Origin of the sequence: Chlorobium sp. (genome assembly GCF_036528655.1) — a bacterium.
Taxonomy (GTDB): Bacteria; Bacteroidota; Chlorobiia; order Chlorobiales; family Chlorobiaceae; genus Chlorobium.
Window position 1 is genome coordinate 1 of record NZ_JAIGND010000006.1, and the last position, 57,671, is coordinate 57,671.

The following is a 57,671-nucleotide window of genomic DNA, read 5'->3' on the forward strand; positions in this document are numbered from 1 at the left end:
CTTCGCCTGACGAATGGAATCCTGCTCGGCCATAAGACGCAAAGCTTCACGCATAACCTCACTTGCAGATGTATAGAGCCCGGACTTGACTTTGTCCCGCACCATTTTTTCAAGCGACGGTGTCAGATTAATGTTCATTGCCATGGTTTCCTCCATAGTAACAGTTCTTATACAAATCATGTCAATTTATGACAATCTCTGACAAGAATAAGGCAATAACAACTCTTTAGCCTGCCAGGAGGTCGAGAACCCAGGAATCCCTGATGATTCAACGGCCTGATAAAACAATGAAAACACATCAAGAATCACCCGTCTGTTTTCTTCTGACCTGTTCGATCATGCTGCTTTCCCTCCTGAAGAATAACGTACACAGTTGAGCGTCCAATCTTCATCTGCCGGGCAATATCCGTAGCACCGAGGCCTTTTTCACACAGGGCAAACACTTTGTCTCGGTCGATCAATCGTTTTCTTCCGAACTGAACCCCTTTGGCTTTCGCCTCCAGTCGGCCTTCATTGGTTCGTTCGAGGATCCGCTGCCGTTCCGCCTGGGCAACTGCGGAGAGGATTGTCACCACCATCTTCCCCATCGTCCCTTCGGTACTGATACCGTCATCGAGAAACCGGAGGGCGACACCTATGCGATCAAATTCTTTGATCAGCTGGATCATGTCAGCCGTATCCCTACCAAGCCGGTCGAGTTTCATGATCAGGATGACATCCCCCTCTTCCACCTTGTGACGCAATGCCTGCAGACCATCGCGATCAATAGTTCCGCCGGACTCTTTGTCCGTGAACAGTCGATGCGGTTCTACCCCGGCGGCTTTCAATGCCTTCACCTGCAGATCGAGCGATTGCTGCCCGGTCGATACCCGGGCATATCCGAAGAGCCTCATAGGAAAATTTGTCTGATAAATCAATTCATGGAATGCCACTGTACAGAATACCGAAAAACCGATTTATTAGACGGCGAAAACCGGCCATTTTCGGGTATCTATGAATTTATAACTTATTGGACGACGTATTTCGATAACTTGGAACGTGGCCGCAGGGTGAGCGAACGTCGAAAATCACCGGCGCTGCGCGGCTTTATCGCGCAGCGTCCGGTGGATTGCAAGGTTATCCCACAAAGATTTGCGCTCCGCGTTTTGCTTTCAGATTTGCTTGCTCGGCCTTGATTGATTCCTCCTCCTTCTTCGCGATCCCCCCCCAACGTGTAGCAACCTTCTCAAGTTCGAGGTAGATCGTATGGTCTTTGCAGCGCTGCCGGGTGTACTCGATGTAATTCTCAAAAATCAGGTAGGTATCAATGACCTTCGCGCCGTGAACGCTATATGCGTATCGATCTTTTACGGCTTTGGCATTTACGGCTGCACAAAGCTGCTCGTGCTTATTCAAGAATGTCTTAACGCTGACCCAATTGGCTATGTCGTCGAAGATGACTGGGCAAGCCTCAGGGAGCAGGCGGCGGTGTTCATCTTTCGGTAACTTCTCCAGTGTTGACCAAACGCTCTGCTCAAGTTCTTGAGAGGGCATATTGGATAGCAGAGCATGTTGCGTGTTCGCGCGATTCCAATCATTGGTGATGCGAATCTGGTACCAAACAAAAAATAATCCGACAACTCCGGCAAGAGATGTTATTGCCTGAACTATTGGGGCTACCACGGTACCAATAAATTGCCAATCCATCTGCGTATCCTCAAGGTACTTCTTGTGGGCTAACAATGTTTAGACTGATCTGCCTAATCCAGAAAAAGCGGAAAGCTTCTTTCTGGATAAGACAACTTATTAATCACAACAGCAGGCCAGTTAATTAACTATTATTAAAAAACTTAAAAATATTAACTATCATTCAAACCAAGCGATTTATACTGATCGTTCAAACCCGGCAATAAACATGTAACCAATGCCTTTTCTTTCACTCAATCATTCGTGGCTATCAGTACCTGCAAATCTATACTCGGTGCCGTCGCGGAAAGGGTAATGAATAAGCCGACGGCAAGGCTTACAGTTCTTATTTACGCAAAATAAAACGGATTATCAAGTTTTTGGGACGCTGGCATAATCGATCACTCCCCGATCTTCAGAAACCGGTAGTACGTCGCCCGTGAAATCTTCAGCGTGCTGCATATCTCGCCGACGCTGATGCTGAGGTTTTCGCTCATCTTTCTGGCCATCTGGACTTTCGGGTCATCTGGGGAGATTTTCGGTCGTCCGCCCTTCTTCCCTCTTGCGCAAGCGGCTTTCAAATCGGCTTGTGTTTTTTCCTGAATCAATCGGCGCTCAACCTGTGCAAACATGGCGAAGATGTTGAAGACCATTTCACCGGATGCGGTGGTAGTGTCAATCCAGCAGTCATTGATCGAGCGGAACACGACTCCCCTGCCCTTCAGTTCTGCAACGATTTCGATGAGGTTTTTCCGCGACAGGCCGAGGCGGTGACCGCATTCATGTTGACATAATCGATGTTATGAAACAAAGATTTTGAGGGGTAGCCATCAGAGCTGGTGTGGGCCGCAAAACTCGCGAACGTCTATTAGCAGCGGCCGTGCGTAGCGTCATCCGTCCATTTGGCCGCCGTCATAATATACGGTACAAACTCAGACCCATGTGCAACATGCAATCCCTGATGCTCCAACCCAGCGTGAGCAGTGTTTTCTGTAATGGATTCGGTGAACCGACTCATCAGATGTCCCCCGTACCTTTGGGGTGGGGCGCGGACAGTGTTTCAGCAGTAATATCTTCGCTTTCCTCAAAAGACGGTAAGGATTCGAGCTGAACTTTCAATTCGGACGCAACTGTCTCGGCCAGCTTGATGAAGCCTTCTAAGCGTTCAATTCTTTCTTCGAGTCGCTGCCGGATATCGGCATCGGGGTCTAAGTCCTTTCCAAAATCAGTATTACTCGAAACGAAGCGGATCACGATTTTCGGAACACCGTGTTCTGCCTCGGCGGCATCTGCAAGTTTGACCCACTCCAGGGATTTGTCAATAGCAGACCGTGCTGCTTCAGACAAACAATATCCGATAAGCACCTTCGCCGAGTAATCAAGCCCATCGACCATTGCAAGCCAACTGTCAGCTTCAGATTGTTCCGTGTCTTCATCGTTTGGTCGTCGAGCTGAACGGAAGTAGCGAGGCGTTTCATTATCCGGATCGAGACTCTCGATAGCTCGAATGACTGTTTCTAAATTTTCAAACGGTCGTTTGCCATTTGGTAATTCTGCTCTATGCTTCCAGAGCGCCATAATCGCTTCGAAACAATTCTTCTCGGCCAAACGCTTCTCTTCGCCCGTTGCGTTTTCAACCTTGACGATAAGATCGGCGATATAGTGCGCCATCCAACGGCCAAGGGTATCCACTGAGGTTTCTAATCCAAGCTCATCTACGAGTTTGTGGCCTAAAGCCAAAATGCTGTCAGAGTATGCGAAACTGTCCATCTGCTCCGAGGAGGTAGAGTCTGGCTTTAGTAGGGATTCTATCTTTGTCATCATCAATACCGCTTTTGTATGATTGATAGCGCCGACGGCGCTCAATTTGCACTTCAATAATCAGATCACGGTCATGTTTGGTCAACATCTCGGTCAACAAGCCCAACGACGCTTGAAGCCGACTTCCGCATTCCGGATTTCTGCTTTCGTAGTGCTTGGCCTCATCGTAATGACCCCATACCTGGGATACCATGACAACTGATTTCCCTCTATCTTTCCAAAGTCTGCGATCCGAGTCGGTTTCGAGCCCCATCAAATCAATGATTTGACGCGCGGGCATCGCTGGCGGGAAACTGATCCCCCCGGCCCAACGATCCAGACCATCCAATCCCTGGTTTCCATTATTGTCGACTATCCAACCCTTAAGCGAAAAACCGAACTTATCTATCTCCATATCACTTTCCGCTCTCGGTATCGCGTAATCATAAAAGCTCTTAGCCGTGCCGAGTGCTCTGAGAAGCGAGAGTGACTTATCGGGCGACACTAACGCGCTGTAGATACGGGTCGATTGCTCATTCTCGGAATCAGCATCTGTCCAGTATCCCCAAACGTTAATCATATTGGTGGCCTTGAGCGCCTCATCGAAATCTTCTACAACGAGACTCCGGCATGCGTCACCATCCTCCTTTTGATCCTTCCAAACGGAGCGTTCCAGCGGCGACGGATCGCGTCGATCCCAAAGCCAACGCCCATCCTTTCGTGATAGATCGTGACGGTCGAGCCAGCCTGTAAATTCATCCTCCTCGCCATATCCCGAATCGCGATGCGTAGGCGTACTGGCCAACAGATTTCCAGCAACAACCATCATCGCATGATAAGCATAATAAAACTGGAGCGTGTCAGCGCGTGGATACGAACCGTGAGAATGAATGGTGTAATTGTCTTCGTAGAGCTGTCGTCTGCTCCGCTCATCTTCATCCCATCGCCCGTTAGCTGTGTAACCGAAGTCCGTTCGGATTATTTTAAGCGCCTCTGACTCGATTTCGTTTTGTGACATTGCAAACACACGGCCCAGAGGTTCGTACCAATATGGTCCGATATCGATACCAAAGTAAAAACGATCATCTTCGTTGGTACAGGTTTCCTCTTTTTTCTTATAACGAACGCGCTCGAAGGATTTGGATTCAACGACAGGAAGAGGTGAAACATTAACGTGGGCAAGGCGAACCTTGAGACTATCCCTATCTGCCAATGCCCCATTATTAATGAGCGTGAGCACCGCCCGCGCGGCAAACTGCCTGATAAGAACGTGAGGCTGGTCATTCAAAGCCCAATCCACAAGCTGGTTCGCAAAACGCGCAAGTACCGCTGGAGATTCGACTGCAGCACGCGCTATGCCAATCAGGAACCATTGAAGCGCATGTAGCATATAAAAAGGCAGTTTCGCATCCGCAAAAGGCCTGCTCTTCTTATCTACCGCGAACTGGAAAACATGGCCGAGAACATCTTGTCGTCCCAGAACAACAAGGCCCACAACCACATGCGCACCTTCCCAACGTATGACGGCATCGGGTGCTGCCATGGACGCCCATATGTAGCCTGCCAGCGAGACCTTAACGTCAGTGGGTGGCAAGAGCTCGTTTGACCATGGGCCATCGCCATCTTTTTCTTCCAAAACCGGCGTAAAGAGGTCAAGGCCGAAGCTTAACGCATATAGCGCCTCGTCTTCCGATAGATTGACGGCAAGCAGACTAACTAGCGAGAAGAGTCGATCAGAATCCGCAAGGTCGGGGGATTCTCCAACGGCACCTATTACGACATCAACTATTTCGCCCTCGCTCATCCCCGTCAAGGCGCAGGCAGTCTTGAAGGGCAGCCGTTCATAGTATCGGCTTTTAGCAATTTCCATGCAGTAGCGGCGGCAAAAAGCTTTGAGCGTAACAGCCAGCTCGCGCTTTGTCGCGGGTCGGTCTTTCCATGCATCCGGAACCTGCTCCAAGAAAGTCCGAAAATGGTAAAGACCTAATTCAGGAACGTTGCCAATGACCTGGATGAAGGCTGCTTCAGAGCCAACCGGCACGCGCCCGATGGCTTCCTCAAAAAACTGATCGTGATCCCACGGCGACTCAGTATTTTTGAATGCTGCAAAGGCTTGTGAAAGGCCATCGGCATTGGTCAGATTGCAGCCAGAAAACACGCCATCCCAATCCCGCGCGGACTTGGCTAGCACATAATTTGGGCCGTCAACCTGTTCGTATTTCTCTCGTCTGCCTGCACTCTTTTTTGTCTCATTAAAGGCAATTACCTCATCGAGGCCATCTATCGTCACGTTATGCCTGGAAGTAATTTCCTTGAACCTAGAGAAATCTCCGCCGTTGAATTGCATGTACCGATAAAGATGCGCAGTTGCGGCATCTTTATCTTCGCGTGTTGCGCACTTTGATAGTACGATTTCGAGTAATTGCTCGTATTCCCAATGCGCACGAAAACCGATTAGGGGGAGTGCGTCACGTGCATCCAAGCTTGCGTATTGAATCAATCGACTTATTGCAAGGGGCAGTATCCGTTCAGACCATCCAAAATTTCGGTCTCGCCAGCGGCTCAGTATCGCCAAGGATGACGACGGGCAAAGGCCGCAGAGTGCCTCTATGGTCGATTCCCAGTCGAAGTACTTATCCCGTACAACATAGTCGTACGTTAGTTCGGCGCAGCGTGCGAAATGATAGGCTGTCTCTGGTGAGGGGCGGTCAGTACGAGCGGCACGATCCGCCAAGCCCAAAATCGCGTTCCAGCGTAAAAGATTCTCGTCGCCAATCTTGCTCGCAACTTCAACCGCTTCATTGAAATATGCCTTCGCTTCTGCCTTGCTCACCAATAGAATAGCGCGAGCAGCATCGATGTAGCCTTCGGATTTACTCTCAGCATCGGATCGTTCTTCCTTGGTGAGATTAAACGCTTCGAGAGCAAATTCTATCGCTGCTGCCTTAGTTGTTTCTTTCTGACTGCATAATCGCGCGAGAGTGGTAAGGGTGGGTGTGATGAGCGGCCTCTTCAGGCTGCCCTTCCATTGCGAAAAGGCTGCCAGTGTCGACTCACCCGCCGCATCTAGTCGGCATAAAATGCCCAACCATAGCAGAGCGATCTCATTTGAGGTATGGAAATCATCGCGATAGTAAGCTTTTCCAGCGTTCTTGGACGCCTCATGCGTCCGTTTAAGTTCGTCGTCAAGAGATGCTTTCGTCACATGGCCGAGAAGAGTGGACGCCGAAAGCTGATACCAAGGAAGCAGCGCGCCAATGTCTTCCTGAAACTCCTGGAGATCGCGTGATGTGGAATGCTGGGCTTTCTTGTCCATCTCGACCCGCAGCTCTGGATGGGCCAAGTCGCGGACTTCTAGTACATGCCCCTGTAAAGCCGCACGCAAGCAATAAGCCTGAAGTACTGGAAATCGTGCTTTCGTGAATCGCGAAGAAAGCGTTCGTGGGGGATCGCTCGGGAGATAACGCGAAAGCACCGCCGCTGCCTCGTCCGCATTGCATACCACTTGTTGCAACCCCGCTTCGACCAGTGCGGTTACCGCGCCGAGGACGGATTCCTGAACATCCAATGCGTGGTCGTTCATCAACTTGATGCGTTTGCTGGTGACAAGCCGAAAGGCCCGACGCGTCACTTCAACCGGTGGTATCCGCTGAATCTCACGGAGTTCGGCGGTGATCGCAAGCACAAGGCAAAGGTTGTTACCGGCAGCGTGAGCAAGCGCATCCACGTCCTGGAACCGTCCGTGATCGACAAGACATCTCGCTACAGAACGGCCAACGTGGAATGACACTTCGCGTGGCCTCCAGTCCCCAAGGCTGTGCGCAGCATTTGCGGGACCGTGAATATTAACATGGGCGAGTGTCAGCTCAACGATATCTTGGTATGAAATCTTTTCGTTTTCGCGCTCTTCAGAGGTCAAGCGGCTCCAATTGAGTAACCACTCCTTGGCCAAGCGCAGACGGCTCCGCGCATCACTGGCAAGTTCCGGACGACCTGACAGAAAGGCCGCTTCATAAGCATGATGTGAACCGAGCCAGCCCGAGCCAAATGTACGTCGGGAGACGATTTCCTGAATATGGTCGGGTTCCAGAAACATTGCTGCTAAATCAGTGTTGGCTTGCAGGATTTTTCTTTGCCGATCATCACCGGCTGTCTCACCACCTGCTTTCAGAGCAAGCTTGGCTGCATCAAGGTAGCGCTTCGACCGTAGCCCTGCTTTCAATGCAATTTGCAAACGTTGCAATTCAACATCGTGCTTTTCGAGCGGACTCGTTTCCGGAAGTGCAGATGAGGTAAGGGCTAATTCCACAAGCTCGGAAAATTTCCCAGCCTCCAGCATCAACTGAGGCAAAACCGACGCCACATAAGCACTTGTCGTCGCAAGTGGCATCAGATTCTCGATAAACCTCGCCATAGCGCCAGCTGGCGGCTTAAATTTATCACGAAACCATGTCTCAGCAGGTTCATCGAAAAATTGAAGGGTATCACCGGCCAGGAGTAACGGACGCCCGATGTCAATCGCGAAACTTTTTATAGCCTGTTCGTCAACACCTGACATTTGAGACAAAATTGGGATCGGGATCAGAGGGCGCAGTACCGCCAGACCTTCGCAGATTTTGTCGATCTGGGCTTTTTCAACGAGGCCAACGCTATCCTTCAGCTTTGCAATGGCTCCTTCCAACAAGCTACCAATCGTGTCTTCAACGGTTGTCGGGTTGGGCCCAAGCAAGCGCAGCGTATCTGAAAGGAGATTATTACGCGACAGGGCGAGCGCCTGGACGCGCGGGTTATGAGAACTCAGGCGATGGAATTCGTCGATATCATGTTCGCTTGCGCCTGAGAACCTCTGTTTGAGATGGGCTGCCGTTTCCTCGCGACTGAACGGCTCCAGTTCGCATCGGATCACATTGACTGGTGGATCAAGATAGCCCTGACGATGCGAGCGGCACAGGAAAACCAAACGAACGTTTTCAGGCATTTTCTCCCGGATGAGGTCACGAACGAAAGATCGCGCCTCGCCGATTTCTTCAGCCGCCATCTGAGCGTTGTCCGCCGCGTCCACCACAATGCACAGAAGCGCACCGGGATTGGTAAGCTGTATCAATTTGGCCGCTTGGGTTATACGGTGAACGAATGCTCGCACATAGGACGAAACATCGGCGTGAGACGTGGGAATCAGGAGATGACAGAGGCCCTTTGCAGCAAGTTCATTTGCGATTTGCACAAGCGCGTCTTTATGCCGGTGGCGATAGCCAGATGCGTTGCGGTACTGGCCATTTCCAAAACAGTCATACAAAATGCAAATTGATCCGTCAGGAAGGGTGCGCGCGATACGGGTTGCGAACACCGTCTTTCCAACCCCGGCAGAGGCGTGAACGATGACCGGAGCCCCTGCTCCGAAAATTGCCCTCATAATGTCTGACTCTTGGGCACGGGGAACGGCATTATCCAGACTCTCGATCAAACAAGGAGCGGGAAAGAGCAGGTTTTCGTCAGTGCTCAAAGCCCTTAGGACATCCATCTTGGTGATGGTTGGGTTCTTTTCTCCTTCAGACAGGGCCCTGCGAGTGACAAGTTCCTTCAGTTTCAGGGGGGCATCAACATCGGCTTCTGGCAAATAGTTACTCACATCCTGAAAGAGAATGTTGCGCTGATCCCAGTAATCATCCTGTCGATCTTCGAAATGCAACAGCTTCGAAAACGTAGTGAGGGATTCGCCGCTCAGGGATGTAATTTGTTCGAGTTTCTGGAGTTCGCCCGGATGACGAGGCACTGCCCCAGCTGCGGAATCGGCTACGGCTTCCGCGAAATCCGACCCGATAGGCCTGTTGGTGACAAACCAAAATTGGAGCTTCGCTGAAAGCGCATCGACCGAGACGATCTGGAGCAACTCTTGATAACGCCCAGAAAAACCTTGTATAGTTTTTTTCAGTCCGCTTGCGGTCCAAGGCTCGGTTGCATGCAGCGTCGAATGTTTGAGCTGCATATAGCGGACAAGCCGCGCTTCTTGGATGTTTTCGCTACCGAAATATTCTGCAATATCGATAACATCCTCGCCGGAGCTTACTGGAGACGCGCTCGCTCGTTCGTCCGGCGAAGGCCCCTCGATACTGATTGCAACCAGATCGCTCTGCGCTGACAGAAGCCGCAAGCAGCGGCGTGCCGCCCAAAGATAATGGAACTGATCACCATCGCCGCTAGGGCGTACTAAATTGGTTCGAGACATCTAGCACAAATAATAGTTACAATGTTCGCTATGAGCTTCTCTGCATCCTTCAACCGCACGCGGCTTTCTCGCGGAATTATTTTTGGGCAATTACAAAAAAATATACTGCAAAGACATGGTACGTCAAGCATCCCATCAATCGATGTTTAGGGTTTTAATCTCTACTATCACCTTTTATATGCAGCAACCGCATAATTTTCAATCTGAATTGTGTCCCCCGATATTCAGGAATCGGTAGTACGTCGCCCGTGAAATCTTCAGGGTGCTGCATATCTCGACGACGCTGATGCTGAGGTTTTCGCTCATCTTTCTGGCCATCTGAACCTTCGGGTCATCTGGAGAGATTTTCGGTCGTCCGCCCTTCTTCCCTCTCGCTCGGGCGGCTTTAAGGCCCGCCTGAGTCCGCTCCTGAATGAGTCGGCGCTCGAACTGGGCCAGGGTGGCGAAGATGTTGAAGACCATTTCACCGGATGCGGTGGTGGTGTCGATGCCGCCGTCACTGATCGAGCGGAAGCCGACTCCCTTACCTTTCAGCTCTTCGACGATTTCGATGAGGTGTTTCAGTGACCGGCCAAGGCGGTCGAGTCTCCAGATGACGAGAGTATCACCGGCCTTCAGCTCCTTCATGCAGGCAGTGAGGCCAAGGCGTTCGGATTTCGATCCGCTGGCTTTGTCGATGAAAATGAGTTTTTCAGGGATGCCGACCTGTTTGAGGGCATCGAGCTGGAGGTTGAGTTCCTGGCCGCTTGTCGAAACTCTGGCATAGCCGATCAGTCGGCCGGTTTTTGGGGTTGTGTCGGTCATTCTTAAAAAACTCCTCTTTTTACGAGTATTTAAGCCATAGATAGATGATACGTTTTTTCGAGACAGATAACCGCAGAAAAAGGGGGGTTTCCTGCCTCTTCACCGTTGTCTCATAAAACGACCGTTTGTCAAGAGATCGACGTTAACCATAATGAGCTCTCCAGCGCCGAAGTTGTCGGCTATTACCGTGATCTTTGGCACGTCGAGCAGGCGTTTCACATGAGTAAATCAGATCTGAAAGCCCGGCCGATCTTCCATTTCACGAAAGATTGCCATCAGAGCTCATATACTTGTCTACTTCATGGTCTTGATGATGGGAAAATATCTGGAGATCAAAACGGGTGTATCACTTCGACAAATTCGCGATCAACTGCGGGGACGCCAAGGAGGTAATTGTCCGTGATAAACGAACCGGAGAATTGCATAGCTTACCCATGAATATTCAAGAATTCACTAACAATCCTCTTCTGCAATTCATTAGTGCAGAGTTTTCGCACTAAGGGCAGAAGTCAGGACCCAATTCGACATACTCTTCTTCCTACGGAACTTCACCATCAGCCCCTGCTCCGATCCAATCATTGGTGATTTTATCCCAATCGATTGAACGAGGTTCCTCCTTAGTCCAGACATTCCAGAAATCAGGATCATCAGATGCTGGTCTCTGATGATCATCTAAATGTTGGACTTCTAGGAGCGCGGGCACCTTTGAAGCAATACCTAACAGAATACAATGGCGAGTTGGCAGACTTGGTAATTCCCGAAGCAACCCACGAGCATTATCAGGAACCAAGCGGGAGATCAGCTCTTGATCCCGATCATTCGTAATCCGGTGGAGGAGGAAAGAGTTGCATTGAGACAGTACCGTTTCAGATAGTTCAGACGGCCTCTGTGATGACAGCACAAGACCCAATCCGAACTTGCGGCCCTCCCTGGCAACACGCTCAAATATCCCTCGGCACATATCTGCAGGACTTGGGATGTCGTCGCCATGAGGAAGACGCTTTGCCACGAATGTGTGTGCTTCTTCCAGAACGAGTACAGTGGGTAAGTTCTGATTATTGTGTTTTCGGTAACGCTGCAGTGATTCCAGTATTAGACGTGATGAAACAGCAATAACAAGATGGAGAATTTCATAAGGAACAAGGGACAGGTCTATTACGGCCACCGAACCATTAGCTCCACCATCGGAGCCGACATGAAGGTCGAGCCAATCTTTTAGAGACACTGAGGAATCGGGGTTGATGACGCCATTCATTCTCGGATCTGACATGATCCCCTTGATCCGCATCGTCAGAGTAGAAATGAATTGGGACGCCGAGCCACCTTCTTGCATTGCCAATGATTCAAGATGCTCAGCCAGCACCTGAGGATCAAAGGGCAGCGGAGAATCTTCGTTCACCGTCCCAACGTCTTCGCCTTGGGGAAACCCTTGGAGGATATTTTCGATCCATTGATCGACAGTGTTCAAATCGTTGTCGCCAAAATCATTGAAGCCAGTTCTTCCACCGCTTGTCCATTTTCTACTATCAACCACTTGAGTAATGGCTGGCACCGCACGCTCTGTTCTTGTTTTTATGTCACCAGCGAGAGTGGAACAGTAGGATGTAATATCTTCGATAAATCGGCTTAGTTGCTGTCCGCAATTGTTATTGATAGGGAAGCCAGATGCGCCCGTGCCAGCAAACTGCAACAAATAAGACTTTAGCGACTTACAACGAGCCCTCAGTCGATTTTCGATGGTGAGCGTTATTTGTTTATTCGATCTTAAATTTCGCAAAGCTTCCTGTAACAATGGCCTCTGGGCGCGTGGTGCCGCCTGAGCAACGGCTACCCACTCGGAGCTATTCCACATCCAGGCAGGTAAAGTGAATTCAGCGGCATCGGTGTTGGTAAGCGGTGGAACCTGAAATACCCTGCAGCCCGCTCCCAAGTCCTGAAAACATTTCGAATACTCACCATTAGGATCAAGGATTATGAAACGTGCGTTTGGATTGTCTTGTCCGCTTTGAGCTTCCTCGGCTCCCGCAGGGATCTCGGGTTTCTTGATGGATTTTTGAGCCGATTCAACGGCAGATCGCACCAAGGCCGCCAAAGTGCACGACTTACCACTGCCCGTGTTACCCAAAACGGCAAGATGGCGGCCAAACAGCTTGTCAGGGTCAACCGCGATTGGCGCATCATGCGCGATAGGACAGGTACCCAGCGGAACTCGGCTGTCCTTTCCTTGGCCGGTAACTATGGCAATGGTTTGATCCCTTGTTGGCAGAATTACTGGGTCGCCAACGGATGGGAAACTCTGGACACCTCTTTCGAGCCGCCAATTATTCTTTTCCGAATGAAGTGTTCCAATTGGACAGACTGCCATTTTTCTCAGCGGGAATGGCAGATCGATCAAGCCGAAATCCTTCAGCCCTTGTCGTTTGGGATAGGTCGATCTTTCCACCCCCAGCCATACGACGATTCCAACTACGGCTCCGGATTCGTTGGGCAGAAGAACGAAGCTATTTATTCTCGGAAATGGGGTCGGGACACCTGTGTTGAGAGCCGTATTTCTGGGAGAATCAATGTCCAGCAACACCTTGATTTCATCTGGAGCAACACTCTCTACCGTTCCGATTGTCAAGGATGAAATTTTGAAAATCGGTGAACTCATCTCTCTTCCTCCTCATCTTTGCGGACGGCTGGTTCCCAACCCCGATTCCGAAGCAATTCAGCTTGCCTGATGGTGATGCGGTCAATGGCTGGTTTCGGGAGATAGTTTTCGACCAAGGTCGGCATGTTCCCAAAGTGCGGTCCGATCAATAACGATATCTGCGCTTTTCTGCCGACGTGCTTGCAGAAGGAGCTAATCCGCATCCCTTCATCACCGAAGGAAATAATGACCAGATGAGTCGATGGAATCGTCAGCATGTCGGCGATGGTACGGTTGATGTGCTCGTCACCAAATCCATAACCATAGGTGACAAGAACCGAGTTCGGGCGGCAGACCGCAGCTGCATAATCGCGGAATAGCTCGACGTAGGGGTATTCGGATGTCTCCCGATCCTTAGCGGAGTTTGGGTAGATCATTACGGAATCGCATGGCTGGTCGTTGATCGCCGGATGGTCATCCTGCGGGCCAAATGGCAACCCAACCTTTCTTACAAAACCTTTTCGGTAAATCCAGTCCAATGACCCGTGAAGCTTTGTTAAACGAACTACGCCTTCTAGATAACGTGGCTCACCACGTATGCCGGGTGGGTTGTAGTGCATATCGATATCCAAGCGTGAAGACCTGAAAATCGGTTCAAGGCTGCCAACGAAGCGATCAAGTAAATGAAGCCCTGCCAGATCCGCACCATATTCGATTAATCGATCGTAATTGGTCGTGAAGATATGGAGACGCTCTCTTGTCGCTATCCGGCTGGAAAAGCTAAGAAGAAAAGAAACGAGCATGACAAGCGGATCGAGGTTCTCCGAAGCTTCTTTCCCGGCTGCAGGTTCTGCATCTGCTGGTTCTGGTGCCGCGCATTTTTCGACCGCTGATTTCAGATTCCGCTCGGTTTTGGAGATACCGTTCAGAAACTTTTTGAACAAAGCATCAAGGGCGGCGATGACCACGGTGTGACGGTCATCGCCCAGAATTTTCAAACCTTGGGCCAACGAGTTGGCGGCCCGGATCTGATCCTCAATATTTGCCTCACCACGTTCCATAGCCTCAGCGGCCTTCTGGGCAGCCTCCTTCAGCTTGTCGTCCAGAGGGAAGCCACCATAGTCACAAGCCATGTCGGCTGAGCTGGTTCCAGCCTGATGTGCAGCTGCTTTTGTGAAACCGCTGCCAAGCAAGAGAGCAAGATGCTCGCTCTGAAAAACAGCCGCCAGCCAGGGCTCAATATGCTTTTTCTGGAGCTCGATGCTTTTGCTGTCACCCGGGTTTTGGACGTCAAGGTTTTCCTCGTTCCCGATGCGATAAACGTGAGTTCCCCATGGCTTTGTAGTCATTTCACCATCTCCATTAACTTGGCAAAAAGCTTGTCGATATACCTATCACGGTCATCGGTCATGAAAAGCACATGCCTTTCCTCAAGCCCATCCTGTGTGTCGCCCCATTTCAATTGCGGATATGGAGTCCATGACAGGATAAAGCTGTTGAGAATGACAGCCGGGTCGTTGAGACGCTGCTCGATGTCCTTGATCCGTTTGTGGAACAATATTTTCTCGCTTCCTGGGCCTTCGTGGAGCAGGCCGTGCGGCTCGATGAAGGTGACATACTGTTTCCCTCCGACAAGCAACCAGAGGATAAAATCCGGGTGGAAGTTGCCTGCCTCGAAGAAGCCGACACCTTTGCCCCGGCTCATGTTTCTGAGCAGGAAAAGCTCCATTCCGTCTTTTTCCTGTAGGGTTTTGTGGCCATCACACCAGTCCTTCAGATCAGTGACAAACTGATATTCGCTTTCGTTGAGGGCGACAGGCAGAATTGTTATTTTGCCGCCTCGACGGACATGAAAAAGCGGCTGGAACAGGTGTCTGCCGAAATTACAGGCTTGCAGATCACCAACTTTCAGCAGGTCATCCTTCTTCTGCTCCAGATCTTTCTTGATCTGCTCGATTCCCTGAATAACCTGCTCTTCATCGCCATCGACGATAAGCTGGTAAAACTCCTCTTGCGGAATATTGTCGTCATCGGGAGTCAGGTCGCGAAGTTCGAGACGCGGTTCGATGTACTCCCGCTTGCAGTAGTTGTAATAGTGCTCGCAATACCGTTTCAGAAGCTCTGAGGCCACCTGCTGCAACAACAGGACGCCATCAAAGCTAGTCGGATTCAGCCGGGCTTCAGGCAAGTAGAGTGTGTACCATCCGGGGTTCCTGAGCAGGCTGGTAATTCCCTGCTTGGTAATGTTGAAATTATACCAGCTTTTCGAACGCTTGTACTGTTCAAGTTCAAAAAAGAGCTGATCGTAATCCAGCAGGGCCAGATGCTGTTCGCGCAAGGAAACCTTGTCTTTGCTGGTTACTGTAACCGCGCCTCGTGAACGAATGGCTTGAATGCGAGGATACCAGTCAGAAACAACGGTATTGTGCGTCATATAATCCGGAACATGACCGACCGCAGGAACCGGAGCATCTTTTTTGAAGTCGTATTCCTTGCCATCAGAGGCTTTCCGTTTTGGTCGAAGGATTTTGAGCTTTTTGCCGAAATCATAGGTGACATTCAGGGGAATCATGATGACTTTGCGACGCTCGTTGCCGGGAAGCCCTTCTTCTCTCAGGAAATCGCGGAACTTCTCCATGAAATCGGCCTCAATACCAAACACGTTCAGGGTTTCCAGCTCCTCGATGAAGTTTGGTTTAACCGGTGCGTGGGTGTGGCCGCTGCGCTTCAAGCTCCATTGATATCCTTTCAACCGAACGCCACGGCCAAAAAGCTGAATGATCTGCGCCCCTTCGGACTTCCCGACGTGCATCAGGCCCATCGTGCTGACTCTCCAGCAATCCCATCCTTCGATGAATTTCTTGGAACCGATGAGCAGGTTGACCTTTGAAGTAGAATCCTTCACCGAAGCAAACATCGCTTCGGTAAAGTCACTGTCCTCAACCTGAAGGCGAACGCCGTTCTGCTTTGCGACCTCCTCGACATGCTCGCAAAGGCTTTTGGCATCACCGACATTTATCAGGCCGAATGGCTCGTCTGCATTGCCAACTCTCAGCGCCACTTCACCTGATTCGCCTTTGATCCGGTCAAGAAACAAGGTGCCTCCGGCAGCATTGTTGAACAGCCTTGAGAGAATATCCCGGAAAAGATCGTCGATGGTCTCACCTGCGTTCATTGCCTGAGCCAGCCAGATAAAGGCTCCGGCAAAAATATCGTTTCCATCCTTGTCCAACAGGCCGGTATCCTGACCTTTGCCGGTAAGCAAGGCATTGATGGCGTTCTGGCTCTCGGTCTGCTTTTCAAGAAACTCAGCTATGAAACAGATAATCTGGGCGACATCGGCAGCAACAATCTTTTCATCACTGGTGCCTCCCTTCGCCTTGGAAACGGTGCTTCCGACAAACACCCATAACGGCTTTTCAAGATTGAAGGCCTCGAACTCGCGGGTTTTCTCCTCATAAATCCGCAACTGCTGGTAAAATTTGAGCAAGCAGGCCGTCAGGTAGGCAAACTGAACCTGCGCAAATGTTGCGGGCATGTTCAGAATCTGATAGTCCTTGCCGAACCCGTCTTCGTAAAACCACCGGTAGGAGTAGTCGAACAGCACGGCTTTTGCATACCCGTTTTCAAAATCAGCTTTTCCGGAAGCCTGAACAGCCTGTTCAAACGTTGCAGAATACTCGAAGGTGAATCCCTTGGCGCAAAGCTCTGAGCGCCGCCTGAACCATGCACCTTCCTCCTTACCGCTCATTCCCCGATGGCCTTCATCGACCAGGAGCAGGTTCTGGTCGCCAAGACTGCGGGTAGCAATGGTATTGGGGCCTTCCTGTTCGCCGAGTTTGGTGATTTCAAGCACATCGACCCGCTTCAATCCGGTTGCCTGCGTAAACAGGTTATGCCCCTCCTGCGCAAAATGCGCGGCAAGCAAACTGCTCTCCCTGAACTCTGCGATGTGTTGTTCGGATAGGCGCTCATTCGGCGTGAGTAGAATCACCCGTGAAAGCTCACTCGCTTTTCCACTTCTTTCAGCATAGTAGCGATACTGGAGAAGATTGACATGCATCAGAAGCGTCTTGCCGCTGCCGGTGGCGTTCTGAAGGCAGAGCTTGTTGAGATCATCATCACGATACGGCGGCACCGCAGCGAAAGGCTTTTCCCTGTTGCTCCAATGCTGGTTGAAGCGCTCGACAAAGGCGTTCAGTTCCGAAAGCAGGGCCTCTCGATCTCTGAAAAAGCGGTCGAGGTAGATTTCGGTGAACAGCAACGTCAGCCACTGGTAATATTTCCAGATAACCGGGCGATGGCGGTTCTCGTTGATCGCCCTGGTATGGCTGACGATATTCTCCTCATATCTGAGCAGCATTTCGCGGCTGATGCGGAACCGGTCGTTTTCAACGCCAGCCATTGAAAACAGAGGGCTATCGCCGAGGTAGTGATAGAAGTAATGCAGATTATCCTTGTCCAGCCCCTCAAGGCGGGCGTCCCTGATCGGATCGGCAAGCAGACGGAATGGCCTAACCTTCTGACCCCTAAGAATGTGCTCGGCAAGGGGATCGATACCAAAAAGGCTTATCAGCCATTGATTGAGCAGCAGCTTGTTGCGAAAGCCATGAGATTGCGGGCCTTTTGATTTACCTCTCGCCATGCTCACCTCCCTCACCACCATCTTCAATGGCGGATTCAATCAGTCTGCGCTCTTTTTCAATTTCAAGTCTCAGCTCCTCCTCGGTTGGCAAATAGAGCATGTATTTGGAGGCGAATATCTGGCGGTTCTCGTTCAAGACAGAGTACCGGGCAATCGTTTCATTTTTCTTGGCGCAAAGAATCAGGCCAATGGTTGGATTATCCCCCGGAGTCAGGTATTTGTCATCGAACATGCGAACATAGCTGTCCATCTGCCCAACGTCCTGATGGGTGAGTTCCCCAATTTTCAGGTCAATCAGCAAGTAGCACTTCAGAATGCAGTTGTAGAAGACCAGATCGACATAGAAGTAGTCTGCGTCAAATTGCAGGCGCTTCTGCCGTCCGAGAAAGGCGAAGCCTTTGCCAAGTTCGAGCAGGAAGGACTGAAGGTTTTGAATAATCGCAGATTCAAGCCCCGATTCATGCAGAACATCGGCTTCGGGAAGCCCCAGAAAATCGAGAATATAGGGATTGCGAATGGCGTCCGCCGCCGTTTGCAGCACCTGTCCCTGGCGGGCAAGCTTCATCACCGCTGCCTTGTCGCGGCTTTTCAGGAGGCGGGCAAAGAGAAACGAATGAATCTGGCGTTTCAGATGATCGACCTCCCAGCCCTCTTTTTCAGCTTCGATCTCATAAAAGAGGCGTTCGTTGACGTTTTCCACCCCCATCAGCACCTGATAGTGTGACCAGCTCAGCACAGGAGAAAATCCTCTGAGAGCAGCGCTCGTCTCAACAGCCATTGACATGTCTTCCAAAACGCCAGATTGGGTCTGGCGTTTTGAGTCAGGCGTCAATTCGCCAGATCCGATCTGGCGAATCTCGGGGTGACGATCTGCGTAAACGGTATAAAAGTTTCGGATATAACGCAGATTGGTCGAGGAAAACCCTCTGCCGTAGCGGGTTTTCAGACGAGCGGACAGCTCCTCGATGACTTGCTTTCCATATTCGGCCCGTTGCTGGCCGCCCTGTAGTTCCTGCACGATTTCCCGGCCAATCAGCCAGTAAGCCAGTACCATGTTGGTATTGGCGGCTCGCAGCACATTTCCCCTTGCCTGTTCCAGAATGGAGACAACACGGTCGAACAGTGAATTGCCTTTCGGCTGTATCAGATCGCTCATCCTTCAACCTCCCACATGCGCTTCATGAACTCTTCTTCGATGAGGCGCACCTTCCAGTTGTCGCCATCGAGCTTCAGGTTGGGCAGGTTATTGCTGCCGTTGACGTAGATGGTATCGAACTCGAAATCGCGGGTGCTGATGCGGTTCTTCTGGAACCATTCGTCAAGCATCAGATTATCCTCTTCGATATTGCCGGTGAGCTTGCGCCAGACGATAAGCACCTTTTCGCGCTGTCCGTTGTTTGGATTCGCCGAATCTTTCGGAACCCATCCTTCAACCTTGCGGAACCACCAAAGCCCTTCGGCTTGCTGCCGGATACGGCCATCAACAACAAGCTTGGTATGCTGGTCTTCGGGCAGTTCGGGGTCTTGAATCCGCTTGAACGCTGCCTGAAAGGTTTGCGGAACAGAACTATGCTCGACCCGAAGACCGATCAGATAGTTGAAGGTCTCGATCAGATCAACCGGGCGGATGATGTATTCGTCTGTGCCCGGTTTTTTGACCTTCAGGGTATAAGCGGTTGGGTCAGCAAAGGCATCGATATTGAGCAACGATTGGCTCCCCCGTGTCGCCACATCGAGCAGATAGTGAAGCATGTAATCCTCTTTTAGGGAAGAATTAGCAGCTAATGATTTCTGCCGCTGAGGATTGTCATCGAATCGGAGATTATTGAGCGCGTCTTCGTAGGATTCAAGACGAAGGTATTTGAAGCAATGAGAAATTCCGCTCTCACGAGCAGTAGGCTTGCCGTCTTTCCAGTTTTCGGAATAGGCAACTTTAGCGATGCGGGGTTTGAGCACTGTGTCAAAATGATCACCCATTTCTACCAATACATATTTTCTATTCCCATCATCTTCTCTGTTTAATGAGATAACTGCATGTCCAGTAGTTCCAGAGCCTGCAAAATAATCGAGCACTGGGCTATCATTGACTCCATTTAGGGATGCGTGGATACAGTCACTGACCAAATGGATGGATTTCGGATACAGTGGTGGCAATTCCCTAGTCACCGGGACAATATCCCCGACCAGCTCGGTGCCATATTTTTTTGCACTATATTTTTTCTCTATCCAAACAGTTTTGTAGTTAATTCTGTTCTTGCAACGCTCTATTCTGATCTCGCCAGTCTTACGATCAACTTTTGTAGATAATTCATCTTTGCATAGCTCAACTGTATTTCTTGCCAAGACCCACTTTCGTTCAACACCATCAAAGTCGATTGGGTAAACCTCTATGACCCCGTCATCCCTAACCAGATTTCTTATAGGGTGAAAATCATCAGCGCAAATATCACCGAACCCGACGATTTCTTTTCCTTTTACAAAAATTGGATAAAAACAATTCTTTCCTGATTGCCTCAGATAATTACCAGAACTTCCCTTTGCTGTATTCATAAGATCTCTCACATCAGGGTTGTCATCCCTGTTTTCCATTGCAATTACTTTACGATCGGATGAATGCATAAACAGCGCATATTCTCCTGATCCCGAGAAGTTCTTCCCCATTGTTCCGCTTGGATTGTGAATAACAGACACTGTTGTACATTCCTTTTGTGGCCAGATAGACCCTACTAACTCAATTAAACGATGAGCCTCTGCCGAGTCTATGGCAATGCAATGAACACCATTTTCTGTGACCTCAAATTCACGAGACTGATTCAATAAGGGCGACATCAGCGTGAGCCAAGATGAGTGTTTATAGGTATTTTTGTATAAAATAGCATTGGATTCCGTATTATATGGAGGGTCAATATATATTGACTTTAGTTGTCCCCTGTACCTTTCAATAATCAATGACAAGGCATGAGAATTATAGGAATGAATCAACAATCCATCACATTGCTCATCGAATTTTTCAATCGAAGCCAATACCCTTGACTTGAAGCTTTCATCGAAAAGCCGGGTGTCCAGCACCAGCTTGTTGTTGGCCTTGAGAAACTCAACCGTCAACGGCCGTGAGAAACCCGGAATACATGCGTCGATGAGGTCACCAGCCGATGTCTGAATCTCATCGATAGCAAACAGATTGATCCACTCCTCACACTGCGCCTCGTTGGCGACCACTTCAGGATAAAGCTCTTCCGGAACCCGGTCGAGCGTGATGCAATAGTTGGTTTCGACCACGAACTTCTTCTTGAGCCAGAGCTTTTTCTGGAAATCTTCGAGCTGGGCCAGAAAATCGATCAGCTTGCCAGCAATCCTGCGCAGCACCTTGATCTTCGCCAGATAGCTTTCAACCGAGGGAGCATCGGCATTCTCTATATCATCGAGCCGCATCACCTCGTTCTTGATATAGAAATCCAGCTCCCGCCGCAGAAACCCGCCGAGGTCTTTATGGATGAAGTAATCCATCGTATTGCGAGCCGTGTACTGGTAGAGGTACTTGGCCAGCAAGATGCGGTTCTTGTCGCTCTCTGTACCGGCAGGAATCTTCAGCATTCTCAGGTATTCCGATGCCCGCTCCGCCTGTTCACCACCATGAACAACTAGCATCTGAAGCCGCTCCTGAATGCGCTGCACTGTCTCAGCATTGCGTTTGTCTCGCCAGGTATTCTCCTGCCCTGTTTTTTCCGGATCAGGACGGTACTCGAAATTGATGACCAGTTCCCCGGATTCAATCAGCACAACCGGGTTATCGTCGTGAAGAATGAAAAACCGCTTGGTAGCTTCAGAGGCCTTGACATTTCCATGCTCACCTTCGCTGGCTTCCACAATCCTGAAATGAACCTTGAGTGGTGACTCGCTCTCGGCAACGAATAATCCGGCATCCTCTTTCTTCCGTAGCGCTTGAACCTCATCAGCCTGCCTCAGATCGAAGGTGTAATTGGAGAAGTACTCAGCCGATTTGATGTAGTACTGGTCAGCGTTAGCCCAATGAAGCTTGACCTCCTCGCCGTTGTAAGGCACGGCAAAAGGAGCCGCCTTTCCAGAGGTTTCGCGTGTATAGTATCTGCGGGAGATAAAGTCACCGGCATCATAATAGCGCTCGAAGAAACGGTAGAGATGGTCATACACCTCAGCCTCGGCACCGGCCATCTCCTTGACAGCATCATAAGCAGCTCGCGCCTCTTTGACTTTGGGAGAATTTTCAGGATCAGCCACCCCATAGTCCGTTGCGGCCCGAATCTCTTTCTCTATGTTCGCTTTCAGCTCCGCCTTCCGAACTTCATCCGCATTACCGAATGCCTCTTCCACAATCTTCAGAAGATCGGTGCTGACGAACTCCTGCACCTCCTGCGCCTTGGCATGCATGATGCGGTAGAACCCGAAATCGAGATCAGGCTGGTCGAGCTGAAAAAGTTCAGTGAGCTTCTTGAGCAAACGGCTACGAAGCTGTTCAACAGTGGGCATATTTGTTCCTTCTATTTACTTCACACTCCACCGGATAGTGAATGCCTGTGTAATGGTTGTTTTCTGCTGCATTCGCTTTTCAAGCGCAGCGACAAGATGATCACGCTTTTCTGAGATTTGGTCTTCCAGATCAAAAATCCGTTCCCGTAAAGCACGTTTCTTACGTTCGAGCTTGGTGATTTCCTCCTGAAAACCGAGCTGTTCGGCCATGGTTGGAGCCTGTCGGCTTTTGCGTTGCAGATCACGAATCTGACGCTTGGTATCATCGAGTTCCCTCTGCGCAGCCATTTCCATGTCGTCCGCCCACTTGTCGAGCTGGTCACGAGCTTCTGCAAAATGGCGATTGTTCTCCTCGATGTTCCTCGACAAGGTAGCATGAAGGTGCCTTTGGGAATCTGCCCCCAACCTCTGCTGCACCTGCTCATTGTTCATTGTCAATTGTTCATTGACAACACCATTGCAAGAGAAGAGCTTCTCACAGGTTTCCTGATCGATATTGTTTCCATCGTCATCGATAGCAGAAAAGAGAAGGTACTCTTCTGAATCAAAGGAGTCGATGCGAAGTTGTTGCAGGGTAAGCCAGCCGGATTTTCCTGTAAGCTGTTCAACCAGTGCAATCCGGGTAGCATGGCCACTCATATCGAACGTCACTTCGGCAACCGGGCAAGTATGCTCCCGACCGACCTGCAGAACATGTTCGCCAAGAGGATGGCTGAGACGATAGAGAAAATCCCCGGTTACATTTTCCTGATTTTTTGAAATCAGATGGTAGCGACCAGAAGCAACTGATGAAACAGGACTGTCGTGAAGAAAGAAGCAGAATGTGCGGTCATCAAAATCTGCATTGCCCTGCAATTCATGACTGGTAAGGCTCCAGAAAAGTCGCCCGATCCGGTCAAGCCGTTCTTGGGTACCTTCAAGATTGACCTTCAGACGGGCGTGAACATCTTCGTCAAAATGCTCAAGTAGCATTTTTCTGGTGTCGAGCATCCGTGTCTGAATCTGCTCATCGAGTTCAGTGCGCAACCTGTCAAATGCCTCCTGAATCTCTCCTTCGCTGCGGCAAGCCTGATAAATCTCGAATATGCGACGTTCAAAGTCCATCCCGGCTTCTATGGTACCGAGAACTTCATCGCTTGCACCGAAGACCCCCGTAAAAAGATTGAATTTCTGTTCGAGCAACTCATACACACGGCGGTCAGCTGCGTTGCGTTCATTCAGAAAGTTGATAACGACAACATCGTGTTTCTGTCCGTATCGGTGACAACGACCTATTCGCTGTTCGATGCGCTGGGGATTCCACGGCAAGTCAAAGTTGACGATGGCCGAGCAGAATTGCAGGTTCAGACCTTCTGCGCCTGCTTCGGTGGCAATCAGGATGCTTGCCTGATCCCGAAAGCGGTCGATGATAGCTGCCCGTAAATCAACCTGACGTGAACCAGAGGCTCTGCCGGAGTCCTTGTTGACAGCCAGCCACTGCTGGTATATCCGCCCTGAATCATCATCTTTATTCGTTCCGTTGAAGGTCAGTACTTGGCCGGCATAACCATTCCCTTCAAGATATTCTTTCAACCAGCTCTGGGTTCGCCTTGATTCGGTAAAAATGACCACTTTCCTGGCAGCCCCAATCTCATCCATGAAATTGAATCCGATCTCAAGGGCTTTGAGCAATCCTTTGGTTTTGGTGTCAACGCCGATGCTTCTTGCCCAACGGATATAGTCTTCCAGCTCCTGAATCTCTGCCTCAAGTCTGTTCAGGTCGATCTTGGGTGCTTCTGGTTCGGGTGTTTTCTCCCCGGATCGTGATTCGTCCTCAACGAGACTGTCTTCCTGATCTTCGAGGATTTCATCAAGAAGATCATCGTCAATCTCCTCACCGGTCAGCAGTTGATCAAGCGCAGTTTCCTGTTTCCTGGCCTCATCCTTCAACCTGAGCAACCGATCGCGCATGATTTCAAGCGTTCCGGCAACTGCACGGGGTGAAGATGCAAGAACTTTGCGCACCAGCAGAATAAGCAGATGCCGCTGGCCGGAAGGCAGGGCATAGTTCTCTTCGCGCATCAGGTAACGCGATACGGCGTCATACAGCGACTGCTCCTGTTCGGTGGGTTTGAAGGGGCGGGTAATGAGCTTTCGTTCGGTATAGCGAACAAATTCGATGACCTGACTGCGCAACGTTCTCCAGCAAAAGGCTCTCAAACGATCGCGCAAACCGGTAATATCACCGCCATAATTGGTGTATTGCGTCCTGAACGAAGCCACTTCACCGAACAGCCGTTCATCGATAAGGGTTGAAAGACCATATAGTTCAAGAAGGGAGTTCTGCAATGGGGTCGCTGTGAGCAGAAGTTTTTTTCTCTCTTCAGTTGCCCATCGAATACGCTGCCCTATGCGGTTGCTTTCACGGTAGGCATTCCTGAGTTTGTGCGCCTCATCGATAACGACAAGATCCCAAGGGATTGCTCTGATCTCCTCTGCCCGACTGGAGGCAAAGTGCATGGAACAGATAATGATCCGCTGATCGCTGAAGGGATTCGGAATGTCCTGCTTCTGCTGCTGCCTGAATATGGCAGCATCGAGAACAATTGATGGAAGATTGAATTTTTCGGAAAGTTCGAGTGCCCATTGCTTGCGCAACGACGCCGGGGTGATAACAAGGATGTTGCGCTTCCTTTCTGCCCAGTACTGGCAAAGCACAAGTCCCGCTTCGATGGTTTTACCAAGCCCGACTTCATCGGCAAGCAAGACACCTTTGGATAGCGGGGATCGTAACGCAAAAAGAGCCGCTTCGATCTGATGAGGATTCAGGTCAACGCAGGCATCGAACAAGGCTCGGCCAAGCCGATCAACGCCATGGCCGCCAATCCGGCCAAGTTCAAGGGCGTAATATTTTGCGTGATAGTCAGTGATCATTAACAAACATCATTCTTATTTTGACTCCGACGCTCCGCTTGCCTTACTGCAATCATCTACCCCATTTTTCCTGAACTTCCAGAGGCGTCCGATACTGTAGAATGGCACACCAGACTTGTTGCCGTCTATGAGCTTACGTTAAGAGGCAGGAAAACCTGATGGGATCTATAACCAAACGACGTCGATTACATCAATCTCATTGGCTCCCGGAATAACCGATTGGAAACAGATTCACCAATCAGAGCTGATAGGGCAATTGTAATTATACGAATACATTGCGCTATTTCTCAACGGTATAGCCCGATTTGATCCGATGTTATCGAAAAAATGCATCAGCAGATTTTGAGTGATCAAATATATCAACAGAGAATTTTGGATGATTCGTGGAGAAAGAGTGCTTTCAAAAGGGATGTCAATATTCCGCCAGCATAGATTTTAATTACCACATAACAGCAAGTGCAACATTTGCCTGAAACCACAGAGGAGGAGCTTTCTGTCTCTCTCGCATCATGAAAGTAAATCCTTTCTGTTACTTCTTCAGCGCAGCCATCAGCTCCCGGTTCTGGGCCGTAACTGCCTCAAGCTGCCCGACAAGGCCTGCAGCATGCTCACGCGCTGCTACGGCTTCCTGCTGCGCTTTATCCAGTGCTGTCCTGCTCTCCTGCTTCACACTTTCCAGCTCGGCAAGAACCGCTTCCAGCCTTGCAACCGCATCCTGCTGCCGCTCGGCGGCAACTGAAGCCTGAGCTTCCGCTCTGGCCTGAACCTGAGCCAGCTCAGAACGAAGGGCATCCAAGGCCTCCCGTGCGGTATTGAGTTCAATCATTGCACTTGCAGCCTCATAATCGCGCTGCTGCTTGGCTGCGTGCAGTTCCGCCAGCTCGGAGGCCTGCCGCTCCCGAATCTGCTCTCCAGCCTGCACCTGCTCAAGAGCTGCAGCAAGTTGCTGTCGGACAGCTTCGAGTTCCTGAGCCTGGACCTCGTAAGCTTCGGAAACCTCATTCCGAAGATCTTCCGCTTCAGCCCGCTCGGTCGCCCATGCAGCCTGGGCTGCATTGAGGGACTCATTCGAGATCGCTTGCGCCTCCTGCCAGACTTCTGCCAGCAAACCTTTGAACACCTCCTGAATTCTTGCCGGAACTTCAACGGGCGGTGCTCCAGAAGAGGCTATCTGCTCTCGACGCCACTCCTTCATGACGGCGGAAGCCGTATTCATGTCCGCCTTTGCCGCACGACGAACCTGATCGACGGTAGGATACCGCTCACGGCCGGCTTCCTCGAACAGCTTCTCTGCGGTGGCTATAATACGTTTGCGAATCTCGCTATTGATCTCCATGTCGGTGTCCGGTTTAACTTGAAAAGTAATAACCAGAATAATAATATTCTTATATTATAACAAATAGATTCTTTATCCGACAAGCACCGGCGCCAGTAATCAGCGGGAATATCGCCGACCGGCCTGCGGTACTCAACCATCAATCATTATACTCAAAGCGCATACAAGGCCAGAGTCAGCTGCAGAGTTGAACCATGTGATCGAGAAAAGTTTCGCATGATCCCAAATAGTACATCGCATGTTGTCCGCCACATGCAGCATTATGTTTGTGTCGAATAGGAGAAAGAAAATCTGTTATGCCCTTTCTCCTCTGAATCTCATACAGAAGAATGATATCCATTGGTTTCGCGGGCCAAGAATATTTCCGTATTTTTATTTCTGTATACCGCAACTCTTTGACCCTCTACTGTGAAAGCTTTCCTCATTCAGCTTGGAATCATGCTTGCAGCTTTTCTGGTGGTATGGTTTTTCATCCCCTCAGTAACAGCCGGTATAGAGCAATGGCCTGAGTGGCTTCGAGACTCCAACATGCAATTCCTGCTCAGCTTGATTGTTTCCCTCGTTCTCGCGTTCAACCCCGGTACTGCGCGTTTTGTCAGGAATACCGTGGTTATCATAGGTAAAGGAAATCAGGTCATTCAGAGCTGCCGTTCTGCCGTGAATAATAATTCTGTCACCAATACGGCCAAAATTACCGGCGACAGCAACAAGGTTGAGCAAGGGTAACGCAGCAAAAACTTATCAGCTATGGACTGGAAGTGGAATCATATCCGCATCGAGGGCAATAACAATCTGGTGCTTCAGGATGTTGATGGCAACACAACGACCATTGCCATTACCGCCTTTATCGAGATCTTCACGAAAGAAAAGGATGCGCGCATTGAGGAGTTGCGTGGTTGGTTGATCGACAAGGAGAAACTCGAGCGATTTGCCGATGCCGACCGAACTCGAATGCAAGCTGAGCTGCAAAAGCTTCAGGAAGAAAATGCGATTCTTGAAGAACGAATCCCAATCCTCCTGCAAGAGTTCAACAACAAAGACATTTCCCGGACAGATGCCTTGTATCAGGAAGCATTCGCTCTGTTCATGAATGGGAAGGTGGATGAAGCTCTTGATGTGCTGGACGACGCCAAGCTCAATGCAAAAAAACAAGAGTTGAAACATGAACAGCAAAAGCTTGCGGAAACCTTTCTGCTAAAAGCTGACTTGCTTCAATTAAAATTTGATTTTAAATCGGCTGCGAAAAACTTTGAAGAAGCACTTTCTATAGCTCCTGTGTGGGCCAATTATCTGAAAGCCGCTAATTTTCACCAATTCCTCAATGATTTTTTACCGGCAGAAAACCTGTATACGCAAGCACTCGCATTAGTAGAAACTCCGGACGAGAAAGCTACGACACTCAACAATCTGGCTAACCTGCAAAAAGCCAGGAACGAGTTCGAGGCCGCGGAGCTGGGGTATCGGGAAGCGCTGCAAATCAGACGCGAGCTGGCGGCTACCAATCCTCAGGCTTTTCTGCCCTACGTAGCTACGACGCTCAACAATCTGGCCGCGCTGCAAAGTGACAAGAACGAGTTCGAGGCAGCGGAGCTGGGGTATCGGGAAGCGCTTGGCATCTACCGCGAGCTGGCGGCTACCAATCCTCAGGCTTATTTGCCCTACGTAGCTGGCACGCTCAATAATCTGGCCTTGCTGCAAAAAGCCAGGAACAAGTTCGAGGACGCGGAGCTGGGGTATCGGGAAGCGCTTGGCATCTACCGCGAGCTGGTGGCTACCAATCCTCAGGCTTTTCTGCCCGATGTCGCCATGACGCTGATAAACCTCGGAATATTTTATCTGCAATCTGCGCCCGAGAGGGATAAATCAGTTGCCTGTATTGCGGAAGCTTTACAGATCCTCAAGCCATTGACAGCCAGAATCCCCTATCTCCAGCAGTATCAAGCAACGGCTTTACAGGTTGCTTCCGCGTGGGAAATTGATCCGGATGAGTTGCTGAAAAGTCTATAACGAGCAGACACTTGGCTCCCACCATAAGCTCTTTTCAGCTCTTCCCGTTTTAGTTATGATAATGTATTTTATCATAACTAAACCTCCCATTAAAGCCTGATGCCCCATCACCATGTACTCACCATAACCAACAGCCCTGTTGTTGGTGTTGTTTTTGGAGGGAAACTGGCTATTCTTCAGTTTTCGGTAACAAGCCATCGGACGAGTATCCGACGATTATGGCCACCAAAACACAGTGAAAAGATGAAAAAGAAGACTTGAAGGCGGATGGTATTGCGGGTCAGATCAAAGCAATCGCCCCATCAAGGCTCGGCGTAATTCTGGGCATCACGATTCTGCAGCCATACCCTGAACCCCTTGTCTCGCTTGAAGTGGTTCCGTAAAATCGCTTCGAGCACGAGCGATTCGTCTGCTCCTTTGCTCTTTTCCTGCGCCGCTTTCACGTACAGGTCGAACTCATCGGACACCTCTTTCCTGATCCGGAACTTCCGGGTTACCGGTTCGCTTTGCACCTGAATTTCAAGATCGATCATAACGCTCCTTTTTTTCAGTTCTTGTAAGGATCGACAATCATGTCCTTGTTCACAAGGATGTTCACTGTCATGCCTGCTCTGATCTTCAGGGTCGGTTGAATGTCGAGATTCTTTCTCGTAATCTGCCGGCCTGTGCTGCTTATGTCCTCACCGACACTGGCCGCCATTCGCTGCTGTGTGCTCATACTCTCCTCGTCGGTATAAGTGCCCTGCGAAACCGATGCGCCGATCGACAGCAGTGAAGAGAGCACCGCTCCACCAACCAGTCTGTCGTAATGATTATCGACCTTATCCTTGTATCCGCTGTTGCCGGCAAGATCGACTCCCGGCATGTTGTCGAGCACGATGGAGGAACCATCAGGGCGAATCATGCGCACCCAGACCACCTGTACCCGTTTCTGTCCATAGCTTACCATGCTGTCATACTTGCCGAGCACCCTCGTACCCTGGGGAATAAGCAGGTAATCCCCGGTTACCGTATCGTACATATTTTCCTTGACCATGGCGATGACGTTACCCGGCAGATCGGAGACGATGCCAGTCACGAGTATCGCCGGAATCACTGATCCCGATTTCACCTCATATCTGCTTGCGGCTTTGCGCATTGGCTTCGCTACATACTCCCTGTCTTCTCCTCCTCCGGTCGTAAAAAACTCGTTCTTGCGGGCCTGGTTGTTCTGATCCCTGCCATACATGCCGGCAACCTGATTGCCTCCCTGCAAAGGTTCTGCAGGTGCAGAAGAAACACCGCCTGCGGTGTTGACCGGTGTTGCTGCATTTGCTGTACCCCCAAAGAAGGGACTCGATGTCAGGGCAGCATGCCGTTCCTGCTCGGCAGGATCCGGCTGCTGATACTGCGCACTGTTCTGATAACGGTTGTCTCCCTGTTTTACCATGGTATGACCGAGATCACCGGGCAAAGGCTTGCCCAATGCGGGCACATCATCCGGAATCGGAGCGGTGATCGATGTGTCGGGTACCGTGACCGGTTTGCTGTTGTCTGGCCCTTGAGTGATTACATCGGGAATGGCCATCGTGTTCGATACGGCCGCCTCGTTTTTCTCTTCAACCTTCACACCCTTCTTCGGCGGCTGCACGGCGATCATGATTGCCAGGAAAATCGCTCCGACAAGCACCGCCGTAATGGCGATCACCGGCCCTTTTTTCAACGTGCGACTTTTCGGTTTGGGCAGCTGCAGCCGGGGATCGTCGGATGGTATCTTCGAGACATGTGGATCGGCTTGCTCCTGCTGTTGCATCGGTTCCTCTGCATTCGTCATTTGCCGATCCCCCTTACCGTTTCGTTATCCGTACAATCACATCGCCTTTTTCCCCGGCCCGCAGTTCCGCCCTGCTGAAGAGACGGTCAACAACGTAGTAGTCATTTTTTACCCGGTAGTTCACCAGCTGCACATCACCTGACTTCCCGACCACGAACAGCACCGGAGCTTCTCGCGCAAGCATGGCTTCCGGAAACTGCACGAAAGTCTTTCGCCCGTCGTCGAAAACCTTCACCGGCATCCAGACCGGCCTCGAACCCTTCTTTACATCCACCTTGTAAGCGAAATCCAGCGCAGCAAGGTTCACATGTGATTCGGTAGCCGTGGCCTCAACGGTTTTCAGTTGCCTGAGATTGTACTGTTCGTAATTCCAGGACACTGCGGCCATGTAGGTGGACTCGTAGCTCGTCAGTTCGATATGGTAGGTGCGCAGATTGGTGTTCAGGCTGAGCGTGGTGTGGAGCCCCGGTCGGGTCGGCTTGAGGTAGATGTGCTCCTGCTCGAGCCCGTTGGCCATGCTCTTGCTGCGGCCTATGATCCAGCGGACGGTATCTCCCGAAACCGGATCACCAAGCAGTTTTTCACCCGGTTCCAGCTGGATGTCGGTGAGCTTCAGCGGAGCCGAGTACACCTGATAAAGCTGTCCCTCCTCATAATCGTAGCGCATGATGGCGTTCTGATAACCGAACCGGTCAGGGTTCCTGGCGGATTCCCGGTTTGCGTGTTCGATCACGTTCCAGGGTCTCTGTGCGGCAACGGATTCAGTCGTACCGGTCATGCCGTTTGCGGTCAGGACCGCTGCAAGCAGCGGTATCGTTCTCTTCATGATAGATCAGGTTATCGGTTGATGCGTGACCAGTGAAACTCGTCGATATAGAGGCCGATAGGGTTGGCAGCAAGCTGCTCGTCAGTCTGTGGCTGTTTCAGCACAATCCGGAAGATGCCCCGCCAGTAGCTTTCGCCAAGCGGCTCCCCGTGCACACCCCAGACCGACTCTTTCCAGTCCACCTGCCAGCTGTCACGGGACAATGGCACCATGGAGAGCACGTCCACGCTTACCCGTTCGGTGGCAAGCCGCGCGAAAGGGTCGTTCTTCTGCACGTATGCGTTCAACGTGTTCGATCCGTTTGCAGTCACCAGCTTGTAGGCATCGAGCCAGTTGCGTTTCACAACGGCACCATCCGAGCTGATCATGCGGGTATCCTGAATGAACCGCTGCAGATGGTACTTTATCGAGGGATCGGCAGGCTTGTAAGCAGCCCAAGCCTGACCGGCTTCACCACGGTTGATGGCACTGCCGTCACGGGCAACCTCCACGATATAGGGAACCTTCTTCGGCAGGCTGCCGAGCCAGATCATCCCTCCAACGGAAGGCATGGCCACAAGAAACAGCATGGCAAAGGCAAATATCCGCCAGGTGCGTGCCTGCACTGCGGCATTACCGATCCGGTCATCCCACTCCTGCTTCGCCCGCTTGTAGGGTGTATCGAGTTCCCCTTTCGGCTTCCAGCTTCTCGTTTCTGCGTTCATCTGTCGTTTGTTTGGAGTTACAGTCTTGGTGTAGCGCTGCCACCTGCCGGGCGAGCCTCTTCAGGGGTATGCAGGGCATGCAGTGCGGTTTTTGCCCAGCCGGGAGCCTGTTGTTTTTCTTTGTCGCCGGTTTCCGGCAAGGCATTGTCTGTTGGTCCGAATTTGCCAGCTGATGCAGTTCCTCCCGGCCCTGAACCGCCTCCTGATGGCCCTCCTCCTGATGGGCCTGTACCGGCACCTCTGTCAGCAGGTGATGTGCCGCCTGATCCGAACCGGGAACCGATCATCTGACTTGCCGCACCAACACCCGCTCCGACTTTCTCAACTGCCAGCTTCGTAAGGCTGTAAGCCCCCATCCCGGCAAGCGCAACTCCGGTACCACCGACAACAGCGTTCTGCATGGCTGTTCCGGCGCTGAGGCTGGGGCTGCCGGCAAGCAACCCTGCTGCAATGCCAGGAGCGTTCCAGGCAAGGAAGGCGACTGCTCCTACCGTGAGCAGGGCGCTCCATATCTCCGTAAAGTTCAGGTCGGCAGTGAAACTCAGCGTTGAGAGCGTCGGCTCGATCACAGCCATGATGAACGCGAGCACCATAAGCTTCACTCCCGATGAAACGATGGCTCCGATGGCCTTCTCGGCAAGAAACTTCGTCGGCTCGAAAAAACCGAACGGCAGAAATATGCCTACCACGGCGGCGAGCAGGTTGAATTCGAGTACCGCATAGAAGATCTGCCAGGCAATCAGGATATAGGCCAGCATAATACCTACATAGGTCAGCGCGAGCACGATGCCGTTGACAATCTCCGTAATACCGATGCCACTCATCTTCTCGACAAGCGGTGTTGTGGTCAGGAGACCATAGTCGATGATGTTCGACGGATCGAAGAGGCTCGGACCTCCGCCTCCGCCAGCTATCTGACCGGCCTGGATCAGGGATTGCACGAAGGCGTTCGACAGGCTGGGAAACGTTCGCACGATCCACATCCAGACGCCGAGATAAAGCACCTTCTTCATCACACCGACGATCTTTTCGCCGCCACCAAGCGCCCACCAAAGGCCGAGCATGACGATCTCAATGCCGAGCAGTGCTCCGGTCAGCCAGGTGATGGCGGGCTGGAGGTTCGACCAGCCCGCCCCGAACGCAGTGAGAAAGTTGTTGAGCGTTTCGGTAAGTATGCCTGGATTCATGGGTCAGGGATGCATCTACTTCTTGAGTGGAGGCATGTTCTTGTACTTGGGTTTTGGAGTCGTATCGACGTCACCGTACCCTTTCCAGAGATCATTAGACTTCTTGGCCTGTTCCTGCTGCTGCAGGATCGGTTCGGCCGGCTTGCGCTCTGCACATCCTATGGCGAAAAAGATCATCGAAAGGATGACTCCGAGCATAACGTATTGACGTACCATGGTTGTTCCTCCTTTACTGTTTCAGGTTTGGCATGTTGGTATATTTCGCGTTGGCCTGCTTGTCCACATTGCCATATCCGCTCCACATCTGGGTCGAAAACGCCCGTTCGGCCTCTTCGCGGTTGGCCGCCTGCGCTGCTGCCATAGCACTCACCCGTGCACTCACCGCAAGGGTCTGTGTAAGACCGTCGAGCTGACCGGCCATAATACCCAGCATCTGGTTGGTTGACTGCAGCTGCCGCACTTCGCCATCCGCTGCGGATGACCGGCTGAGAATGGCCGCAGCTTCGTTGTTAAAGGCCTGAGAGCGTTCCACGACACTCTGAGCCTTCATGGCGATCTTCGATGCTTCGGAAAGCTCTTTCGTCCAGTCCCGGTAGTACTGCTCGTACCTGTTGAAATCGATCTGATCCCAGGTTCCCTGCGGAAAAAGCTGGTCGAACTGACCATCGATCCGATTGAGATCGAAACTGATCCCCTGCACATCCGACAACAGGCCGTTCAGCTCCTGCATGTTACTGTCATAGATGGATTTCACCGGCCCGAAGGCAGCGGCGGGAAGTGTCTGCAGCGACCGAACCTGGTTCCTGATCTGCTCAATCTGATTCTTGATCTGTTCGGCTGAACGAACGGCAGTAAGCGTGGTCTGCTTGAGATTCGAAATATCGATAACCGTCAGTGCCGCCTGTGCATCACTCTGAATGAGCGGCAGCGCTGGTGTTACGGTAAACAGCAAGCTTGCAAGCAGCAGGCTTTTCACGGTTCGCTTCATGGATATACGGTATGTGTGATGCATCGTCTTCTCCTTTTCATGATTGCAGTGATGTATTGCCCCTCGCCCGCTCGAGCAGAGATGCTGCCCAGTCAAGCCCCCGATACCGCAGCAACGCTGGTGCATATTCTTCCTTCGGCAGCGCCTCCTCGATGGAATCCATGAATCGCTGGTCCTCCGGATTGGACAGTCCGGCAAACGCGAGCGCCACCGGCCCCATGTTCAGGGTGAACAGCCGCCGCCCCTTGACCGAGCGGTAGTAGTAGTCCCGTTTCTTCTGGGCGGTAGCCAGCAGCATGATCTCCGTGTCCCTGAGTCCGAATTTCCGGTAGGAATCGGTCATGGCCGGCGTGAGCGCCTCCTCGTCCGGCAGGTAGAGCTTGGTATGGCAGGCTGACAGGATGGTTGCCATGATGGGCGATTCGACGGCATCGGCAATTTCCTGCGTAGCGAAGACCACCGAAACATGCTTTTTCCTGAGGGTCTTGAGCCAGTTCTGCAGCTGCCCCATGAAAACCGGGTGCTTGAGAAAAAGCCATGCCTCGTCGAGAATCAACAACGTGGGGCGTCCGTTGAACCGTTGCTCCACACGGTGAAACAGGTAGAACAGACCTGGAATCACCACCTCCGGGCTCATTGTCATAAGCGCGTTCATCTCGATGGTAATCCACGCCCCGTCGCGCATGGTGTCGGTGTCAGCATCGAATATCTCCCCGTAGTTGCCCTGCATGGTGTAGGGCCGAAGCGCATCACGAACCTCCCGGCTCTGCACGAGATCGCTGAAGACCGTCAGGGTGCGGTGACTCCGTTCGCTGGTAGCAAGATTCTGCAAGGCATCATCGATCTCCTTCTTGAGTACGGGCGTCTCCTGAAGATGCTGCTCCCGGAGCAGGAGCAGGATGAAGGAGGAGGCCCAGATGCGCTCGGCAGGATCGTCGATGGCGGCAAGCGGCTGGAAGGCCAATGCGGCTTTCTCCCCGCCGGGCTCGTAGTAGTCGCCGCCAACGGCCAGCGTGGCGGATCGCGAGGAACGATCCTTGTCGAAAATCACCACCTGTGCATCGGGATAGCGCAACCACTGCAATGCCAGCATGGCAAGCAGGGTTGACTTGCCCGCTCCGGTCGGCCCGACGATCAGCGTATGGCCGACATCGCCGATGATGAGGTTGAGCCGGAACGGAGTGCTGCCCGTCGTGGAGCAGATGATGTGCGGCGTACCGATGCCGGTTACCTCCTGCAGATGGCGGTTCTGTTCGTCTCCGGCCCAGATTGCCGAGAGCGGCATGATATGGGCGAGGTTCAGGGTGCTGATGATCGGCCTGCGCACGTTGGCATAAACGTGTCCGGGAATACTCCCCAGCCATGCTTCGCGGCTGTTGAGGGTTTCGTCCTTCACCACAAATCCACGGCTCTGGATCACCTGCTTCACCCTCCGGATACGGCGCATCGCCTCCTGAAGGTCAGGATAGCTCACGGTCACCGTGCAGGTCATGATGCCGAATGAGACCAGATCGTCCCCAAGCTCCTGCAAAGCCGCATCCGCATCGGCGGCCTTGTTAGCCGCAGCGCTGTCGAGCAGGGCTGACGGTTCCTTGGTTGCCTCCTCTTTCAGCATCGTGAAAAGGCTCTTCCGCTTGCCCCACCACTGGCGCCGGTACTTCTCGATCTCCCGCCGTGCATCCTCCTTATCGAGCGCGAGGTAGCGCACTACCCACCGGTACTCGATCTGCAAGTGGTTCAGCTCGTCGAGCATCCCCGGCAAAGAGGTCGATGGAAACCCGGTGAAGGTGATGGTGGGAATGGCATGATCTCCCAACATGCAGATGTCCCCGACGCTGAGCGCCTGATCGGGCAGAAGCGCATCGAGGTACATGGGAACCTCTGGGGCCTGCACGACGTGGCGGTTGGTGGAGATGGTGCTGTGCAGGTAGGTGAGCGTTTCGCTGTCGTCAAGCTCACGAACCTCGACGAACACCCCGGCCATGATGTCTGTGATCTCCCGTACCTGCCGCTGAAACTGCTCGAGGTCGCGTTCGTTATCAAGTACGGGATCGTCCTGTTCAGGGTCATCGTAGAAAAGGCTCGAAACCTTTTTCCCTTTGCTGCCGGGCATCTTCCAGACGAAGGTGAGGAAATAGGCAGACTCAAAGTGTGAACCAGCCTCCTCGAACTGGCCCCGCCGTTCCCGGTCGAGCAGCCATGCTGCCGGATGAGACCAGGTCGAAGAGGGATATTCGGAGTGCTCGAACCGCTGTGCCTCGATGAAGAGACTCCATCCGGAACCGAGCCGTTTCAGAGCATTGTTCAGCCGGGCAACCGCCGAAGCAAGTTCAGAGGGCGACGAGCTGGCAAGGTCAGGCCCCCGGAATGCGATGGTCTTCTGCAGGGCCGCATCCTTCTGCAACACCACACCCGGAGCCACGAGTGCGGCCCATGGCAGGTAGTCTGGCAGCCTCGTGGACGGCTCGCGATAGTGCTTCAGGCTCAGCATCGTTCTTCAGGGATACATGATTTTCGGTGCCCGAAGCGCCCGTACGAAAACATCGAAAAAGAAGGGGTCACGCCGGGTAAGTGCGGCCAGCAGGATATGCAGGCCGACAGCGATAGGTACCACCCAGAGCTGCTGCATACCGAAACCAAGCGCGGCAAAGGTAGTCCAGATCAGGATGGCCGGAGTACGTGGTACACCTCCCATCAGGATGACATCGCTCAACGAGCGGTGCATGGGCACCTCATATCCTTCAATCATTCTGACACCTCCAAAAATCTGTTCCGCACCCCGATCGCTGCGTTAGCCGGTGCTCGAAATCCTCACGTACTCCATGTACGCTCCGGTTTCTGCGCTCCGACCGCCTTGCACTCGGCTCGCTCACGACGCTTTTTCCAGATGTCATACGGTCAGTCCTCCGCTGAAGCCCATGAAGCTCAGCCCCCACGACACTGCATTGAATGCAATGGAAAGGCCGAAAAGTACCCAGAGCGCCTTTTTCATAACACCGCCACCTTCACTGAAAGCAAGTCCGAAACCAAGCGTTATGAAGGCAATAGCCCCAAACACCCGGCTGACCGGACCGGCAAGAGAATCGAGCACCTGACTGAGCGGCGATTCCCAGGGCATGCCGGTCGAGGTAGCCAGAGCGGTGTTGGCTGTAAACATCAGAATGGCAACGAGCAGGAGTTTTCGGTTCATGATCGTATCGTTCGAGATTAATAGATGCTGTTCAGATCGCAACGGGTTCAGATAGTTCTCCAGACACCTCGCATACCAGCAAGGCCGGAATTTCTATCTGTTCTTCAAGCTGATGATGGAGTACCCACTGGCCATGTTCGTCGATCCCTCTGACCTCGGCCATTCCGCTGACCCTGCGACCGGCAGGATGGTTCTTGTCCCTCGTAATGTGTACGCAGATATCAACTGCCTCTGCGATAAGTTCACGCGGTGCCCTTGGCACCACCTCTTCGGCAAGCTGCGCAAGCCGGTCGAGCATGGCTATCGGACTGTTGGCGTGAATAGTTGCAAGCCCTCCCGGATGCCCTGTATTCCATGCTTTGAGCAAATCGAGGGCCGCACCGTCACGCACTTCACCGACAATGATGCGATCCGGACGAAAACGCAAGGCGTCCTTGACGGCCCGCTGATGCGAGTAGAATGGCGGCTGCACTAGAATCTGCAACATGTTCTCGGCAGTGCACTGCAATTCCGGATTGTCCTCGACGATATACACCCGGTCACCTGTGTCGGCCACCAGCTGCAACAGAGCATTGGCAAAGGTGGTCTTGCCGGAACCGGTACCTCCACCGATCAGAATGTTCTTGCGGGCCTTGACGGCGATTTCGAGCAGAAAAGCGATCTCCGGCGAAATGATCGTGCGCTGTACGTAATCATCGAGCGTGAACACGATTCTGGCCGGCTTTCGCAGGGCAAAAACCGGACGGCTGACAATCGGCGGAACAGAGGCCTGTAAACGAGCACCCCATTCCGGCAGCTTTGCCGCAAGCGAAGGGTTGCGCTCGTTGATTTCGGTATTCGAGGAAGCAGCAACAAGACGGATCATGCGGTCAGCATCCTCGGCGCTCATCACAATTTCCGTGCAGGACATACCGCAGCCGAGCTCGTCGATCCAGATACGCCCGTCAGCGTTCAGCATGATCTCGACAATGCTCTCCCGCTCAAGAAGCCCGCGTAAGGGAGCAAGAGCACTCTGAAGCGAGGCTATACGCCTCTGATGGGTAAGATTTGCCATTACCTGAAAACGAAATTGCCCAACAACAATTGATAAAATACCTAAGCACTATACTGATATTCAGAAATATTAATACCTATATATTGATAAATTTTATCATTTATTCAAAATATCAGGCAAAATAATAGAGAGCACTCTCGCAGAACTGGCAGAAAGTTTGGGGCGACCCGAACAGGAGTTCGTAGCCCGTTTTTGGAGTTGGTGTGCCTTGTTAGGCGGAAATGGGTGACGGGGGATTAACCGTGGTGGAATGTGGCCTTACATTCCTCATCTTCGCGAGTAAACTTGCAGCTGCTGGAAGCGGGGGTCTTGCCCAAGCGATGGAGCAGCTTGCACAATCACCTCCAGACATTGCCCCAATTTCCGAGGCGCCCACCACTGTTGATTCTGTATCACAGCACTGAGCAGACGCAGTGCATCCTCAGGGAATCGGCTGCATAAACCCGATTCGAATAACAGATGCACGATATGGTACGGATGCTCAATCGGTTGCAGCCAATCCTGCACCGCTGTCAATGCAAAAGGAAATTCGGATCGGGCCGCAATAATGAGCTTGGTCAATGATTCCGCGATTCGCGGGGTGGCAAGATCGCGAATCTTGGGCCAGACGTTTTGCCAGAACGGCTGAATACGGTTTTTCCAATACTCCTCACGCTGATCGGCGGCCCCTTCGAGGGCTTGTACGAGCGCCTGCGCGGACTCCTCCAACCCCTCTTGAGACATCTGACCAATCGCTGTTCGGAATTCCTCTGAGGTGTAACCTTCGGTCGGTCCGAGCGCTACAAAAGTCAAAAAAACAGCGAATTGTTGACGGTGTTCTCCTAAATCAGCGTAGTGGCTGGCACTTTCAAGGAATTGGGATTTGAAAGCTGTCAACAGTGGCTGGTAAATTCGGGGTGACCACAAAAAGCCTTGCCACAAGGCTTTCGCTTCTTCAGGATTATTCCAACTGAACAACGGCAACAGATGTTGCTCAGTCCATGCTCGATCAACACGGAAAAGCGCAATCAATTGCGAACCCAAAAGCACCCTCGCGTGGCGGAATCGATCCACCTGTAAGTCGCAAAGCTGCGTAAATATGGCTTTGATTTCGGCTGGAAGTTGATCGTTGTCATTCGGATTTTGTTTGAACCAAAGATTGAGCAAAGCCTGCGTAATATGACCGACCGGATGATTTATTGCCTCAGTGACAGGCTGATTCAACGGTTTACCATTTTGCATCATGCCAGTGCCTGCTTCCAGTGGAAGAGCCAAGATGCGACGACACAAGCTCAGAAGGATTTCCTCGTGTCGGCTGATCGATTTGGATGCCGTCTCGATCCACTGCGTCACGCTGTGAGCAATATCCTGAATCATGTTTTCTGGCATGGTTAGCACCAGTGGTGCCGCGTATCGCCAGGAGCGCGCCACCATACCATCTTGGCTCCAGACTTGCAAAGCTTCCCTCCATCGCCCGGTCGGCCAAATGTTATCACGTGCCAGATCACACAAGGCGTAAAGGCTGTGGAAAAAACGGGTTCGGCAGACGTCATGCCAGGTATCTTCATAGAATGGCCGCTTTTTAAGTTGCGGCTTTTGGAGCCATTGAACGAGCTCGCGCCGGTTTCGAGGTGCAATGTCGATCTCCCGCCTGTCTTCATAGTCTGGATCGCCCGTACCACTCATCCAGTGCGAAAATTCGTCACGCTCGTTGGTCGCCAACTGCCATTCCGGATATGCATTAGACAGTTGATCCAAACGTTCCGCTGCGAGTGAACCCAGCTTCAGGCCTGATGAGTGCAATTTTGAAAGATGCAGCCAGATTGAATGCGCAACCAGGTCTTGCCACCTATCTGGTTCAAGATCATTTCGGAACATCTCGCGCGGAGGGCCAATCAGGATAGCAGCCTCCAAACGATCCTGTTCAGCACGTTGCAAGTGACCTCCTTGCAAAACCAATAACCGGCATACTTCACGTTGCGTTTCAATTGACCACAGCCACCAAGCGTTCTCCACCAACAGCCAGTTCACCCACTGTGCAGGTTCGATGCAATCATCCTTGCTGGATGCAAAAAGGGCCAGCCGTTTGAACGTGGGATAAGGGATATCGAACCACGTCCGGGCAATTCGCGCAGCACGAGCACTGTCGCTGTGATGAACCGCCTGCCATGCGTCGCGTAGCAATTCGATCAGGCTCATCCAATCACGGAAACCACGATTTTGCCAATGCGGACTGATAGATGGCATATCCCAATGTGATCGGTCATTTCGGTCGTCTGCCTCGCCCAATTCGCGCTGCAAGTCCAGCGCATCACGCAGTAGTTGCTGGAGGTCATCAAACAGTAGCGGCAGAGCAGACGTCCAGGTTTCGTCGGCAAGGTCTTTCAGGTCCGAGTGCACGTAATCGGAGGCCAGAACCATTTCCCAATCCACTAATTGCCTGATCCGTTCTGCTTCATCCGTGCTTGCGTCTTCGCCGCCCCAAAAAAACGGTTTTTTCAGAGTTACCCGAGGAGCAAGCATGTCACGCAGTTCCAGGCGCAATGTCGTTGTCAACCCATCCCGCTTCAGCCGATCTGTCCAGCTATAGAGATCATAGTTATGCCACGATGATTTCACCCGACCACTGAGAAGCAAGCGCCACAACGTACGCATCAACAGCCCAGGAATGGCCTTTGGAGCCTGCGAGCGGATAGCATCCAGCTCGGCAACTTTGCCTTCGCGTTCCAGTCTAACAAAACCATGCAGTTCGTTCTCGATCAGCAACTGCCACCGCTCATGCAACTGTCCACCATGCTGGGCGATCCAGAGTATCAGCCTCGGATCATCCAAGTGGCGCACCAGCCAGCGAGCCAGTTGCGACATAACGTCATCCCATTGACTTTCGGCGGTACCACCAGAAACGAGTGACATCCACGGCGCTTGGGCGTAAGAGGTCGGTCGGCGAATCAGGCTGAAGTTCAGTTTGGTGTCAATTTCGTCGTGAGGAGGCACACCAAAGCGGGAGAGATCACTGTGTTGAAAGCGTGCATCTGAAAATGCATCGAGTAGCCACTCAAGCGACGGAACAGGGTTGAAGTCAGCAAAACGTTTGGCCGGTAGCCCGGATTTATCCGACAAAGCCCAGAGCATTCGGCCAACGAAATCGTCCTGTCGTGAACTGGCCGATGGCCGCGCCAGAGCGTGACTGACGACGATACGTTCCTTGCCCAACACGCCGTCGCGGTAAGTTTCCGCCCAGGCGTACAAGGTCTGATGCAACGCCGAATGAGCGTTCCTGCCGTCAGACACCTTGTACAGGATAGGCGAAACACCCTTGGCTTCCCACTCGATGGACTTGCGATGCTCCTGCCCTGGTTCACAGTCACCCAGCGCCAAAGCCTGTGGCGTGACTTCGCCCAGCATACGGTCAGCTGCCAGAGCATCCATCATGTAGCGCAGCACCGGATCGTTGATGCTGTAACCCACGAAGCACACCACGTAGTTGCGAAACAACTCGCTCACGAAGCGGGCTGCCCAGCGCTCGGTAAGATAAGCCAAGCCAAAATCACCACTGGTGACCACCAACCGGTTGAGCGAGCTATCGTCGGTTTTTTTAGGCAGCAAGCCGTGCAGGAAGACCAGCCCGTCCCAGCGACTGTTTTTCGGAATTGGTAACATCGGCGCAGCATACTCCGAGAACGTTTGACCTATGCGTTTGGCCGCCGAGTGAAAGACACGGTCGAAGTTGGTGGTGACCAGCCTCAGTACACCGTCGCGACTGGTCGCCAGCCGCAACAGCGCTGCGTGGGTGTCAGTAGCCCCTTTGCGACGCAATTTGGGATTGAGCGCCTGTGCCAGCGCCCGGCGCACCGAAAGACGCTGGCCCGGAATACGTCGCTCCAACAGGTCAAGTGTAGCGTCAAACTGCCCATGGTCAAAGGCCTCGCGCTCTATTTCCGAATCCGAAATTGCCGTTCCGTTTCGCTGGTATATCTGCTCAACAAGCCCCTTGAAGCCCGGCAAGCCCGCAGGATACGAAATACCGGCACCGCAGAAAAACACCACGCGCCCCTCCTCGTGCGCCTGCAAAAGAGTATCCGGGATGTCGGGACCGTCAGTGATGAATTGCACTTTATTTGACTGGTTCTATTGAATTCGAGTGTGAATAGGGGCAAGTGAACTTATAGAAGGTCTTATGCCATAGATAAGATCTTATTAAGAGAACATCGGATTTGACACCATCAACCTCTCATTGACTACTAACAATAGATCTGTCGTTGCAAAAATATACGCTATAAACAGCAAACTTACTTCTCCCGCATCAATTTTCCTCATCACTTACAGCCCGTCTCAACTCCTCCTCATCCCCAACAACATCCTGAACCAGATCATCAACAAACCGGTGCCCGCCAGCCATTTGGTTGGCCACGTAATCCACGAACTTCTGATATTGATTCCAGGCTTCCTGCCTTGCAGCATCTTTCTCGTTATCCCCGATCCGGGGCGTATGGGCAAACCAGAGCTGCACGTACACCGCAAAGGCCTCAGCCGTAGCGTTGATGTCTCGTTCAAGCCTGTTGAGGTAACGACCAATCCGATCCAGACGACGAAGCAGCAGCTTCATGTCCTTCGAGTCGTCGAAATACTCCTTCAACGCCGATTCGATGACGCTGCTCTCGGTAGCGTTGACCTTTTTGCAGTAGCCCTTGAACTGCTCGTACAGCTCCGGCGAAAGGTAGGGGTGGATATTCTTGCGTTTCATAGCGGTAAATGACCTCCTTGTGGTGTTCTGCTTAAATCGATGATTCCTGACCGGTTGTTTGTTCTGTCGATTGTTCTGGTGATTTCCGGTTCTTCTACCAAAAGCGTGTTCTCAGGCACAGCACTCTCGACCGAAATTTCCCCGGCAACATCATGCTTTTCTGCTGCGGGTGTTGCGGCATTCTCCCTCATACCGCGCTGACTATTGCTGTGCGCTTGTTGTTGAGCAACATCCAAATCTGTGAGCCATGGATTATGCCTACAATCCTCTGAAAGCAATTCTGATCTTTGAGTCTCCGGATCATCCGGAGTTGGTAGCCATGCTCTCTTCATCAATCGCTCGTCCTGATAGTACATGATCTTTTTCGCCCGGTATGGAGGCAACCCGCCGATCATCACAAGAGCATCGTCTCCAGGCAATTGCAGAATTTCTCCGGGCGTCAGCAACGGTCTCGGTGACTCCTGTTCGCTTTCCATGATATGGCCAAGCCATGGAGAGAGCCGATTACCAGCAAAGTTCATCTGCAACTTTTTCTCCGTCGCCTGACCGAGCAGGTCGGAAATCCTTTTCGCTGTCCTCTCGTCGAGAGCGCCATAGGTGATACGCACATGGGAGTTGTCGAGTATCGAATTGTTCGGCCCATAGGCCATCTCGATCTGGTTCAGGGACTGCGCGATCATGACACATTTGATCCCGTACCCGGCCATGTAGGCAAGCTCTGATTCGAAAAAACCGAGGCGGCCAAGACTCGGAAATTCGTCGAGCATCATGAGCAGACGGTGCCGGTACTGTTTCCTGTCATTGGTGAACGCGATCTTTTCCGTCAACCTTCTGCCGAACTGGTTGAGGATCAACCTCATGAGCGGCTTGGTACGCTCGATGTCGCTCGGCGGGACCACGAGGTACAGGCTGACCGGATTGTCGCTGTTCATCAGGTCGTGAATCGCAAAATCCGAAACGGATGTATTCCGGGCGATGAATGGATCACGGTACAGGCCGAGAAACGACATGGCGGTCGAGACCACACCGGAAAGCTCGTTCTCTGTTTTGTTGAGCATTTCCCGTGCACAGGCTGCAACCACCGGATGAGGACGTTCTTTGAGATGCGGAAAGGTGAGCATGTAATTCAGGGTATCGTACATGCTGCGTTCCGGATCGGAAAGGAAATTCGCCACCCCGCTGAGACTCTTGTCCTTCTCGGCATACAGGACGTGCAGGATTACTCCGACCAATAGGGAGTGACCGGTTTTTTCCCAGTGGTCATGATACTCCTTCGAGCCATCCGGATCGACCAGAATATCGGCCACATTCTGAACGTCCCTGACCTCGTATTCACCCTTTCGGATTTCAAGTAGTGGATTGAAACGGACGGAATCCGGAGCTGTTGGTTCGAAGCGCCAGCAGTGCGAGAACTGACGTCTCCAGCCAGCCGTGGCAGACCACAACTCCTTTTTGATATCGTAGGCGATGACCGAACCGTTCCATGCAAGCATGGTTGGTATCACCAGCCCGACACCTTTGCCGCTCCTCGTCGGTGCGAAACAGAAGATGTGTTCCGGCCCGTTATGGCGCAGGATCATGCTGCCGGCCTTGTCCATTTTCCATTGCACCTCGCCGGTAACTCTGAACACCTCCGTATGGAATGCCGCATCATTGGTTTGAGCGAGAATCACGCCCTGCTCGACGAATATCCCTGCCTGCTCCAGCTCGTCAGCTGTTGCCCATCGTGCAGTGCCGTAGGAACCGGCTACCTTTCGCCGTTTTGCCCTGCGAACAGCAAGGAGAACCATGACAGCGAACATGGCAAAGAAATTGGTGTACGTGATACGGCTCGCCATCTCGAAGGCGGATGGGGTGTATGCCTCGAAATGAAAGGCCCAGAAAAACCATTGCCAGGGTTCGTAGAGAGGATAGCCGTGAAACACGAGAAGCGGGCGGCCAAGCAGCGGCTGATAACCGAGCAGATAGGCCACATACTGCGTCGTCGCCCATGTTCCGAGAAACATGAATGCGATACCGGTCGATATGTGACCGTAAAACACGTTGACTGACCGGGTATTTTTCATGAGCTATCTCCCTTTCTGGATGCCGAATTGACGAACCACCGATGTCGTGCCTTCGACCCTCACCAGCTCAACCTGTTTCGACACGAGCTTCTCGAAATCTTTCCTCCATGGCACCATTGAAAACTCCTTCGATCTGGGATCGGCGATCCGGGCGTACCGTTTCCCGCTCTGGAGCACACCCTCATCGGTCAGGTTGCCCTGCAAACGCTCTCCGTCGCGAAGTTCACGGTACGCTCCTCCGTCGCGTTTGCGGATGGTTTCAGCAAGGTCATTTCGTTCGAGCTGATCGAGCTTTTTTCCTCTTGCGGGATCAAGCGGATCGATGCCAAGTTCCTGCAGAAACAGAGCCCTTCGACGTACTGATTCACCCAGCTCTTTGCCGAACCCATGAGAAGCAAATTCGGGATGATCCGCTTTGTCAGTGAACCGGTCGATCCACGCCCTCCCTCGCAACGTTTCCTGTTCGGGAAGACTCATGGACGATTGCTGCTCGATCTTCCTCCGAACGACAGGATTGGTTGCATCCCGTTCCTGAAGTTTTTCCACGAGATTCGACGGTATTCTCCACGAGCCGTCCGGCGTGTGGCTTGCCAGATCGAACCGTTCAAGACGCTCAAGCCTGCGTTCGTGTGCCTCGACATAGGCTTTCCCCTCAACCTTTCCCCCTGATGACAGCTCGACCAACGGCGAATGCAACTCCTTCAGGTGCTGCCGGGAGTCATACAAACCGCCATGACTTTCGGCAAAACCGGCAATGGAGTGGTCAACCTTTTTCAGCCAGGACTCCTTTTCAGAATTCACTGAAACGATCTGCCCTTTCCGATAGAGATCGGGATCGGCACTCCTGTCGAGATCGACATACCATGAGCTGCCATTCTGGTTCTCGACAATGATGTAATACCGGTCATGCCATTCATCGGCAAGACCGGTTGCAGCGATCCGGCCCTCGACACACTCGCCGTGCTGACGCCGGTCGTATATCCGGTATCGGGACGGATCACCGCCGACAGCCCGATGCATCTCCTCGTAGATTTCGCCCCTTTTCCCTATTGCCTTGAGTTCCTGTTTCCAGTTGTCCTTCAACCTCCACTCCAAAGCACCCCGATTCTCGGCCAGACCAAACGATTCAAGCGTCTGCAAGCGTGCGGACAGCCTGCGCTGCCGGAACAGTGCACCCTGACCGGAAAACGCTTCACCAAGATCGACAGCACCATCGCGTTCGAGGGCAGCTATGTCCCGGTCGAGCAAGGTGAACCTTCCAAGGGAAACCTCTTTTGAAACCTGTCGCTGCTGTTCGATTTCAGAGCGCAAGCCAAGCTCCTTTGTAGCCAGTTCGCTCGCCCGGTTACGCAAACCGTTGGAGATGTAGTCACGGCTGATTCTGAGTTCATTGCCTTCGCCGTCAACACCCCTGACAATGACGTGGATGTGCGGGTTGTCGGTGTTGTAATGGTTCACCGCAGCCCACTCGATCTCACGGCCAAAATCCTCTTCCATCTGCCTGGCCAGCTTGCGGGTATAATCGGTCAGATCAAGCTCATGAGAATTCTCCGGTGAAACGATAAAGCGGAACTGATGTGCCTCCCCATCTTTTTCCATCAGAAAGCTTTCACGATCAAACCGGTCTTCGTCACCATACAGCCGTCCCGCTGATCCGTCCTTTTCGACACCTCCACGCTCGACATACTGGATGTGCAATGCAGCCGCACGCTTTCCTGCCACATGCATCGGCACAATCCGCGCTTTCACCACGACCCTCTGTGAAAACGAGGAGCCGGTTTTCACATGCGCAGGCCCGGCACCCCGGTTCCGATGCCCGCCCTTCAGAGATCGCGGTGCTGACTTTTTCCGGCCTTTTTTTGCCGACAGTTGTTTCAGAAAACCACCTTTCATGGTCGGGGCTTTTTCCGGCCTCGACCTGCCGCTCAGTTTTGGCCGAAAAATCGGCAGCTCATCGGATGAATGCATTGCGTTTTGTCCCTCTGTTTTCTGATCAAACAGGCTGTTAACCGGACGTGAACATGATAACACACCGTGTTAACCCTGTAACCCATTGCTTGACAGAGCCTTGAAAGGCGCTTGTCAACATTGGTTTATCTTGCACTACAATTGTTCACGTCCTCCTCACTCTCCAGACCTCCCCGGATTCGTCACAAGAACCACGTTCAGAACAGCCAAACCGGAACGGCAACACCAATGACGGATCGCTCCGGAATGGGGCCGAAATACCGGGAATCAAAGCTGTTCGACATGCCATCAACCCCGACGAGAAAGCCCGATTTCAACACCCCGTATTCGCAGTATCCCGGCAGGGACAACCCTTGCCTGTCAAGCACCTGAATCCCTCCGAAATCATGTCCAGCGACACGAAAACGGCCATCCTTTGTTGACACAGAATCGCCTTTCAGACCGATCAGCGGTTTCATGAGAAATCCATTTTCATGGAGCCAGTGGCGTTCATTCACGAGCGCTCTGACCGAAGGGGGAACGGCAAACACCACCACGTCACCTCGCTGATACACTTCACGATGTTCGACCAGATAGAACCCATGCGGCATACTGTCGGTATAGTTGTACAGCACCAGAACCTTCGGCTTCATGCAGCTCGCAACGGCAAGAGCGGCAATGCTCAGGCCAACTGCGATAACCGTTCTGATTCGATTGGCTTTCTGCATTTCAGCAGCAGTTGTCGTATGGTTGCTTCCCCCATCCGGGGGTCTGAAAGAATCACCTGCAATCTTGAGAAAAACAGGTCAGGCAAAGCATCGACCGCGATATTCTGCCGCTTTAAAAAACCGATAGTGCGGATAAGCTTTCGAGAAAGCTCTCTTGACCTGGCCATGACAAGCAGCCTCACTGCCGGATAGACTCCCGGCACCTTTTCTGAACCGTTTCCGGCCACCGTCCTGAACAGAAATGCCCGCCTTGTCCGTCCCCGGATGATCTCGTATCCAACGAGATGTCCAGCATCAAAGAGCGCGATTTTTCCAAACTCTCCCTGTACAACAGCCTTGGGCGTTCCGAGAAAAATTCCGCTGAACCAATCGCCTTCGTTCCGAAGCTGAAGTGCGGTTGAACCGCGTTCGCCCTCGATGATTTGCTGATCCTTCATCGGGCGATTCTTGATTTGTGGTGTTTCGAAAAGAAGTCATTTATGGCTTCAGTCATCATCGCCTGAATGGACAATCCTTCGCGTATGCCAATGAGCTTCAGCTGCTGAATGACATCCGGATCGAACCAGACCGTCATCGACTTCTTGCCTTTCCGGCATGGAGAGATATACCGAAGAATCTGAGCCGTATCGACGGTTTCCGGTTGCTGTTTTTTGTGTGACAGATCCTCTGTCTTCAGAACATCTGCAAGGCTGCCTCGCTTGCTCATATCTGCTCCTCCTGAGCGTTGTTTTTAATGCCAAGTTTCAGGCAAATCCACTCGAACAGTTCGGTGATCTCCTCGGCTGCTTTCGAGGCCTGTTCATATTCGGCAACTGACAATCCTATCGTCAGCGAGTGAACAAAAGCCGCCCGGTAACCAAGCATGGCAGGGGCAAGTTCTACGCCGTAGCCGGCAATAACCGCCGAAGCTTCCGATGCCAAGACACCACGAGAAGGGATGCCATTGAGCACCACGACAGCCTCCTTTCTTGCCAGGGCGGCAAGGTCTATCGAGGTCACGATGGCTTTCAGGTCAAGCACCGAAGGCCGGCATGGAATGAGAATCAGATCGCACAGCCTTGCCGATGCAAGTGCCGCCGTTTCCGAATGTGGTGCCGTATCGAGGATCACGAGGTCGGCTCCGTTTTGGTCGGCCTTTTCAAGAATTTCCTGGAGTCTGGACGACTGCGAGGATATGACGACAGGGGATTCCTGACCCCTGATGTCATGCCACGCCTTGGCACTCGACTGGGGATCGAGATCGATGACGGCGCACTGTAACCCCCGGCAAAATGCCATACCGGCAAGGTTGACGGCTATGGTGGTTTTTCCTGCTCCGCCCTTTTGCGAGACCACTGCTATGGTTTTCATGGTGTCCGGGTTGATGGTAACTGCATGGATTTTTCTCTGCTTTTTCGACTCGCGAACTGGACTGCTCAGAGTTTCGAGCCGGGTCTCGTCTTGCGCTTGATAAGCTTGTTGATAACCGACATTTCACGCTCAATATTCGAAGGAATTCTGCTCTGATCGAGCCACTCCTTGAGCTTGTTTTCAGAGAAATAGAGACGCTTGGTCTGCTTCATGTAGGGAATCTTGTTCTGCTGCACCAGACTGTAGATTGTCGGCTTTGCGAGACGGAGATATTCGGCAGCTTCCGAGACCGTCAGCAGCCTGTCCTGAACGGCTGGATGGAGGGCCTTGGTTATTTCCTGTCGAACTACTATTCGGATGGCTCCCATCAAATCGTCGATTGACCTGAGCGGAGGGATTTCTTCTTGCTGCATCGCTGACACCTTTGAAGATTCATGTGAACAACGATGGAAAATCACCAGAAAAACTAACCCCAATCAACCACCAGGGGGGGTAAATGGGGTGCTGTTTCTTTATTGATCTTCGGATGGGAAAATGGCTGGAGAGCGTGTGCGGATCAAACAAGTAAGCGACGTACCCGATTCCTTAACTGAATCATGAATGCCTGCTGCGAACAGTTTGGGTCTTGTATGGGAGCCAGTCGAACCTGCATATCCGACTGCGAGAGGAGGGTTCTCCTTTGGCTTTTGTAAGAATGTCCCAGACAGTATTGGCGTTCATCGGGGCAACGCCTGACTTGGACTGATAGGTAAAAGAATGGCAAATCCAGTTCCGGAGATGTGTCTGGGTTGAGAAAAGCCTTCGATGGTAGTGAAGCCGTCGGAACACTTCGACCAGACGGTTCTGGTTGGCCTTGAAAAACAGCTTTCGTTCGGCTGTACCTCCGCGCAAAAGCTGCATGAGCGGCTCATGATCTTCCCTACTGAAAAAGCGGCCAAGTTCCTGAAAAAGAGCCGACCGCTCTTCGTCGGACAGATGGAGGTTCAAAACCGGACCCGATGACGATGCCTCTGATGTCAGGGAGGTTTCCTGAGATCGGGATAGCCGCCCAGCCTCGATATTGCGCTGGATAAGCGGCTCATATTCCGGATAAAGTTTCAGGATTCTTTCCACGAATTTCGCGGGCGGCAACCCGAACCGGAAACCTATCTCTCTGAACAGAAAACCGAGCGCCCGCTCAAGGGTCACGAACACGCCCTGGCAGGTGTCGTAACCGTCATCGGTATCATTGATGAATTCGGCATTGTACAGTTCTGTAGAACGATGATGGCTGGTTTTCGGCAACCTCATTCTGAAGTACTGGAGCTCGCGGCCCCGATACTGTAACGGGATGAGCCCTTGTTGAACTTTGGCCTGTCGTTGCAACTCCATGGCCTCGGTATCGATCTCCCTCATTCGCTTCAGAATGAAGGAGATCATGCCATACAGCTCATGAGGCAACAGATTGGCGATAAAGGGTGGCTCGCATTCAGGATCGTTGCGATCCTGCTCGCACAACAGAAACAGATCGGAATAATGGATGACATGGTGCCCGATGTATTCCCATGTTCTTCTTACTCCACTGTTTCGCCCCACCATAGATTCAGTTAATCGTTGAAAAATGGCATCATCGCAATCGTACTACGCTTCGTCCTTGGCAGAATCTTAGCGTATCTCATGGTAGTTTTTTTATCCCTGTGTCCCAAAATATCCCCGACAGCATCGAAATGGGCTCCGGCGTTCAGGAGCATCGTGGCACCGGTATGCCTTGCCCAATGCGGTGACAATTCCCTGCAGGCCCAACTGAAATGATTCCTTACCTCAGGCTCGAGCTCATCCGCATACAGTTCGAATGCCCTTTTTGCCCAGGTCTTGAGCATGGCACCATACCATTTTTTGTGGCCGATGTCGAATATGTTGTCTCCGGCAGTGAGCTCACGACCGAGGCGTGTTCTTGCAAGCGCCCTGGCCTGTTCAAGGTAAACCATGCCCTGCTGTGAAATCGGAATTGATTCGATTCTCTGCTTTTTGGACTGGCGGAAATAGACCTCGACCCCTCCCATACCATCCGGACGGATGTTCGACTCCTTCATGCCGGCAAGGTCTCCCGGTCTGACCGGCACGAAGCAGTTGAAAAGAAACGCAGTTTTTCGTCCAGAATGCCGATGCGGAGTCTTGTTCAGAAGCATGACTTCTTCAAGGTAAAGGTATTTGATCTCTCCTTCCTTTTCGGAAATCTGTGGAACAAGTCTGTTGGGATTATCGGTCAGATAACCCTCTTTCTGAGCTTTGGTTATCACCTGACGGATTTTGGTGGAGTATGTCCGGGCGGTATTCTGAGAATAAGCGTTGAGCAGGAATTCCTGGAAGCTTTCGAGCCAGTGATGATCCAGATCGTAAAACGCAAGACCGCGAGGAGCGAACCGGGCAAGGCTCTTGATGGCATTCTGCCAATTTTCAAGGGTTTTTTTGTTCAGTGACTTGGAGGCGATCTGGTTGCAATAGGCAAGAAAATCTCCATCTGCATATTCGGCTGCCTGTGCTTTCAATCCGGAGGTCAACCCCTTCAGTTCAAGCTGACGCTTGGCTAAAATGTCCTGACAAAATCGAATCGCCTGCCGGTAATTAGCCTTGTCTTTTGGATCTGCAACAATATCCAAAGACTCATATGATCGCTTCCTGTTATGATAAATCTCAAGATAGAATGAGTGGCAACCTGGTTGCTGCTTGCCTGTCATAACCCGATGTCTTAAAACAAGTCTCATAATAGCCTCTATGAGGTTTGGGGTAATTTTTCGCGTGGCAATGGCGTAACAAAAACAATATAAAAAAGACGAAATAACGATCAAAAACGATAATTACGAAGTAATACGAGGCGTTTTTAAGGAAAAGAAAAAAGCCCTGTAAGTTATTTACTTACAGGGCTTTAAGAAGTGTGTGGGCGATAGAAGATTCGAACTTCTGACCTCTACAGTGTCAATGTAGCGCTCTAACCAACTGAGCTAATCGCCCATCGTGAAGGGCAGTAAATATACGATTCCGGCTGAAAAAAGCAAACCTCTTCACGATAGTTTGCCTGTTCAGGCGATTTTTTTCTTTTTGCCGTCGCCGGAGTAGTATTCAGGCGCTGCTTTGTTTTCGATGGTGTCCGACGTGATGAGGCATTTCTGTATGCCTTTCATGGAGGGCAGCTCGAACATGATGTCGATCATGACGTTTTCGAGCACGGAACGCAGCGCGCGCGCACCTGTTCCGCGTTCAATGGCAATTTCAACAACTTTGTCGAGCGCGTCTTCGGCGAACTCGAGTTCAACGCCGTCCATTTCGAAGAGCTTTTTGTACTGCTTGACGAGCGCGTTCTTCGGTTCCACGAGAATGTTCCGCAGTGCTTTTTCGTCAAGAGGGTCAAGCGTGGAGATGACCGGCAGCCGGCCTATAAACTCGGGAATAAGACCGTATTCGTGCAGGTCATCCTGCGTTACGAAGCGAAGAATTTCGGGATCGTAACCGGTCTGTTTGTGTTTTACCTTCGAACCGAAGCCCATCGATGATTTCGATACCCTTTTGGCTATGAGCTTGTCGAGTCCTTCGAAAGCGCCGCCGCAGATGAAGAGAATGTTCTTGGTATTGATGTTGATGAGCTGCTGCTCGGGATGTTTGCGTCCGCCTTTGGGAGGAACGCCGACTACCGATCCTTCAAGTATTTTAAGCAGTGCCTGCTGTACGCCTTCACCGGAAACATCGCGGGTGATGGAGACGTTGGCGGATTTACGGGCGATCTTGTCGATTTCATCGACGTAGATGATACCCCGCTCTGCCCGTTCAAGGTTGAAATCGGATGCATGGAGCAGTCGGGCAAGGATGGTTTCGACATCGTCGCCAACGTAGCCGGCTTCGGTCAGCGAGGTTGCGTCGGCGATGGTGAAGGGCACTTCGAGCATATTCGCAAGCGTCTGCGCAAGCAGGGTTTTGCCTGTTCCAGTGGGCCCGATGAGCAGAATGTTGCTTTTTTCGATCACCACCTCGTCGTCTTCATGCGACCACTCCTGTGAATCGATCCGCTTATAATGATTGTAAACCGCAACGGAAAGGGATTTCTTGGCGATGTCCTGCCCGACCACATACTGATCGAGCGACTCCATGATTGCCCTGGGGCTGGCGAGCCTTGGTTGAAAAGGCTTCTCGGCCTGTCGATCGGCAGGCTTGATTGCGCTGATCTCCTTACGAAGAATCTCGAACGATGTTTTGATGCAGCGGTCGCATATGAACGCGCCCGGGCCGGCAACCATGCTGTTCACTTCAAGAGAGCTGCGGCCGCAGAATGAGCAGTAAACGGGTTCATTGCCGTTCCCGCTTTCGGTACGCCTTCTTCCTTTTTCAGGTTCTTTTATTCTGGTCATTGAATAGGTAAATGATAACGCCTTTGCACGTTGTTCTCTCTTGTCAGAATCCCATTTTAGCAAGGCTGTCGAGCAGATGCTGCAAAGCGATGCTCAGCCGGGGATGATCGGCCTCAAAATGCTCGATGGCCTCGCCAAGGCGCCTGGAGATGGGTTCTTGCTCTTCCGGTGTTCCGGAACCGGCTCCGCTAAGAAGATGCTGTATATCATCCCTGAGCTCGGAAAGCACCGTAGCGGTAGTTTCGTCTACGGAATCCACCTGTTCGAGCTCCTGATGGAGCTTCGTTAGCATCTCGTCAAGCTGCTGCTTTTCCATTGGCCGATCTAAAGTTGTTTAGTCATAAAAAACGTACAGGGTATAACACCGCTTTCTGTCGAATCGTTTACGGCAGGCATGTCGTGCCCATAAGAAAGCGATCGCATTCGCGGGCGGCGGCACGGCCTTCGTTGATGGCCCAGACAACGAGGCTCTGGCCGCGACGAGCATCTCCAGCTGCGAATATTCCCGGTTTGTTGGTCCGGCAGCTCGTTTCGTCGGCTTTGATGTTGCCTCGTCCGTCCTGTGTTATCTGCAACTGCTGCAGGAGATTTTCTTCAGGCCCGATAAAACCCATGGCGAGCAGAACGAGCTGAGCTGGAAGAATCTCCTCGGTTCCCGAAACCGGTCTTGGAATGTAGCGGCCTTCGTCAATAACCCATTCGACCTGCGACACTTCGACAGCCTGCAACCGGCCGGAGCCCTGGTCGAGAAACTTCTTGGTCATCATGCAATAACGGCGAGGATCCTCTCCCTGCAGGGCTGCGGCTTCCTCCTGACCGTAGTCCACCTTGAAGACTTTCGGCCACTCCGGCCAAGGGTTATCGGGCTGACGCTCAAGCGCCGGTTTCGGCATGATCTCGAGTTGCATGACGCTTCTGCAACCCTGACGCAGCGAGGTTGCAACGCAGTCGGTACCGGTATCTCCGCCGCCGATGACAATAACATCTTTTTTTTCTGCTGTTATTGCAGGTTCCGTTCCGTCAAGCAGGGCCCTGGTGCTCGAGCGAAGAAAGTCCATGGCGAAATGCACGCCGGAAAAGGCGCGACCTTCGACCGTCAGATCGCGAGGTTTCGTTGCACCGGTACAGAGCACCACCGCATCGAACTCTTCAAGCAGTTTGTCAGCAGGGTAATCCACTCCGACTTCGGTGGAAGGCATGAAGGTTATCCCTTCGGCTTTCATGATGTTGACGCGTCGTTCAACAACGAATGACTTGTCGAGCTTCATGTTGGGAATACCGTACATCATGAGCCCGCCGATGCGGTCGTCGCGCTCGAAAACCGTGACACTGTGGCCGGCTTTGTTGAGCTGGTCGGCACATGCAAGGCCCGCAGGACCGGAACCGATAACGGCGACCCGCTTGCCGGTTCGATGCGCGATGGTTTTCGGTTCCACCCACCCTTCGGCAAAGGCGTGCTCGATGATGGAACACTCGATATTCTTGATGGAAACCGGAGGTTCGACAATACCGAGCACGCAGGATCCTTCACACGGTGCGGGGCAGACCCTTCCCGTAAATTCCGGAAAGTTGTTGGTTTTCATGAGCCGGTCGTAAGCTTCGCGCCAGAACCCATTGTAAATGTAGTCGTTCCACTCAGGAATCAGGTTGTGAATCGGACAGCCGCTGGCCATGCCGCTGAGCATAAAACCGGTATGGCAGTAAGGGGTTCCGCAATCCATACAGCGTGCCCCCTGTTTCTGCAGCTCACTTGCAGCCATCTCTTCATGAAACTCGTTCCAGTCTTTTATCCTCTCCAGAGGCTCCCTGTCTGGAGGGAGGGCTCTCTGGAACTCCATGTAACCTTTAACTTTTCCCATATCTCTCGTTTAATACTTGACCGGCAATATTATCCTGCAGCACCGGTTTAGTTTCCTGATACACGCGAAGGATCGTGAATGTTCTTTTCAAATGCCGCCATAACGGCTTCATCACCCGTCATGCCGGCAAGTTCGACCTCTTTCATGGCTTCCATGGCACGTTTGTAATCGTGCGGCAATACCTTGACGAACCGCTGTTTCACTTCTGACCAGCCGTCGAGAATTGACTCGCCGAGGGAACTGCCGGTAAGCTCGGTATGCTTTTCAATGGCAGACTGCAGAGCTGCAAGTTCCATAGGATCTTCAACCGGGTAGAGGCCGACCATATCGTGGTTGCAGTTGTCGCTGAAAGTTCCGTCCACATCATAGATATAAGCCACACCGCCGGACATGCCTGCCGCGAAGTTCCTCCCGGTACGTCCGAGAACGATTACGGTACCACCGGTCATATATTCGCAGCCGTGGTCGCCGATAGCCTCGACAACTGCCTTGAGACCGCTGTTGCGCACACAGAAGCGCTCCCCTGCCATGCCCCTGATATAGGCTTCGCCGGAAGTCGCTCCGTAGAAACCTACATTACCGATAATGATGTTGTCTTCAGGCACGAACGTCGCTGTTCGCGGTGGATAGACCACGATTTTACCTCCGGACAACCCTTTGCCGACATAATCGTTGGCATCACCTTCGAGTTCCAGCGTCATACCGTTGGGAATGAAAGCGCCGAAACTCTGTCCGGCAGAACCCGTGAATTTCAGATGTATGGTATCGTCGGGAAGACCTTTTGCGCCGTACGCCTTTGTGACTTCGTAGCCGGTAATGGTGCCGACAACCCTGTTCGTGTTGCTGATGGCCAGATTACTGGTGACCTTTTCGCCGCGCCTGATAGCAGGCTCGCATATTGCAAGCAGCGTCCTGAGATCCAGGCTCTCTTCAAGACCGTGATCCTGCTCCATAATGCAGTATTGCGGTGCCTGCTCAGGGAGTTCCGGCTGGTAGAGAATTTTGGAAAGATCGATACCATTGGCTTTCCAGTGGTCGATTGTTTTTTTCATACCGAGCATCTCGGTACGTCCAACCAGTTCGTTGAGCGAGCGGACGCCGAGACGCGCCATGTATTCGCGTACGCCTTCGGCAAGGAAGCGCATGAAGTTCACCACATGTTCCGGCTTGCCCCTGAAGTTCTTGCGAAGCTCGGGATTCTGCGTCGCAACGCCGACTGCACAGGAATCGTTCTGACAGCAGCGGAGCATGATGCATCCCATCACCACGAGCGTGGTAGTTGCAAAACCGAACTCTTCGGCGCCAAGCATGGCGGCAATAACGATGTCGCGCGCGGTCTTGAGCTGTCCGTCCGCTTCAACGGTAATTCTGCTGCGCAGGTTGTTGAGCACGAGAGTCTGATGCGCTTCGGCAAGGCCGAGTTCCCACGGCATGCCTGCATGCATGATGCTCGATATTGGCGAGGCACCCGTTCCGCCGTCATGGCCGCTTATCAGCACCACGTCGGCATGCGCTTTTGCCACACCGGCAGCGATAGTGCCGACACCGACCGTGGAAACGAGTTTCACGTTTATGCGAGCTTCCCTGTTGGCATTCTTCAGGTCGTGAATGAGCTGTGCGAGATCCTCGATTGAGTAAATATCGTGGTGTGGCGGCGGCGAAATAAGACCAACACCGGGAGTCGAGTGGCGTGTTCTTGCCACCCAGGGATAAACTTTCGAACCGGGAAGCTGCCCACCCTCGCCGGGCTTTGCGCCCTGGGCCATTTTGATCTGTATCTCGCTGGCGTTTGCCAGGTATTCGCTGGTGACACCGAAACGGCCTGATGCCACCTGCTTGATTGCGGACATCCTCGAATCGCCGTTTGCATCCGGAACGAAACGGGCAGGATCTTCACCGCCCTCTCCGGTATTGCTCCTGCCGCCGATGCGGTTCATCGCTATGGCCAGCGTCTCGTGTGCTTCCTGGCTGATCGAGCCATAGGACATGGCTCCGGTCTTGAATCGTTTGAGAATGCTCTCGACCGGCTCGACCTCGTCAAGAGGTACCGGGTTATGGGAAAACCTGATATCCATCAGACCTCGAATGGTGCAGAGATGCTGGCTCTGGTCGTCTATCAGGTTTTCATATTTCCTGAACAGCTCGTAGTTACCGGTTCTGCAGGAATGCTGCAGAAAGTGGATGGCTTCGGGACTGAAAAGATGGAATTCGCCGCTATGGCGCCATTTGCGTTCTCCACCGGCGTCGAGGCCTCGATCCACCTTGTTGCCCGAAGGAGGAAAAACCGATGCGTGCCGCCTTCGCGCCTCTTCTGCAACGGCAT

42 protein-coding genes and 1 tRNA gene (1 of these 43 running past the window's edge) are annotated in these 57,671 nt (G+C 52.2%); 2 read left to right on the forward strand and 41 right to left on the reverse strand.

Annotated elements, in window-relative coordinates; all coding sequences use genetic code 11:
• From K4305_RS02075 to K4305_RS02140, 14 genes are all read right to left on the reverse strand, one after another.
• The coding region (locus tag K4305_RS02075) for a type II toxin-antitoxin system ParD family antitoxin (RefSeq protein WP_442880417.1) at nt 1-144 on the reverse strand (144 nt) is incomplete at its 3' end.
• A gap of 161 nt (nt 145-305) precedes the next feature.
• Nucleotides 306-893 carry a recombinase family protein gene (locus K4305_RS02080; RefSeq protein WP_331560680.1) on the reverse strand — a complete coding sequence of 196 codons (588 nt, stop codon included), beginning with the start codon at nt 891-893 and terminating at the stop codon, nt 306-308.
• A gap of 223 nt (nt 894-1,116) precedes the next feature.
• Nucleotides 1,117-1,722 carry a DUF4760 domain-containing protein gene (locus K4305_RS02085; RefSeq protein WP_331560681.1) on the reverse strand — a complete coding sequence of 202 codons (606 nt, stop codon included), beginning with the start codon at nt 1,720-1,722 and terminating at the stop codon, nt 1,117-1,119.
• A 344-nt stretch (nt 1,723-2,066) separates the two neighbouring features.
• Complete coding sequence (locus tag K4305_RS02090) at nt 2,067-2,426, reverse strand: recombinase family protein (RefSeq protein ID WP_331560978.1); 360 nt, start codon at nt 2,424-2,426, stop codon at nt 2,067-2,069.
• 256 nt (nt 2,427-2,682) lie between these two features.
• Nucleotides 2,683-3,435: an AVAST type 3 anti-phage proein Avs3b gene (avs3b, locus tag K4305_RS02095; protein ID WP_331560682.1), complete on the reverse strand. Its 753-nt coding sequence runs from the start codon at nt 3,433-3,435 to the stop codon at nt 2,683-2,685.
• Complete coding sequence (avs3a, locus tag K4305_RS02100) at nt 3,413-9,691, reverse strand: AVAST type 3 anti-phage nuclease/ATPase Avs3a (protein ID WP_331560683.1); 6,279 nt, start codon at nt 9,689-9,691, stop codon at nt 3,413-3,415. Before avs3a ends, avs3b begins: the two co-directional genes overlap by 23 nt.
• A 198-nt stretch (nt 9,692-9,889) precedes the next feature.
• Nucleotides 9,890-10,495 (reverse strand): recombinase family protein, encoded by a 606-nt coding sequence (locus tag K4305_RS02105; protein ID WP_331560684.1) that lies wholly within the window; start codon nt 10,493-10,495, stop codon nt 9,890-9,892.
• 538 nt (nt 10,496-11,033) lie between these two features.
• Nucleotides 11,034-13,148, reverse strand: coding sequence for an ATP-binding protein (locus K4305_RS02110; RefSeq protein ID WP_331560685.1), 2,115 nt, complete (start codon nt 13,146-13,148; stop codon nt 11,034-11,036).
• The gene (locus K4305_RS02115) at nt 13,145-14,476 is read right to left on the reverse strand and encodes an SIR2 family protein (RefSeq protein ID WP_331560686.1); all 1,332 of its coding nucleotides are present in this window, start codon (nt 14,474-14,476) and stop codon (nt 13,145-13,147) included. Before K4305_RS02115 ends, K4305_RS02110 begins: the two co-directional genes overlap by 4 nt.
• Complete coding sequence (locus tag K4305_RS02120) at nt 14,473-17,811, reverse strand: DEAD/DEAH box helicase family protein (RefSeq protein WP_331560687.1); 3,339 nt, start codon at nt 17,809-17,811, stop codon at nt 14,473-14,475. Before K4305_RS02120 ends, K4305_RS02115 begins: the two co-directional genes overlap by 4 nt.
• Nucleotides 17,759-18,928, reverse strand: coding sequence for a PDDEXK nuclease domain-containing protein (locus K4305_RS02125; RefSeq protein WP_331560688.1), 1,170 nt, complete (start codon nt 18,926-18,928; stop codon nt 17,759-17,761). Before K4305_RS02125 ends, K4305_RS02120 begins: the two co-directional genes overlap by 53 nt.
• On the reverse strand, nt 18,925-22,278 hold the full coding sequence (locus tag K4305_RS02130; protein WP_331560689.1) for a DNA methyltransferase: 3,354 nt from the start codon (nt 22,276-22,278) through the stop codon (nt 18,925-18,927). Before K4305_RS02130 ends, K4305_RS02125 begins: the two co-directional genes overlap by 4 nt.
• 15 nt (nt 22,279-22,293) lie before the next feature.
• Complete coding sequence (locus K4305_RS02135; protein ID WP_331560690.1) at nt 22,294-25,191, reverse strand: SNF2-related protein; 2,898 nt, start codon at nt 25,189-25,191, stop codon at nt 22,294-22,296.
• 529 nt (nt 25,192-25,720) lie between these two features.
• Nucleotides 25,721-26,527, reverse strand: a complete 807-nt coding sequence (locus K4305_RS02140) for a DNA-binding protein (protein ID WP_331560691.1) — start codon at nt 26,525-26,527, stop codon at nt 25,721-25,723.
• 438 nt (nt 26,528-26,965) lie between these two features.
• On the opposite strand from K4305_RS02140, the gene K4305_RS02145 reads away from it, so the two are divergent.
• Together K4305_RS02145 and K4305_RS02150 are read left to right on the forward strand one after the other, a co-directional pair.
• Nucleotides 26,966-27,253 carry a hypothetical protein gene (locus tag K4305_RS02145; RefSeq protein WP_331560692.1) on the forward strand — a complete coding sequence of 96 codons (288 nt, stop codon included), beginning with the start codon at nt 26,966-26,968 and terminating at the stop codon, nt 27,251-27,253.
• Between the two features lie 21 nt (nt 27,254-27,274).
• On the forward strand, nt 27,275-28,534 hold the full coding sequence (locus K4305_RS02150) for a tetratricopeptide repeat protein (RefSeq protein WP_331560693.1): 1,260 nt from the start codon (nt 27,275-27,277) through the stop codon (nt 28,532-28,534).
• Nucleotides 28,535-28,836: 302 nt separating this feature from the next.
• Here K4305_RS02150 and K4305_RS02155 read toward each other — a convergent pair whose 3' ends face one another.
• The 27 genes from K4305_RS02155 to gltB form a co-directional block, all read right to left on the reverse strand.
• Nucleotides 28,837-29,067, reverse strand: a complete 231-nt coding sequence (locus K4305_RS02155; RefSeq protein ID WP_331560694.1) for a hypothetical protein — start codon at nt 29,065-29,067, stop codon at nt 28,837-28,839.
• 14 nt (nt 29,068-29,081) lie between these two features.
• Entirely contained in the window at nt 29,082-30,326 is a 1,245-nt protein-coding gene (locus K4305_RS02160; RefSeq protein WP_331560695.1) for a TrbI/VirB10 family protein, read from the reverse strand.
• Nucleotides 30,327-30,360: 34 nt separating this feature from the next.
• Nucleotides 30,361-31,173 (reverse strand): P-type conjugative transfer protein TrbG, encoded by an 813-nt coding sequence (gene trbG / locus K4305_RS02165; RefSeq protein WP_331560696.1) that lies wholly within the window; start codon nt 31,171-31,173, stop codon nt 30,361-30,363.
• An 11-nt stretch (nt 31,174-31,184) separates the two neighbouring features.
• Nucleotides 31,185-31,877 (reverse strand): conjugal transfer protein TrbF, encoded by a 693-nt coding sequence (trbF, locus tag K4305_RS02170; RefSeq protein WP_331560697.1) that lies wholly within the window; start codon nt 31,875-31,877, stop codon nt 31,185-31,187.
• A gap of 17 nt (nt 31,878-31,894) precedes the next feature.
• Nucleotides 31,895-33,064 (reverse strand): type IV secretion system protein, encoded by a 1,170-nt coding sequence (locus K4305_RS02175; protein WP_331560698.1) that lies wholly within the window; start codon nt 33,062-33,064, stop codon nt 31,895-31,897.
• A 15-nt stretch (nt 33,065-33,079) separates the two neighbouring features.
• The gene (locus tag K4305_RS02180) at nt 33,080-33,280 is read right to left on the reverse strand and encodes a hypothetical protein (protein WP_331560699.1); all 201 of its coding nucleotides are present in this window, start codon (nt 33,278-33,280) and stop codon (nt 33,080-33,082) included.
• A 13-nt stretch (nt 33,281-33,293) separates the two neighbouring features.
• The gene (locus K4305_RS02185; protein WP_331560700.1) at nt 33,294-34,052 is read right to left on the reverse strand and encodes a conjugal transfer protein; all 759 of its coding nucleotides are present in this window, start codon (nt 34,050-34,052) and stop codon (nt 33,294-33,296) included.
• 37 nt (nt 34,053-34,089) lie between these two features.
• A complete protein-coding gene (gene trbE, locus K4305_RS02190; RefSeq protein WP_331560701.1) occupies nt 34,090-36,543 on the reverse strand; it encodes a conjugal transfer protein TrbE in 2,454 nt (817 codons plus the stop codon).
• Between the two features lie 6 nt (nt 36,544-36,549).
• A complete protein-coding gene (locus tag K4305_RS02195; protein ID WP_331560702.1) occupies nt 36,550-36,801 on the reverse strand; it encodes a VirB3 family type IV secretion system protein in 252 nt (83 codons plus the stop codon).
• Nucleotides 36,802-36,942: 141 nt separating this feature from the next.
• Nucleotides 36,943-37,242, reverse strand: coding sequence for a TrbC/VirB2 family protein (locus tag K4305_RS02200; protein WP_331560703.1), 300 nt, complete (start codon nt 37,240-37,242; stop codon nt 36,943-36,945).
• Nucleotides 37,243-37,273: 31 nt separating this feature from the next.
• Nucleotides 37,274-38,296, reverse strand: coding sequence for a P-type conjugative transfer ATPase TrbB (trbB, locus tag K4305_RS02205; RefSeq protein WP_331560704.1), 1,023 nt, complete (start codon nt 38,294-38,296; stop codon nt 37,274-37,276).
• A gap of 267 nt (nt 38,297-38,563) precedes the next feature.
• Nucleotides 38,564-42,388, reverse strand: a complete 3,825-nt coding sequence (gene dsr1, locus K4305_RS02210; RefSeq protein ID WP_331560705.1) for an anti-phage defense-associated sirtuin Dsr1 — start codon at nt 42,386-42,388, stop codon at nt 38,564-38,566.
• 190 nt (nt 42,389-42,578) lie between these two features.
• The gene (locus K4305_RS02215; protein ID WP_331560706.1) at nt 42,579-43,019 is read right to left on the reverse strand and encodes a hypothetical protein; all 441 of its coding nucleotides are present in this window, start codon (nt 43,017-43,019) and stop codon (nt 42,579-42,581) included.
• A complete protein-coding gene (gene traG, locus K4305_RS02220) occupies nt 43,016-45,085 on the reverse strand; it encodes an IncP-type conjugal transfer protein TraG (RefSeq protein WP_331560707.1) in 2,070 nt (689 codons plus the stop codon). Before traG ends, K4305_RS02215 begins: the two co-directional genes overlap by 4 nt.
• Nucleotides 45,086-45,088: 3 nt before the next feature.
• Nucleotides 45,089-47,053 carry a DUF3363 domain-containing protein gene (locus tag K4305_RS02225; RefSeq protein WP_331560708.1) on the reverse strand — a complete coding sequence of 655 codons (1,965 nt, stop codon included), beginning with the start codon at nt 47,051-47,053 and terminating at the stop codon, nt 45,089-45,091.
• Between the two features lie 197 nt (nt 47,054-47,250).
• Nucleotides 47,251-47,760, reverse strand: coding sequence for a S26 family signal peptidase (locus K4305_RS02230; RefSeq protein WP_331560709.1), 510 nt, complete (start codon nt 47,758-47,760; stop codon nt 47,251-47,253).
• Nucleotides 47,715-48,197, reverse strand: coding sequence for a hypothetical protein (locus tag K4305_RS02235; protein WP_331560710.1), 483 nt, complete (start codon nt 48,195-48,197; stop codon nt 47,715-47,717). The genes K4305_RS02230 and K4305_RS02235 overlap by 46 nt, the downstream gene beginning before the upstream one ends.
• Nucleotides 48,194-48,466 (reverse strand): ribbon-helix-helix domain-containing protein, encoded by a 273-nt coding sequence (locus K4305_RS02240; RefSeq protein WP_331560711.1) that lies wholly within the window; start codon nt 48,464-48,466, stop codon nt 48,194-48,196. Before K4305_RS02240 ends, K4305_RS02235 begins: the two co-directional genes overlap by 4 nt.
• The gene (locus tag K4305_RS02245; protein ID WP_331560712.1) at nt 48,463-49,110 is read right to left on the reverse strand and encodes an AAA family ATPase; all 648 of its coding nucleotides are present in this window, start codon (nt 49,108-49,110) and stop codon (nt 48,463-48,465) included. Before K4305_RS02245 ends, K4305_RS02240 begins: the two co-directional genes overlap by 4 nt.
• Nucleotides 49,111-49,175: 65 nt before the next feature.
• Entirely contained in the window at nt 49,176-49,523 is a 348-nt protein-coding gene (locus K4305_RS02250) for a helix-turn-helix domain-containing protein (protein WP_331560713.1), read from the reverse strand.
• 181 nt (nt 49,524-49,704) lie between these two features.
• Nucleotides 49,705-50,688 carry a hypothetical protein gene (locus tag K4305_RS02255; RefSeq protein WP_331560714.1) on the reverse strand — a complete coding sequence of 328 codons (984 nt, stop codon included), beginning with the start codon at nt 50,686-50,688 and terminating at the stop codon, nt 49,705-49,707.
• Between the two features lie 8 nt (nt 50,689-50,696).
• Nucleotides 50,697-51,749, reverse strand: coding sequence for a tyrosine-type recombinase/integrase (locus tag K4305_RS02260; protein WP_331560715.1), 1,053 nt, complete (start codon nt 51,747-51,749; stop codon nt 50,697-50,699).
• A gap of 278 nt (nt 51,750-52,027) precedes the next feature.
• Nucleotides 52,028-52,101: transfer RNA gene (locus K4305_RS02265), tRNA-Val, on the reverse strand.
• Between the two features lie 68 nt (nt 52,102-52,169).
• Nucleotides 52,170-53,489: an ATP-dependent Clp protease ATP-binding subunit ClpX gene (clpX, locus tag K4305_RS02270; protein WP_331560716.1), complete on the reverse strand. Its 1,320-nt coding sequence runs from the start codon at nt 53,487-53,489 to the stop codon at nt 52,170-52,172.
• A 43-nt stretch (nt 53,490-53,532) separates the two neighbouring features.
• Complete coding sequence (locus K4305_RS02275; RefSeq protein ID WP_331560717.1) at nt 53,533-53,805, reverse strand: DUF4404 family protein; 273 nt, start codon at nt 53,803-53,805, stop codon at nt 53,533-53,535.
• A 67-nt stretch (nt 53,806-53,872) separates the two neighbouring features.
• Nucleotides 53,873-55,348, reverse strand: a complete 1,476-nt coding sequence (locus K4305_RS02280; RefSeq protein WP_331560718.1) for a glutamate synthase subunit beta — start codon at nt 55,346-55,348, stop codon at nt 53,873-53,875.
• A 47-nt stretch (nt 55,349-55,395) separates the two neighbouring features.
• On the reverse strand, nt 55,396-57,671 hold the 3' portion of the coding sequence (gene gltB, locus K4305_RS02285) for a glutamate synthase large subunit (protein WP_331560719.1). 2,326 nt of this gene lie beyond the right edge of the window; 2,276 of the gene's 4,602 nt are visible here — the last part of the coding sequence; the start codon falls outside the window, past its right edge — the gene reads right to left on this strand; its stop codon occupies nt 55,396-55,398.

What these genes read in the sequence shown, in the direction of transcription:
- K4305_RS02200 (WP_331560703.1), bottom strand. Translation starts at nt 37,242, where the DNA reads ATGAACCGAAAACTCCTGCTCGTTGCCATTCTGATGTTTACAGCCAAC.
- clpX (WP_331560716.1), bottom strand. Translation starts at nt 53,489, where the DNA reads ATGACCAGAATAAAAGAACCTGAAAAAGGAAGAAGGCGTACCGAAAGC.
- K4305_RS02145 (WP_331560692.1), top strand. Translation starts at nt 26,966, where the DNA reads ATGCTTGCAGCTTTTCTGGTGGTATGGTTTTTCATCCCCTCAGTAACA.
- trbF (WP_331560697.1), bottom strand. Translation starts at nt 31,877, where the DNA reads ATGAACGCAGAAACGAGAAGCTGGAAGCCGAAAGGGGAACTCGATACA.
- K4305_RS02115 (WP_331560686.1), bottom strand. Translation starts at nt 14,476, where the DNA reads ATGACTACAAAGCCATGGGGAACTCACGTTTATCGCATCGGGAACGAG.
- K4305_RS02250 (WP_331560713.1), bottom strand. Translation starts at nt 49,523, where the DNA reads ATGCAGCAAGAAGAAATCCCTCCGCTCAGGTCAATCGACGATTTGATG.
- trbE (WP_331560701.1), bottom strand. Translation starts at nt 36,543, where the DNA reads ATGCTGAGCCTGAAGCACTATCGCGAGCCGTCCACGAGGCTGCCAGAC.
- K4305_RS02155 (WP_331560694.1), bottom strand. Translation starts at nt 29,067, where the DNA reads ATGATCGATCTTGAAATTCAGGTGCAAAGCGAACCGGTAACCCGGAAG.
- K4305_RS02195 (WP_331560702.1), bottom strand. Translation starts at nt 36,801, where the DNA reads ATGATTGAAGGATATGAGGTGCCCATGCACCGCTCGTTGAGCGATGTC.
- trbG (WP_331560696.1), bottom strand. Translation starts at nt 31,173, where the DNA reads ATGAAGAGAACGATACCGCTGCTTGCAGCGGTCCTGACCGCAAACGGC.
- K4305_RS02225 (WP_331560708.1), bottom strand. Translation starts at nt 47,053, where the DNA reads ATGCATTCATCCGATGAGCTGCCGATTTTTCGGCCAAAACTGAGCGGC.
- K4305_RS02255 (WP_331560714.1), bottom strand. Translation starts at nt 50,688, where the DNA reads ATGGTGGGGCGAAACAGTGGAGTAAGAAGAACATGGGAATACATCGGG.
- K4305_RS02280 (WP_331560718.1), bottom strand. Translation starts at nt 55,348, where the DNA reads ATGGGAAAAGTTAAAGGTTACATGGAGTTCCAGAGAGCCCTCCCTCCA.
- K4305_RS02125 (WP_331560688.1), bottom strand. Translation starts at nt 18,928, where the DNA reads ATGAGCGATCTGATACAGCCGAAAGGCAATTCACTGTTCGACCGTGTT.
- K4305_RS02175 (WP_331560698.1), bottom strand. Translation starts at nt 33,064, where the DNA reads ATGAATCCAGGCATACTTACCGAAACGCTCAACAACTTTCTCACTGCG.
- avs3b (WP_331560682.1), bottom strand. Translation starts at nt 3,435, where the DNA reads ATGGACAGTTTCGCATACTCTGACAGCATTTTGGCTTTAGGCCACAAA.
- K4305_RS02140 (WP_331560691.1), bottom strand. Translation starts at nt 26,527, where the DNA reads ATGGAGATCAATAGCGAGATTCGCAAACGTATTATAGCCACCGCAGAG.
- K4305_RS02230 (WP_331560709.1), bottom strand. Translation starts at nt 47,760, where the DNA reads ATGCAGAAAGCCAATCGAATCAGAACGGTTATCGCAGTTGGCCTGAGC.
- K4305_RS02135 (WP_331560690.1), bottom strand. Translation starts at nt 25,191, where the DNA reads ATGATCACTGACTATCACGCAAAATATTACGCCCTTGAACTTGGCCGG.
- trbB (WP_331560704.1), bottom strand. Translation starts at nt 38,296, where the DNA reads ATGGCAAATCTTACCCATCAGAGGCGTATAGCCTCGCTTCAGAGTGCT.
- K4305_RS02245 (WP_331560712.1), bottom strand. Translation starts at nt 49,110, where the DNA reads ATGAAAACCATAGCAGTGGTCTCGCAAAAGGGCGGAGCAGGAAAAACC.
- K4305_RS02185 (WP_331560700.1), bottom strand. Translation starts at nt 34,052, where the DNA reads ATGAAGCGAACCGTGAAAAGCCTGCTGCTTGCAAGCTTGCTGTTTACC.
- K4305_RS02180 (WP_331560699.1), bottom strand. Translation starts at nt 33,280, where the DNA reads ATGGTACGTCAATACGTTATGCTCGGAGTCATCCTTTCGATGATCTTT.
- K4305_RS02240 (WP_331560711.1), bottom strand. Translation starts at nt 48,466, where the DNA reads ATGAGCAAGCGAGGCAGCCTTGCAGATGTTCTGAAGACAGAGGATCTG.
- K4305_RS02235 (WP_331560710.1), bottom strand. Translation starts at nt 48,197, where the DNA reads ATGAAGGATCAGCAAATCATCGAGGGCGAACGCGGTTCAACCGCACTT.
- K4305_RS02215 (WP_331560706.1), bottom strand. Translation starts at nt 43,019, where the DNA reads ATGAAACGCAAGAATATCCACCCCTACCTTTCGCCGGAGCTGTACGAG.
- K4305_RS02275 (WP_331560717.1), bottom strand. Translation starts at nt 53,805, where the DNA reads ATGGAAAAGCAGCAGCTTGACGAGATGCTAACGAAGCTCCATCAGGAG.
- avs3a (WP_331560683.1), bottom strand. Translation starts at nt 9,691, where the DNA reads ATGTCTCGAACCAATTTAGTACGCCCTAGCGGCGATGGTGATCAGTTC.
- K4305_RS02105 (WP_331560684.1), bottom strand. Translation starts at nt 10,495, where the DNA reads ATGACCGACACAACCCCAAAAACCGGCCGACTGATCGGCTATGCCAGA.
- K4305_RS02110 (WP_331560685.1), bottom strand. Translation starts at nt 13,148, where the DNA reads ATGAGTTCACCGATTTTCAAAATTTCATCCTTGACAATCGGAACGGTA.
- traG (WP_331560707.1), bottom strand. Translation starts at nt 45,085, where the DNA reads ATGAAAAATACCCGGTCAGTCAACGTGTTTTACGGTCACATATCGACC.
- K4305_RS02160 (WP_331560695.1), bottom strand. Translation starts at nt 30,326, where the DNA reads ATGCAACAGCAGGAGCAAGCCGATCCACATGTCTCGAAGATACCATCC.
- K4305_RS02130 (WP_331560689.1), bottom strand. Translation starts at nt 22,278, where the DNA reads ATGCCCACTGTTGAACAGCTTCGTAGCCGTTTGCTCAAGAAGCTCACT.
- K4305_RS02150 (WP_331560693.1), top strand. Translation starts at nt 27,275, where the DNA reads ATGGACTGGAAGTGGAATCATATCCGCATCGAGGGCAATAACAATCTG.
- K4305_RS02080 (WP_331560680.1), bottom strand. Translation starts at nt 893, where the DNA reads ATGAGGCTCTTCGGATATGCCCGGGTATCGACCGGGCAGCAATCGCTC.